This is a genomic window from Faecalibacillus sp. TM498, assembly GCF_020589955.1.
In the GTDB taxonomy this organism is placed as follows: domain Bacteria; phylum Bacillota_I; class Bacilli_A; order Erysipelotrichales; family Coprobacillaceae; genus Faecalibacillus; species Faecalibacillus intestinalis.
The window spans coordinates 1-47955 of record NZ_JAJDKB010000022.1 but is presented as its reverse complement, the minus strand read 5'-3'; the positions used below and the strand labels follow the sequence as shown (position 1 = coordinate 47955).

The window sequence follows — 47955 nt, the reverse complement described above, 5'->3', positions numbered from 1 at the left end:
AAAACGTAATCAATCGCGGATAAATAAGATTGATAGAAAGGAATGTATATTGTAGGTGACTACTCAGATGGGTCAATTACAATATACCAGAAGTTATGAAGAAAATAAAATTATTACTTTGTTTATTTATGTTAACAACTTTATGTGGATGTTCTAATTCAAACAAAAATGAATCAAGTAAGACACTTAATGCAGCTATGTTTTGGATTTCAACATCTTTAGATCCGACAAATAATTATGATGGTTGGGTTTTAAGTCGTATTGGGGTAGGAGAAACATTGTTAAAACTTAATGAAAAATATGAAGTGGAACCATGTCTGGCAAAATCCTATGAACAAATTGATGATACAACCTGGAAATTGACTTTAAAAGATTCTATTACTTTTTCAAATGGTAAAAAAGTAACAGGAGAAAATGTCAAAGCATGTTTAGAAAGAGCTTTTGAAAAAAATACAAGAGCGATTGATTATTTTGATTTAAATCATGTTGAAGCAAAGGGGCAAGATATTTATCTTTATTTAAATAAATCAAGTGGGGCAATCTTAAATAATCTTTGTGAACCACTTTTTACTATTTATGATGCAAGTCAAAGTGAAGAAGATATTGCCAATCATCCTCTTTGTACCGGCCCTTTTATGGTGGATGATTTTGTTTCAGAAAAAACAATCGATACAAGCAAAAATAAAAAATATTACGATGGTAAAGCAAAACTTGACCATGTTCATTTTAGTCAAGTGGCAGATTCTGATGCACGTGTTTTAGCGTTACAATCGGGTGAAGTTGATCTTGCGAATACGATAGATTATTCAAGTTTAAAATTATTTAGGAATAATAAAAATTATCATGTTTTAGAGGTTTTAGGCCCACGTACAAATGTTATTTATATGAATAATGAAACAACATTTTTAAGTGATTTAACGATTAGAAAAGCTTTATCTTATAGTGTAAATCGTAAAAGTATTGTTAAATTGATTGGGGGAAAAGAAGCAACTGGTCTTTATTCAAGTGCATTACCTTATGGAGATGTTTCTAATGGCTATAGTCTTAATTTAAAAGAAGCCAATCGTCTTTTAGATGAAGCGGGCTATGTTGATACGAATAATGATGGTATCAGAGAAAAAGATGGACAAGAAATCATTTTAAATTATTATGAAAGCGCGGATCATGGTTCAGCAGATGCAAATATTATTGCGCAATCTATGCAAAGTGAAGCAAAAAAGATTGGTATTAAAATTAAACTTAATCAAGTTGAAAATGTGAATGATATTAAAGCAGCAGGAACTTTTGATTTATGTTCGGCTAATGATTCAAGTGCACCTACAGGTGATCCAGAAATCTTTATTCAACAACGTTATTTATCAACGGGTTCAAGTAATACAGGACGTTATAAAAACTCAAATCTTGATAATTTGATTCAACAATTTTCCACAACTTATGATGTAAAACAAAGACAACAACTTGCTATTCAAGCAAGTGAAATGATTTTAGATGATGCTGCCAATATTTATGTTTCTTATGTTCCTTTAAATACGGTAACTTCTTCTAAGGTCAAAGGAGCTATTTGCCATCCGGTTGATTATTATATGATTACAAAGGATATTGATCTTAAATGAGTATATTAAATTATCAAAATTTAACATTGACTTATAATGAACAAGAAATTTTACATCATATAGATTTAATGATTCCTAAAAATCAAATTACAGTTATTGTCGGTCAAAGTGGTAGTGGGAAATCAACATTACTTAAAGCAACAATGGGATTGTTAAGTGATGATGCAAAAATTATAGAGGGTAAAATTTTATTTGAAGAAGATAATTTATTAGAAAAGGGTTTAGATTGTTATAGAGGAAAAAAAATAGGCATGATTTTTCAAAATCCTTTAACTTATTTTGATGATTATCAAAATATTGAAGAACATTTCTATGAAAGTTTACATACTCATTTTAAATATTCTAAAAAACAGTCAAGAGAAATAGCTATTCATTATTTAAAACAAATGGGGCTAGAAGAAACTATTTTAAACAAGTATCCTTTTGAATTATCAGGAGGAATGGCTCAAAGGGTGATGATTGCTTTAGTATTATGTTTACAACCTTCACTTGTTTTGGCTGATGAACCGACAAGCAGTTTAGATGTCGTTATTCAAAAACAAATTTTAGATTATCTTTTAAATCTAAAAAAACAAACAACTTTTGTGTTTGTAACACATAATATTCAAGTAGCACGTTATATTGCAGATCAAATAGTTGTTATTAAAGATGGAATGATTGTAGAAAAAGGAAATGTAGAGACTCTTTTTAATGCTCCTAAGCATCCCTATACAAAGTCACTATTATGAAAGGAAAAGAATAATGCGTTTATTTGAAGCTAAAGATCTTACAAAAAAATACGATAAGACTGTTTTAAATCATCTTGATTTTAGCATTGATGAAGGTGAAGTTGTTGGTATTATTGGTGTTAGTGGATGTGGAAAAAGTACCCTTGCAAGACTTGTTTCAGGTATTGAAAAACCTTCTTCAGGTTCTTTATTATATCAAGGAAAAACAGTTGATTTTAAAAAGAGTCGTAAAGATATACAACTTATTCTTCAAAATCCAATTGAAAGCTTTTCGCCACGAATGAAAATCAAACAGTTTCTTTATGAACCTTATCATTATTTTTATCATTTAAATAAAAAAGAAGTGATGACTGCTATTAAAAAGATATTAGAACAAGTAAGTATGGATGAGACTTGTTTGGAAAAATATCCTCATGAATTAAGTGGAGGACAGTTACAAAGAATATCAATTGCTAGAGCATTGATTATACAACCCCAATTACTTATTTGTGATGAAATTACCAGCAGTCTCGATCAAGTGTTTCAAAGAGATATTATCGAATTATTAAAACAATGTGTTTATAAATATCATATGGCTATTCTTTTCATTAGCCATGATCTTTCATTGGTTCATGAGTTTTGTCATCAGGTTCTTGTTTTAAATGATGGAAAAATCATAGAAAAAGGAACAATACAACAATTATATAAAAGTGAAAATGAAGTTGTACAAAACTTATTAAAAGCAGCTTATTTAAATGGTTAGGATATTTTGAAATATCCTTTTTTCTTTACAATGATAAGAAGATATTGTTATAATTATAACAAGAGTTATATATAACGTGAGTTATAGAAAGGAGGCTTTTATGCCAGCAAAAAGAAAAATACAAAAAGAAGATATTCTACAAGCAAGTATTTCGATTATTAGCCATGAAGGACTCAATGCTTTAAATGCCAGAAAGATTGCAAAGAAATTAGGCTGTTCAACACAACCACTTTTTTATATTTATGAGAATATGGATGTTTTAAAAAAAGATGTGATAGATGAAATTGTAAAGATTTTTGATCGAGAAGTTTTAAAAAGTGAAACAGGTCAATTAGAATACAAGGATATTGGAATCAATTATATTCGTTTTGCTAAAGAAGAACCTGAATTATTTAAAATTATGTTTAACCGAAAAATAAATGAAGGAGCATTTGATTTTATTGATTTAACAGGATCAGCAAAGACAATCCTTGAAACAATTTCAAAACAAACAGGAATGTCAAATGAAGATGCTAAACAGTTTCATTTAAGAATGTGGTTATATGTCAATGGGATTGCTAGTTTAGCAGCCAATCAGACCGTTGAATTTAATGATGAAGAAATTGCAGAACTGTTAAAGGATCAATATGTTTCAATGCTTCTTTATGAAGTAAAAAAGGGAAATGTAAAAGAAGAAATTTTGGCACAACTTATTAAAAAGAATAGGGAAGGAAAAGAATGATGGAAAAAGTAATAGAGGTTTCACATCTTACAAAAGAGTATAAAAATTTAAAAGCAATTGATGATTTATCCTTTAATGTTTATCAAGGAGAAATTTTAGGATTATTAGGACCTAATGGTTGTGGAAAAAGTACAACTATTAACTCTATTTTATCATTACTTAAATATCAAGAAGGATTTATTAAGGTTTTTGGTAAAGAAATGAAACCTGATTCTTATGATTTAAAAGCAAAGATAGGAGTTATTTTTCAAGAAGTAGCTGTTTTTGATGAATTGAATGTTTATGATAATATCAATTATTTTTGTGGTTTATATATTCGAGATAAAAAACAAAGAAAACAATATGTTGACGATGCAATTAACTTAGTAGGATTAAATGATTTTAAAAAGTTTTTACCTAAACAACTTTCCGGAGGATTGCTACGTAGATTAAATATTGCTTGTGGGATTGCCCATAAACCTAAACTTATCTTTTTAGATGAACCAACTGTTGCAGTTGATCCACAAAGTCGTAATCATATTTTAGATGGTATAAAAAAATTAAGAGATCAAGGGGCTACAATTGTTTATACAACACATTATATGGAAGAAGTAGAAATACTTTGCGATCGTATTATTATTTTAGATAAAGGAAAGATCATTGCTCAAGGAACAAGTGATGAATTAAAGAAAGAAGCAAATATTGAGGAAAAGATTGAACGTGTAGGTCCAACTCTTAATGACGTTTTCTTAAAATTAACAGGAAAGGAATTGAGGGATTGATGTTTATTCATAATCTAAAGTATACAGTTAAAATACTTTTTAAAAATAAAGTTCTTATTTTTTGGATGTTTGCTTTTCCTATTATTTTAGGTATTTTCTTTCACATGGCTTTTGAAAATATTGAAAAAGACGAAGCTTTACAAGTTTTTGATATTGCAGTTATTGACAATAAGGAATATCAAAACCAAACAATTTATCAAGAAACCTTTAAAGAGCTTTCTGATAAAAAAAATAAGGATCAGTTATTTCGTATTCATTTTGTAAATAAAAAAGAGGCGGAACAGCTTTTAGAAGATAATGAAATAGAAGGATATGTTCTCTTTAATAAACAAGAACCACAAATTGTGATTAAAGAAAATGGTATGGAACAAACAATCTTGCAATTTGTTATGGATGAAATTAAACAAAATAAGAGGATGATAGAAGATCTAACAAAGAAACAAATTGAAGATGAAATACAACAAGGAAACTACAATTTTAATGTTCAACAAATTGTACATGATATTCTTCAAAAGCTCAATAACCAAGAAGTATCTTTAAAAGACACATCAAGTAGTCATTTAAGTTATATGCAAATTGAATATTATACCTTAATTGCCATGGCTTGTATGTATGGTGGGATGTTAGGTTTAACAGCTATTAATAATCAATTGGCGAATATGTCCGCTAAAGGGAAAAGAGTTTCTGTTTCACCAAATAAAAAAGGAATACTTGTCTTATCTTCAGCACTAGGTTCTTATTTAGTAAGCCTTGTTGGTTTAGCAATTCTTTTAATCTTTTTAAAATTTGGTTTAAATGTTGAATTTGGTAGTCAATGGCTTTATATAATCATTCTTTCTTTAGTTGGTGATTTAGCAGGTATTTCGATGGGAATATTTATTGCTTCTGTTTTTAGAGTTTCTGAACAAGCAAAAACAGGAATTAATATTGCGATTTCTATGTTTTTCTCGGTTCTATCTGGGATGATGGGTGTTACTTTAAAATATGTTATTGATAAAAATATACCTATTATTAATCTTATCAATCCTAATAATTTGATTACCGATGGTTTTTATGCTTTATATTATTACAATACATTTAATCGATATATCAGAGATATTTGTTGTTTAGGAGTATTTATTATTGTATGTTTATTTATTTCTTTTAGGACTTTAAGGAGGGAACAATATGATTATATTTAGTACCGTTTTTAAAATCTTAAATAAATTAAAAGGAAACTTAATTCTTTATACAGTGATCTTACTTGCAATTACATTATTTAATACAACTTCTGGTAATATGAATCATTATGAGGCAACAAAACCAGATATTTTGATTGTAAATAAGGATCAAAACAATGAAATAACCAAAGGATTTGTTTCGTATTTAAAAGAACAAGCGATATTAAAAGATATTGACATCAATGATCAAGAAAAAGTAGACGATGCCTTATTTTATCGTGATATAAGTTATGTTGTGTATATTCCTGAAAACTTTGGTGGTGATCTTGTAAATGATAAAAATCCAACGATTGAATATAAATCAAATGGTAATGAAAATGCATCTTTTACCCAAATGTTAATTGAAAAATATATAAAGACAGTAAATCTTTATAAAGAGCATTATCAAGGTAAAGCTTTAAATCAAAAAGTCAAACAAGTGATTAACCAAAAAACAAAAGTAAACCTCAACACATCTTTAGATAGTTCTAAATTGAATCAAGTGAATGTTTATTTTAATTTCTTAAACTATGCCTTACTTGCTGGGGGAGTTTATTGTATGACAATGATTCTTGCAAGTTTAAATCAAGAGGGTGTACGTAAAAGAACAATTATGAGCAGTTTTTCATATCGTAAATATAATTGGATTGTTTTTGCTTCTTTAGGTCTTGCTTCTTTTATTGTATGGTTAGCCTATATGATTATTAGTTTTATCTTATTTAAAGAAATTATGTTAAGTGGGAATGGGATTGCTTATATTTTAAATTCATTTGTTTTTTCAATATGTAGTTTGGCCGTAGGATTCTTAATTGGAACTATTACCCATAATAAGCAAGCTATTGGAGGTATTGTCAATGTTGTTGCTTTAGGAACATCGTTTCTTTGTGGATGCTTTGTGCCAATGTCATTTATGCCAAGTTATGTTTTAAAGATTGCTCATATTTTACCAACGTATTATTTTGTACAAAATAATGAACTTATTAAAACATTAGAATATTTTAAATTAGAAACATTACAACCAATAATTATTAATGGTATTATTGTTTTAGGATTTACCTTAAGCTTTGTTTTGATTACCTTAATGATTAGTAAAAGAAAACAAAAGATTGGGTGAGTGTATGAAAGAATTTCTATTAATTGTTGTCATTGTTATTTTAATGAATACAAAAAAACAAATATCAAAAGATCATTATTTAAGTTTAGGAATGTTAATGGGATGCAATAGGATACTATTTTAAAAAGGACGAGTCATCAAGATGGATAAGAATGAATTATTAATGAATATTTATAAAATTCACACAACACATTTAGGTATATCAAGAATTAAAAGAAATTTAGGAATTGAAGAAGATGTTGTAGAATTTTGTAAGAATAAAGTTTTAGATAAAAAGAGTTTGATATATCGTAAAGGGAAAAACTGGTATATTGAAAATGGTGCTATAAAAATAACAATTAATGCAACAAGCTATACCATTATTACGGCACATACAATAAAATAGATTTTCACAAGTTGTGCACATTATGCACATTTTATTCACATTGAAATTAAAATATAAAGTTAGGTTATCATCATTTTGATATGGGACAATCATATGGTAATGAAAAAGGTATAGGCAAATATATCCGTAAACATGTCAAGTAACCAAAGAAAGTATTGTTCAAACCATTAAAACAACGGGACTAGGTTATTTAGATAGGATGATTATTCATAGAGCTTAACCTTAGGAGAAAGTCAATCAAAGCGATGATCGTTATCTAGAAGGAAATAAAATTGCTTGTAAAGCTTTAGAAGATGTTTATAAGGAAGGAAAGTTAAAAGTAATTTGTGAAATTTTATATGAAGAATTTCGTGCAGAACACATGGATTTTATTGATGGTCCAGCTACTAATACTTCTATTTTAGATGAAGATTAAAAAGTGATGTTATTTGGGTTTGCTATAAAGCATAACGATTAAAAGATATTGACAATTTGTTAGTATCTTTTTTCTTGACAATCTTTTTTATAATTATATAATTGCCAATGATAATTACCATTGGTAATTAATAGGAGAAATTAATGAAAAGCGAAAAAGTAAAAGAAATGTTAGATAGCTGTTACATGGCTAAAAGGATTTTAGATATGTTGCCTAAACTTCCTGAAGGAGTTTTACCATCCTATGTACGTTATTTAGAAACGATTATCGAACTTGAAGAAAAAAATCAAAAAGTGAAGGTTTCAGATGTGAGTGAAGTTTTAAATCTTCCTCGTCCGGGAGTTACACGTACAATTCATGTAATGGAAGAAAAAGGATATTTAAAAAAAGAAACAGCTAAACATGATGGACGTGTCACTTATGTGACCGTTACAAAAGAAGGAAAAATGATTTTTGAAAAATACAATAAAGATTATTTTCAAAAATTAGCCTTGTGTTTGAATCATGTTTCTAATGATGAAGCAGATTGTATGATTCAAACTATTGAAAAGTTTTATGAAGTTATGTGTGAAGGGAGAGAAAAATAATGGATCACTCTAAATCAGATTTTACGCAGGGAAGTATTTTAAAGAAATTAACGTTGTTTATGATTCCCGTTTTAGGTGCGCTTATTTTACAAGCGGCCTATGGAGCGGTTGATTTACTTGTTGTTGGAAGATTTGGAACAACAGCAGGACTTTCAGCAGTTTCTACAGGAAGTCAAGTTTTAAACTTGATAACATTTGTGGTAACACAATTTGCGATGGGAATTACAGTTTTAATTGCAAGATATATTGGTGAAAAGAAAATGAATTCGATTGGTGCTTTAATAGGAGGAGCAACGGTAGTTTTTGCAATTATTTCTGCAATTATATTTGTAGTTATGATTATGTTAGCATCACCAATTTCAACTTTGATGCAAGCACCTAAAGAAGCACTTGGTTTAACTGCTACTTATGTAAGAATTTGTGGGGCAGGTATTTTCTTTATTGTTGCTTATAATCTATTATCAGCGATCTTTAGAGGTTTAGGCGATAGTAAATCACCTCTTTTATTTGTGGCAGTTGCCTGTGTTATTAATATTATTGGTGATTTAGTTCTTGTTGCAGGATTACACTTAGATGCAGCAGGAGCCGCCATGGCCACTGTCTTTGCCCAAGGAATCAGTGTTGTTTTTGCTTTAATGTTATTATTTAAAAGAAAATTATCATTTAAAATTACAAAGCATGATTTTAAAATCAATTCACATTGTGTTCGAGCTTTAAAAATTGGGTTACCATTAGCGCTTCAAGAATGTTTAACACAAATTTCATTTTTAGCTTTATGTGCTTTTATTAACCGTTTAGGATTAGAAGCATCATCCGGTTATGGTGTTGCTTGTAAAATCGTTAACTTTGCCATGTTAGTACCAAGTTCATTAATGCAATCAATGGCTTCTTTTGTTGCCCAAAATGTGGGTGCTGGTGATGAAAAAAGAGCGAAACATGCAATGTTTACAGGAATGGGTATTGGCTTAATAATTGGTGTTGTTGTCTTTATCTTAGTTTTATTTAAAGGAGATTTACTTACAAGTATTTTTACAACAGAAAAAGCCGTTATTTTACAAGGTTATGCTTATTTAAAAGGATTTGCTTTAGAAACAATTGTAACAGCAATATTATTTAGTATGATTGGTTATTTTAACGGTCATTATCAAACGGTATGGGTCATGGTACAAGGACTTATTCAAACACTTCTTGTACGTTTACCGCTTTCTTACTATATGTCAATTCAACCTCATGCAAATTTAACAAATATTGGTTTAGCTGCACCAATTGCTACAATTGTTGGTATTATACTAAATGTATGTTTCTATATTTATTTAAGTAAAAAAATGAAAAAAGAAAATGCTTAGGAAGTGTGAAAAACACTTCTTTTTTTAATGGAATGATAAAATTTGATTTGAATATTTAAATAGTACATAGCGATTGTATAATAATACCGAAAGGGTGATCACCGTGAAAAATATACCAACAGGAATTAAAAGTTTTAGAAAGCTTAGAGATGAAAATTATTACTTTGTAGATAAAACACGGATGATTAAAGATTTTTTAGAAAGAGGTTCTGAAGTAACGCTAGTTACAAGACCATCACAGAAGAAATAAAAAATATTAATGGAATTACTTTTATTTGGGTAACAGATGGTCAAGGATGGAATACTGCAAAACATAATTTAAAAGAAATATTTGATGTTTTAAAACATCTATATTGCATTAAGGATTTAGGAAATGGTATTCTTGAAACAATAATTAAATGATAAAAAATATAAAATACATAACATATAAAAAATCGTTAAAATATATAATTATATTTCTAACGGTTTCTTTTTTTATAACAAATTTTAAAATTATTTTATCTTTGTTAAATTTTCATAGCTAAATAAAACTTATCAACATAATCATTTTCTATAGCTAAAAGTAATTCATCTTTATACTTGCTATCATTAATTAATTTAACTAGTCGAACATTCCTTTCTTTTAAACTCTCTATTACACCTTGAGAAGGAATGATATTTGATTTTGATGAATTATTTGATTTGCTTGTTAAAACTAAGTTCCAAATATCATCACTGTACATGAAAGACCACGGAATGACATGATCAACAGAAATATCATTTTCTTGTAATACTTTTCCAGTATAAAAATCAATTGCTTGATAGTTATTGCTTTTTAAAAGAATATTTTTATATTTTGTTAAACTGCTTCTTTTAATAGTATTATCAGAAATGCCTTTTACTTTAGAAGCAATTCTTGGAGAATGATTAAATTTTTCAAGAAGTTGAGCCCATTTAAAATTAATAAGTTGAGATAAAACAAAACTATATTCTTTAAGCGATAGTACTTGTTGTTTAGTAAAAGAAATAAACATGCAATTTTTATCTAAATAATAAAGATCATATTCTTTTTTATTTGCTAATTTAAATCTCCAAGAAACATCATTTTTTAATGTTTTAGCATTGTCGTTGATAATTTTACGATATTGTTTTTCATGTTTTAAAATAGTCTCAGCTTTATCAAACCAAACAGGAACATGAGTACGTTGAATAGATTCATATAGATTAATTAGAAGATTGACATTTTGAACTAAAATGGGAATTTTCTTTTTGTTTGGACTTTGATCAAGATGAAAGAAATAGGTTTGATTCCAATAATATTTAATCATCTTTTTTGCAATATGTTGAAATGTAAAAGTTACTTGTTTATCTAATTGATTTGTTTCAAAACATAGTTCAATAATAGCTCTTCCCCATGCAAGTTTATATGTATTATCATTATTCATATTTTCTATAATTTCTAACCATTGTTTGATATAGCTGTTCATTTTATTTCTCCAAATATTTAATATTATTTCTTTATAAATTTTAACATAAAGAAAATGAATTTAAAAATTAATTTCTCTATATTTTGTTTGATAGCACTTTTGCATAATGCTATGATTAAGAGAAAAAAAGCAAACGCTTAGGAGGAAAAAGAAATATTTGATAAATTATTTGAACCGATACAGATTCGTGGCATGGAATTAAAAAATCGTGTTATGATGTCTGCGATAGGTACGCATGAAAGTGTGGAAAGTGAAGGCAGAAAAAGTGTTATAGATAAGTTGATTGCTTATCATGTAGCACGTGCTAAGGGTGGCAATGGTTTAAATACGGTTGAGGTTACTGCTGTTGACAAAGCAAGTGCACATTTTGGATTTTTATTTATAGCTGGAGATAAGTATACTAATGGCTTAAAAAAATTAAATGATGTAGTACATGATGCTGGTGATAAAACATGTATTCAACTTTGGCAAGGAGGTTTAGCTGTTGCTTTAGATTAAAAATCAAAAATTCTAGTTCCAAATGATATACCATTAAATGCAGAATATACTGTGCAAGAAATTACTTTTGAAAGATTATTAGATGTCATTAATAAGTTTGGTGAGGTAGCTAAATGTTCAGTTGAAGCTGGATTTGATTTTTTAGAATTTCATTGCGCTCATATTAGAATTTCATTGCGCTCATAATTATTTACCACACTCAATGTTTTCTAGTGGAATCAATCATCGAAGTAATGAATGGGGTGGGAGTTTTGAAAATTAATAGAAATTTCCACTTTAATGTATTAAAGCTATTCGTCAAAATATATCAGAAGACATGCCTCTATTTTTGAAAATAGATTGTCATGATGATATGCTTGAAAGTGGATTAATTCTTAAAGAAGTGATTGACTTTTGTAAAGATGCTAAAGAATATGGTGTCAATGTTTTAAATATATCACGTGGAAATATTATAACAGCTGTAACTCTTTATGAAGTAGCTCCTGTAGATATTAAAAATGGATTCAATGTAGAAGATGGTGAACGTATTCGTAAAGAAATAGGAATGTTTACAATGCCTTGTGGACGTATCAATACTCCTGAATTTGCTGAAAAGATATTAGAAGATGATAAAGCAGATTTAATTGTAATGGCGCGTGCGCAACTTGCCGATGCAAATTTTTGTAATAAAGCTAAAAATGGTCAAGTGAATCAAATTCGTTATTGTAGTAATTCTTTGTATGATCCAAGTATCAAACATATTACGTGAATAAGAAATCCAGGATTATTAGAAGAAGCAACAGATAGTCTCTCTATGACTTCACATCCTAAAAAAGTTGTTATTGCAAGTGGAACAGAATATTTATAAGATGGTGTTATTATAGCAGTTGTTTTAAATCAAATGACATAAGTGATTATGAAAAACTTGACATATCAACTCATATTATTGGTGATTGTAAAAAAGCAAATGTTGCTTTGATGCGTTTAGAGATGCATGTTATGCAGTATTAGATATTAATAAATAATAATAAAACAGGATGAACAATAATTGTGTTGTAATATTCCTGTTTTTAAATTATTTTTAGAATTAGTATAGAACAATTATTAAATATGATAAAATTAGATAAAAGAAAATTGATTATAATAGTTTAAAACCAAAGGAGATCTGTCTATGTATTTTAAAGAACCGTTTGACAAAGAAAAAATTGAAAAACAACATGAAGAATTATTAAATATTTTTAAAGAAGATCTTTCAAATCTATCTGATAAAACAATTAAGAAACATATACAAAATGTTGATTTCTTTATCAATGAATATTTATTAAATCGTAATAATGCAAATTATGAAGAAGTTAATAATGAAGTTGATTTGTTCTTTAGAGATTTCTTTATTAGAAAATGTATGTGGTCTTCACCAAATTCTATAAAAGAAACAGCAGCTCGTTTTAAAAAGTTTTATAAATCAATGATGAATCATGATAAATTTAAAAAAGATGACTATAAATGTTTATGCGATACCATTAAAGATGAAATGAAATCTTGGCAAGAATCATGTGATTACTATGATAGTGGAAAACCAAATTGGGATCCGTTTAAATTTTAAAGGTAGGGTAATAAGAATTGTATAATGATAAGATTGAAATAGAAAGCCCTTATGGACATATTACCATTAGCTATGGTCGACATAATAAGCATCGAGTAAGAGTTCTTGATATAGATGGTGGTATGGAATCAGCAACTTATATAGAAGAAGAATTACAAAATGAATTACTTTTTGAATATATGTATTTATTTGATTTAATGTTTGATGAAAATTATTTAGAAGATGGACAAACTAATGATGTTTTATTAATTGGTGGTGGTGCTTTTCATTATCCCAAATATTTTTTAGCACATCATCAAGGAAATATAGATGTTGTTGAAATTAACAAAGTTCTTTATGATATTTCTAATAAATATTTCTATTTAGAAGAAACTATTAATAAATTTGATAAGAATAAAAATAGATTTCATTGTTATTTTGAAAATGGAAGAGATTATATAAATAGGAACAAAAGGAAATATGATGCTATTTTAAGTGATGTCTTTATTGGTGAAAATTTAGTATTAGAACTTCATTCATTGGAAGCAATCAAAAGAATAAAAGAATCTTTAAACCCACAAGGAATTTATATAACAAATATCATTGGTTCATTAAGTGGTAAATATAGTCAAAATATAAAGAATGTTGTAAAAACACTCAAACAATGTTTTAAATATATTTATGTCTTTAAAGCACAAGAAAAGAATGAGCATCAAAAAAGACAAAACTTAATCGTTGTTGCAGTAGATCAAGAAGTTCATTTTAATATTGTAAGTTATCATAATATTAATCAAAAGAGATATCATCAAGGAATGATCAATCATGTTGATGATATTGATTATACAAATGGACATATTTTAAGAGATAAAAATTTATTATAATTATTGTTTTATCTTAAAAAATATGATAAGTTTAATCCATGGGAATGAGGTTCTCCCTCGATTTATATCGAAACCGCTATTTGGCTAATGACTTCTGTGTAATACACAGGGTGATTAGCTTTTTTTGTAGGAGGAAACATGGAAAATAAAAAAGAATTATTAAAGTATATGATATTTGCAGGTGTTATGGGAATCGTTGTAGGAGGTATTGATACTGTTTTTGGTAAAGGACTTATTTTAATAGGTGAGATATGAAATAAATATTTTTGGTATTTAATTCCTTTTTTACCAATTGCAGGAATAGTGATTACTTGGCTTTACTATCACTTTAATGAACTGAGTTTAAAAGGAATGACACTTGTCTTTGAAACAGGTCAACAAAAAAGAAAAGGGATTCCTTTAGCACTTATTCCTTTAGTTATGATTGGAACATGGTTAACTCATTTATTTGGAGGAAGTGCAGGTAGAGAAGGAGTGGTTGTACAAATTGGAGCGACGCTCTCTCATTATTTTACAAAATATTTTCATTTTCCTAAGAATGGAAAAGTTTTGTTGATTACCGGAATGGCAGCTGGATTTGCTGGATTATTTCAAACACCACTTACTGCTTTGTTTTTTGCTATGGAAGTTATGGTTATAGGTAAAATAGAGTATGAAGCTTTACTTCCAGGGGTTATAGCATCTTTTACTGCTTCTTATACGTCGCATTTTTTAGGATTGGAAAAGTTTAGTGTAAATATTCAACAAAGTATTAATATGAATGATTTAAAAAATATGATGTTAATGATTCTAGTAGGAATTATTTTGGGAATTGTTGGAAGAATATTTTCAACGTCGTTGATTGCTTTAAAAACATTTTTTAAAAATAAAATAGAAAATCCCTATAAAAGAATAGGTTATATTTCTATTTTATTAGTGATAGGGCTAATGATTTTTAAAGGAAGATACAGTGGCTTAGGCACAAATTTAATTGATTTATCATTTTATGGAAATGTGACTTATTATGATTGGTTTTTAAAACTTATTTTTACTGTTGTAACTCTTGCAATTGGATTTCAAGGTGGAGAAGTAACACCCTTATTTTCAATAGGAGCAACTCTAGGATTTATACTTGCCCCAATTTTTCATTTGCCTATTGAATTATGTGTAGCTTTAGGATATACGGGAGTTTTTGCTTCAGCAACAAATACACTTTTAGCACCAATGATGATAGGTTTAGAAGTCTTTGGTGGGCATCAAATGATAGCATTTCTTATTATATGTATTTTTGCTTATTTAGTTAATGGAAATAAATCTATATATACTGCCCAAATCAAAAATTTTTAACAAACATTACATGATGAAAGGCTTTACATTTTGCTATTTCAAAGATAAAATAGTAATGGTGATGGAAAATGGAATTTGATGAATTATTTACAAAATTAAAGGTGAATCCATTAAAACTCATTGAGTCAATTGTTCATGCTGATGGATCATCAGTTATTTTGTTTAAAAATAGAAAAAGTGAAATCTTATATGTTAATGATCAGTTTTATCAAAAACATCCACAATTTAAAAATAATAAGGAAGCAGTTATTGGTAAAACTGATTTTGATTTGTTTCCGGATTCACAAGAACACGCTAAACAAGCTTTTGAAGATGAACAACGTGTCATGGAAACAGGACAAGCAATTAATGTTGTAGAAACTGAAGGAAAAAATCATGATGGCTATACGATTATTGCACATACAAGAAAATATCCGTTATATGATAGTCAAGGAGAAACAATCGGTGTTTTTGTTATTACAGAAGATATGACAAGTGATGTAAAGGCACTTAGAGAAAATCAAGAAAAAGCCAAAATTTTAACAAAGCTTAATGTTGAACTTTCACAAGAAAACGCTACAGATGCTTTAACACAACTTTATAATCGACGTTTTATTCATGCAGAATTAGATACATTGCATAAAGAATATTTAGAAAATAATACACCATTTTCTATTTTGTTATTAGATTTAGATAACTTTAAAAGTGTTAATGATAATTATGGACATCATATTGGAGATGAAGTTATTAAACATGTTGGAACTGTTTTAAATAATATTAAACATCAAAAATATCCAACTATGGAGCCATGTCGTTATGGCGGAGACGAATTTTTAGTTATTCTACCAGCTTATCAAAAAGATGGGGCAGTTTCAATTGCCAGAGATATTAAAGATGCCTTTGATCATGTTATTTTACATGCTGGTGCTTATCATGATATCGTAAGATTAAGTATTGGCGTTGCTGGTATTCGTGATGAAGAAACAATACAAGATTTATTAAATAAATGTGATCAAAGAATGTATATTTCAAAAAGAAATGGAAAACATCGTATTACTTATTGATGATAGTGTAAAAAGCTATCATCATTTTTTATTTTGAGATATAATAAAATCAACAAGGAAGTGATAAAAATGTATGAGGCAATCAAACAACTTGCACAAAAATACCATCAAGAAACAATCAATCAGCGCCGAGATTTTCACCACTTTGCTGAAAGAGGCTGGTTAGAAATACGTACAGCATGTCAAATTGCAACTACTTTAGAAAACTTAGGTTATGAGGTTTTAGTAGGAAAAGAAATTATGGATAAAGATGCGCGTATGGGATTACCGCCAGAAGCGATTTTTAATATTAATTATTTACGTGCTAAAAAAGAAGGGGCAAATCCTAAATATTTAGAACAAGTTAAAAATGGAATGACAGCTGTTGCAGGTATCTTAAAAAACGGTGTAGGGCCTGTTGTAGCTATTCGTTTTGATATTGATGCTTTAGGGCTTGTTGAAGATTCAACAGATGGGCATTATCCAAAACAAGAAGGTTTTTCTTCTTGTCATTTAGGAGCGATGCATGCTTGTGGACATGATGGTCATGCATCTATTGGTTTAACAACTGCTAAAATATTGATGGAGCTTAAAGAACACTTACATGGGACTTTGAAAATTATTTTTCAACCGGCTGAAGAAGGTGTAAGAGGAGCAAAATCCATTTGTGAAAGTGGTTTTTTGGATGATGTCGATTATATTTTTGCAGCGCATATTATGCCTCGTGTTAAAGATTACGATCTTTATTTTGGAATGAATGAATCATTTGCAACAACGAAATTAGATGTCATTTATCATGGAGTTTCAACACATGCGGCAGAATCTCCGCAATTCGGTAAGAATGCATTGCTTTCAGCAGCTAACTGTATTATTAATTTGCATTCGATTCCTCGAAACAGTGATGGACAAACACGTGTCAATGTAGGAACTGTTCATGCAGGAACAGGTAGAAATGTTGTTCCTGATACAGCAAAACTTGAAATAGAAGTACGTGGTGTAACGACAGAATTAAATCGTTATATGGAAATTTATGCAAGAGATATTATTAACGCCTGTGCTTTGATGCATGATACTGTTGTTGAAATTAAACAAATGGGGAAAGCATTTGCTTTAAATTGTGATGAAGATTTTATGAATCAAATACGAAATATTTGTGTTAAAGAAATGCCCGATTTAAAATTACCTCCAGAAAATTTAAATCCATTAGGAGGTAGTGATGATTTTTCTTATATGATGGAATATGTCCAAGTTCATGGGGGTAAAGCTACTTATATGAAATTATTGACAGATATTACAGCTTCACCTCATAACACATCATTTAATTTCAATGAAGAAGTACTTAATAAAGGACCACGAATCATGGCGTCTATTGCTTATACATTATTAAAATAAAGGAGCTAACTATGTTGGAATTTAAATATGATACACAATTATTAATTGAAGGAAAAAATTTAAATGAAAATGAAATTAGTGAATATTTTACAACACATTTTAAGGGAGATTGCTTGTTAGCTGTTGGAGATGATGAATTGATTAAAATTCATTTTCATACAAATGAACTATAGAAGGTTTTAGAATATTGTTCAACACTTGGTGAAATCTATGATATTGTTATTGAAGATATGGATCGACAATCAAGAGGATTAAAAGGATAAAGATGCGAAAGCATCTTTTTTAATAACTTAAAAAATGTTATAATTGCAAAGCTATTTATAAATAAAAAAGAGTTTTTAATGATTGGAGGTAACCATGGTTAATATATTTGATACATTACCAAGAAACTTTTTTAATATATTTAATACAGCTGATCGTGTTGTTATCAGTGAATGTATTTGTGTTCTTTATGAGTATATTAAGGATGATGCATCCTTTGCATCTTTAAAAGAAAACTTGATTTATGAGTTAACAAAATATTTTAGTAGTCACTTAATTGAACTTGAAGAACTTCAAAGTCAATCGCCAAGAGAACGTGCTTTTTATGTTTATCGAAGATTAAAAGAATGTGGCTGGTTGAGTGAAGAAGTAGGGGAAAACTATCATGTGTATGCTAGTTTTGAAGATTATGCTATTAGTATTATTGAAACTTTAATGAATTTAGAAGAAGACAGAGACATAGAATACTCAAGTATGGTTTATAGTATTTATTCGCAGTTTAAAAATTTTGATATTGAAAATGGACATAAGATTCTTGATGCACAATATAGTATGACAAAAAGTTTAATGACAAAATTAAAAAATTTGAATACAAATATTAAGCGTTATATCAAACGTCTTGTTCAAGATAATATGAAAAATGATTTAAATCAAATTTTAGATTCTTTATTAAGTGATTATCAATTAAAGATAGTAGATCGTGCTTTTTATAATCTAACAACTAAAGATCATCCTTTAAAATATCGTAATAGTATCATTTCTCAAATTCAAAGAATACAAGATGATCAAGCAACATCTGAAACGATTATAGGAAATATCATGTTTTCTAAAGATTTAACTTATCAAGAGGCAATGGATTTGTTTTACAAACAAACATCTTATATTATTGATGCCTTTGAAAGTATTTTAGATTTAATTAATGAAATCAATCGTAAAAATGAAAAGTTTGTTGCTTCAGCAACAAATCGTATTATGTTTTTAATGAATGTAAAAGAAGATATTGGTGGAAAAATCAATGACATCATTAAAGAAGGGCAAGAATGTCCAGAAGTGTTTGATCAAGTAGCAACGATTTCAATTAATAAATACTTAGATCAAAATTCTTTATATTTACCACGACAAATAAAAAAAGTTAAAAATACGGATTTGATTTTAGATACACAATTAGATGAACAAACACGTTTAATGGCGATTGAAAAACTAAAACAAAATGAAAAATATACAAAAACAGCCATTGAAAAAAATGTTTTACAATGTTTGGATCAACAAGAAACAATATTGGGTTCAAATTATTATGATCAAAATAAAGATTTATCTTTATTTATTTTGACATGGCTTTATGGTTATAGTCAAAATGCTCGATATAAAATAGAACCACAAGAAAATATTATAAAGAAAGATCATTATCAATTTAGAGAATTTATAATAAGGAGAGTTGAAGATGAATAAAAATGAACTGATGAAAAATATGTCACAGGCATATTTGTTATTATCTGAAAAAAGAAAAGAAGAATTTTCACGTATTTTAAATCGATTATTAGCGGTTAATTTTATTTGTGGTGGAAGAAAAAGAGATCGCGAAGATTATTATTTTATTAGTGAAAATGAACAACTATTTAAAGATTTTTTAATGATGCTTGATTATGATTTTCATTTATATAAAGCAGACCGTGTCATCTATATCCATAATTTAAATAATTACAATCATTTAAATCTTAATCAAATGCAAACAATTGTTTTATTGTTACTTAGAAAACTTTATTTTCAAAAATCACAAGAGTTACAAGATACTGAATTTATTCATATTTCCCTTGGGGAACTTCATAGTGAAATAGAAGCAACTGGTATTTATAACGAACGTCTAAAAAAGACAGATTTAAAAAATATCTATCATTTCTTGTCAAGATATAATATATGTGAACGTATTGGTGATTTAAACGAAGATGATACACGTTTAATTATTTATCCAACAATTAATTATATTTTACCAATTCAAAAAATAGATGAAATCAATCAACGTATTCAACAATATAAAAAAGGAGATCACGATGAAAACATTAACGAAAGTGAAACTGATTAATTGGCATACTTTTTCTAATGAAGAATTTGAAATCTATAAAAATGCCTTAATTACTGGAGAAAATGGAACAGGGAAATCTACAATTTTAGATGCGATTCAATATGTTTTAACTGCTGGTAAATGTAAATTTAATAAAGCAGCAAGTGATATTGGAAATCGTACATTAGAGTCTTATATTCGTTGTAAAACAGGAATTGAAGGGCATGAATTTGTTAGAAATGGTGATGTGACAACTTATATTGCATTAGAGTTTTATGATGAAAAAACAGAAAAATATCAAATTATTGGAACTGTTATTGATTTACCAGCTGGTGGAAGATTAAATAGAGATTTTTTTCAAATTATTGATTGTAAAATCAGCGATGTAGCATTTATTGAAGAAAGAAGAGTTTTGACGAGAAAAGAATTTAAAAAAGCTTTAATTGATCATCAACAAACAGGTATTTTTAAAGATACAATTAAAGAAGGAGAAAGCTTATTTGGAAATGCTTTAGGTGTTAAAAGTAAATATTTTGATTTAGTAACGAGAGCACTTGCTTTTAAAGCGATTGATAATGTTTATCAATTCATTGTTGACTTTTTATTAAAAGAAGACTTTGTTGATATTCAAAATTTAAGAGACAGTATCAAACACTATAAAGTTCTTGAAGAAAAATTAAAAATATCTAAAAAAGAATGTGAATCATTAGAAGGTGTTGTAAGTCAATATGACACTTATTTAGATACGCACTTTCAAATGGATGTTTTAGAATGTTTAAAAGAAAAATTACAAGAAAAGCAATTACAAGCTATTATTGATAATAGTCAAAAGAAATATCAAAAAATAAACGATCAGCTAAATTTTGTACAACAAAAACTTACACAATTAAATCAAGATGAAGAAACTTATCAAGAAAGATATCATCGTTTAGATGAATCATTAAGAGAAAACGAAACCTATAATTTAAAAAATGAATTACAAAAAGAAAGTGAACAACTCAAAAAAGAAAAAGAAAAAAAAGAAAACAGTTATCAAACTCTTATAACAGAAATTAAACAGGAAATACAATTATTAAAGAAAGTAAAAATACCAAATAGTTATATCCAAATTCTTCAAAATCAAGATTATCAAACAGAAACATTGACACATGCATTTAGAAATATTGTAGAAGAAGTTTCTAAAAGAACAAAGGATGTTACTGAAAAAATATCACATTTAAAAATTGAAATGACACAAACAGTTGATCGTTTTAATGAATATTGTAAAGAATATGATTCTCTTAAAGAAAATCAACTTTATTATAGAAAAGAAATTCAAGAATTAATTCAATTATTAAATGAAAAACTTACAAGTCATTATGGAAAAACAATTGAAGTTAAACCATTATGTGAATATATTGAAGTTAAAGATGAAAAATGGCGAAATGCATTAGAAGGATATCTTAATAGTCAAAGATTTGATTTAATTATTGAACCAGAATATTTTGAATATGCATTACTTGTTTATGAAGAATATAAAAATAAAAGAGGTATATATGGTGTAGGAATTGTTGATGTTGCGAAAATGTCAAGATATGAAGATGTGGATGTTAAAGACACCCTTGCAAGCCAATTAGATTGTAAAAATACATATGCTAGATGGTATGTCAACATGTTGCTTTCTAAAGTACAATGTGTCGATGATGTTACACAACTTAGAAATTATGCTACAGCGATTACGCCAACATGTATGCTTTATAAAAATTATACAGCACGTGCAATCAATCCACGTATTTACAATAAACCATACATTGGATTAGGTGCTATTAAAATTCAATTAGCGACAATTGAACAAGAATTGGAAAACCTAAAACAAGAAATCAAATTACAAAAAGCAAATTATGAAGATTTAAAAAATGGTCAAGCATTATTAAATCAATCCAAAGCAGATCATATCTTCTATCGCTTAGATTTAATTGATGAATATCATAATTTACTAAAAGAATATCAAGAAATTAATGATCGCTATGAAAAATTAATTTTAGATGATTCACTTATTTCTTTACAAGAAGAATGTGATGCAGTAAAAAAACAACTTGAAAAAACAAAAAGAGAAAAAGAAGACTCACTTATGAAAAAAGGAAGTCTTGAAAATAATCTAGAAACATTTAAAGAACAACTTGAACAAACTCAAGAAGAATATCAATTATTACATGAAAAAATAGTTCAATTTGAAATGGAGCATGTTGATGTTACTCAAGTAGCTGATCAACAAGTCGTTATTTATTTAAAACGTTTTTCTAAAGATTTTAATGGTATGAAAAATGATATTGAACAACAAGGAAATGGTTATCAACGAAAGGCAAACCAAATTGAAAATCAAATAGTCATGAAAATGAAAGACTATAATGATGCATATAATATTGGTTTTGAAAATGCTTTAACAGATATTGAAAGTTATAAACAAAGATACCATCAATTAAAGGAGATGGATATTGTTTCTAAAGAAGAAAAAACAAGACAAGCAAAACTTAAATGCGAGGAATCTTTTAAAACATCTTTTATTTCTGGATTAAATGAAAAAATTGAAAATGCAAAAAAAGATATTGCTGAATTAAATAAAGGATTAGCACAAAGAGATTTTAATGGTGAAACCTATGAATTCTGTGTTTCACCAACTTCAAGAGATGATTTTAAAGAATACTATAAGATCATCCAATCAGGAAAAGAATATATGGTGAATAATCTTTTATCTGAAACATTAAGTGAAAGTCAAAGAAGAATTATGGATGATTTATTTATTAAATTATCTTCTGTAGAAAATGATCAAGAAACTGAACAAATGCTCATGGAATATACAGACTATCGTAATTACTTAGACTATGATATTAAAATCAAATATGCAAGTGGAGACTTTGCTTATTTTTCAAAAGTCAATAAAGAAAAATCTGGTGGGGAAACACAAACACCATTCTATGTTATTATGGCAGCAAGTTTTGAACAAGTTATCCGTAACCGAAATCAAAATGAAGATTTTGGTTGTGTCGTTATTTTTGATGAAGCATTCAATAATATGGATGAACAAAGAATTCAAGAAATGATTAAATTCTACAATGAACGTGAAATTCAAACATTTATTGCAGTACCACCTTCAAGAGCAAGTACGATTATTCCTTATGTTAATACAAGATTGCTTGTCATTAAACAGGGCCAACAATCTTTTGTAGAAGGTTTTAAAGATGAACAATTATAGAAATGAAATCTTAAATGAGTTTATTGATCGTTATGAAAAAAGTGGTTATTATAAAGGAAAAAGTGAAAAACCAAGAAAGATTTCTATTGTTTTGCATAAAAAGTTTCCTGAATATGGACATAGCTTTCATTATGAAGAAACAAATGAATTAGAAAATATTGCTTTTCAATTACAATCTCAAGGATTTGTTGAATTTTCTAAAAAGAGCATTTTAGGAGATAGAGAACTCATTTTAAATCAAAAAGAAAATTGTCTTGATCGAATTTATAAAGAATTAAAAAGAGTACCAGTTAAAGAGAAAATAATTCATTATGTAAAATTACTTGATCAATATCATGAAGAGGCATTTATTAAAGATTTTGTTGATGAAATGAAAAAAAGGGCGATTCATCAACAAAGTCTTTTGCCTTATTTAAAAGTTTATGATGAAAATGATTTAGAAAATGTTATGAAAATATTAAAAGGAATGATTGATCAAAAAGATGAAATCTCTTTTAGAAGATTTTCTGAAAAAGTATTGGGTGATACAAAAAAGTTAGATAAGTATAAAAATAAAATTGTTCATATTATTAAAGATTTTTATGATGATACATTAGATAATGAAAATGATATTTTTGAAGCGTTTTATATCAGAAAAAATCCAGCGTATGTTTATTTAAAAGGAAATGCTATTTTACAAATCAATGGACAAATCATTAATTTGAATGAAATGCATTATTACTTTGTCTTACCGAGTATTTGTATCAAAGATTTAAAAATAAAAAGAATTGATGCAAAACAGGTGATGACTATCGAAAATTTAACATCTTTTCACGATGTATCTTTAAAAGACACTTTCTATATTTTTACAAATGGTTTTCATAATCATGCAATTGAAGCATTTTTAAAATGTCTTTATGATTTTTTAGGAGAAAGCGTTCATTATTTTCATTTTGGCGATATCGATGCAGGTGGCTTCCATATCTATGAATCTTTAATAAAGAAAACGCAAATTCCTTTTCAAATGTATAAAATGAATATAGAGATGTTAAAGAAATACAAGGATTATACAAAGCCTTTAACTCAAAATGATCGAAAGAGATTGTTATCGTTTAAAGAAAATCAAAATGAATTGATTGATTATATGTTAAAAAATAATGTCAAGTTAGAACAAGAAATAATAGGAGAAAATGAGAATGAAAGAAAAGACATTAACACGTATTAGAAAATTTACAGAAGATCGTCATTGGGAAAAGTTTCATTCACCTGCTAATCTTGCTAAATCTATTTCAATAGAAGCAAGTGAACTTTTAGAATGTTTTCAATGGGATGAAGAAAATTTTGATTTACAACATGTTAAAGAAGAATTAGCAGATGTAATTATTTATAGTCAGGATTTATTAGACAAACTTAATTTAGATGTTGATGAAATTGTTGATATGAAAATGGCAATGAATGAAAAGAAATATCCTATCGATAAATGTAATCAATAAATAACGAAAATGGCAGAAAAGATGCCATTTTTTAATTATGTAGAATAATTTGCAAAAAAGATGAATTCAGTATATAATTTTACAGTCACTAAGGAGGAATTTTATAATGGGAGACGCTATCAAACTTGTCGGGATAGTTATTGTTATCATTGGTTTTGCTTTAAAATTTGATACATTAGCTACTGTAGTTGTTGCAGGTATCGTTACTGGTTTAGTTGGTGGAATGTCTATTATGGATATTTTATCAACACTTGGAGCTGCTTTCCTTACAAACCGTACAGCAACATTATTTATTTTAACATTACCAGTTATTGGTATATGTGAACGTATGGGACTTCGCGATAAAGCTGTTGATTTTATCAGAGGTATCAAGAGTGCAACAACAGGTCGTTTATTATCTATTTGGCAAGTCATTCGTACAATTGCTTCAGCATTTTCATTACGTATTGGAGGACATCCACAATTTATCCGTCCTTTAATCAACCCAATGGCACAAGCATGTGCAATTGCTAAATATGGAGATATTGATGAAAAAACTGAAGATGAAATTAAGGGGATGGCAGCAGGAACAGAAAACTATGGGAATTTCTTTGCTCAAAACTGTTTCATGGGTTCATCAGGAACTTTATTAATTGTTTCGACTTTAAATGAAATCTTTAAATCACACAATATTGCTCAAGAAGTAACTGCTAATCAAATTGCTTTAAATTCAATTCCAATTGCTATTATTTCAGTTATTGTGGGTATTGGTTATGCTTTATGGTATGATCGTAAATTAAAGAAACGTTTTAGTAAAAAGCAAGGAGGAGAAAAATAGTATGTTAGAAATAGATTGGAATACAAGTACAATTTTAGCAGAAGTTTTCTATTGTATTATTGGACTTATTTTTGCTTTTACTGGAGTCAGTGCTTTAAAAAATAAAGAAGTTGAAAAACGAACAACAACAGCAATCTTTTGGTTTATTTTAGCTATTACCTTCATTGTTGGACCTTATATTCCTACATGGATTACAGGGGCATGTATTATTGTTTTAGCTATCTTAACTGCTACTGGTTTAGTACAACCAGCAGCAATGAATATTCCTACTGCTAAAGAAACAAGAGAAAACGCAGATAAATATGGATATAAATCATTTATCCCACCTGTTGTTTTAGCTTTATCAGCAGTTGTTGTTGCAACATTCTTTACAAATTTAGGAGCAAACAATGCCATTGGTATTAGTGCTATTGTTGGTTTAATTGTTGCTTACTTTATTTTCAAACCTAAATTTTCTTTACCATTTAAGGATGGTATTCGTTTAACAGATAACGTAGGAACAACAGGTATCCTACCACAAGTTTTAGCAGCTTTAGGTTCCTTGTTTACAGCTGCAGGAGTAGGTGCTGTTATTGCTGCAGGAGTAGGTGCTATTATTCCTGAAGGAAATCATTTTATTGCCGTTGCTGTTTATTGCATTGGTATGGCTTTATTTACAATGATCATGGGTAATGGTTTTGCTGCTTTTGCAGTTATTACAGTGGGTATTGGTTATCCATTCTTAATCGCTCAAGGAGCAAATCCAGTTGTTGTAGGTGCTTTAGGGTTAACTGCAGGATATTGTGGTACATTAATGACACCAATGGCTGCAAACTTCAATATTATGCCAGCGGCTTTATTGGAAACGAAGAGTAAATATGCTATAATAATTTCACAATTACCAGTTGCGTTAATTATGTTAGCAGTACACATTGTTTTAATGTATGTATTAGCTTTCTAGGAGGAAATGAAATGAAATTATTATTAACTGCATTTGATCCTTTTGGAGGAGAAAAAATTAATCCAGCTTTAGAAGCTGTCAAACGTGTTCAAGACAAAATTGGTGATCTTGAAATTGTTAAATTAGAAGTACCAACTGTTTTCTATAAATCAATTGATACAGTTGCAAATGCTATTGAAAAAGAACATCCTGATGTTGTTTTATGTATTGGACAAGCAGGTGGAAGATTTGACTTAACACCAGAAAGAGTGGCTATCAATATTAATGATGCACGTATTCCTGATAATGAAGGAAATCAACCTTTAAGTGGTTCAATCTTTGAAGATGGAGAAAATGCTTATTTTTCATCTTTACCAATCAAAGCAATGGTTGCTGAAATTAGAAAAGCAGATATTCCTGCAAGTGTTTCTAATTCAGCAGGAACTTATGTATGTAACCATTTAATGTATGGTGTTCTTTATACAATTGCTAAAAAATACCCATCAATGCGAGGTGGATTTATGCATGTACCATTTATTACAAGTCAAGTTGCTAACCGTCCAACAAATGCACCAAGTTTATCACTTGATACAATTGTTAAAGGAATTGAAGCTGCTTGTAAAGCAATTGCTGAAAATCCAGAAGATATTGTCGCTGTTGAAGGACATACACATTAGTTATCGAAAACTAGAGTTAGAAATAATTCTAGTTTTTTTATTTTGTCTAAAATATTTTGTTGAAATTTGCAAGATAATCTATTAAATTATTTATAGGGTTATTCTCATTTGAAAATAACGGAGGGCTTATGTTGGATTTATATCAAAGAAAAATAGATTATATGCGTATTTCCATTACAGATCGTTGTCATTTTCAATGTGCTTATTGTAAAAATGATCATCCACGAAAATTAAAACATCAAGATATTTTATCTTATGAACAATTATTACTCATTGTTGATCAAGCTATCCAATTAGGAATCAATAAATTTAAAATTACAGGTGGGGAACCAACAATTAGAAAAGATTATCTTTTCTTTATTAAAGAATTAAAAAAACGAAATGTCCAGGTCACTTTAACAACCAATGGCTCTTTATTTACTAAAGAAGATTTAGATTGTTTAAAAGAAATAGGAATAGATGGTATTAATTTTTCAATAGATACACTTGATCTAAAAGAATATTTTTTATTGACACAACAAGATTGTTTAGGAATAGTTTTAGATAATTTGTTTTATGCTTATAAGCTACAAATTCCTGTAAAAATAAATTGTGTTGTCGATGATACTTTTACAATGAATCGCTTGGAAAATATGTTGATGCTTATTAAAGATAAAAAAATAGCGTTGCGTTTTATTGAACTCATGCCTTTAAATAAAGAACAGCGTAATCAAAAAATGAGAGATGTTATCCATTATTTAAAAAAATATCCAATTCAAGAATGTCTAGATAAATTAGGCAATGGTCCTGCGCATTATTATACAATAAATGGTTATCAAGGTTATGTTGGTTTTATTGAAGCTCTTCATCATAAGTTTTGTCATCAATGTAATCGTCTTCGTTTAACAAGTACTGGAAAGATCAAGCCGTGTTTATTTTATGAAGAAATGCATGATTTAAAACCGTATCTTAATAATGAAAAACAATTACGTTTGCATCTTGAAAAAGCAATTGAATTAAAACCAAAAGAACATCATTTTGAAGAGGATGTTTCTTATACAAAAATGAATGAAATAGGAGGATAATATGGATTTTACACATTTTGATGAAAAAGGAAATGCCATTATGGTAGATGTATCTTCAAAAGACACAACACAAAGAACAGCAATTGCTTATGGTGAAATTTGTGTTGGTCAAGAAATACTTGAAAAAATTGAAAATCATCAAATGAAAAAGGGTGATGTTCTTTCAGTGGCAAGAATTGCTGGAATTATGGCAGTAAAGAAAACCAGTGATATTATTCCATTATGCCATCCTTTACTTTTAAGTAAGATTACCGTGGATTTTCATATTAATCATGAAAAAGAATTGATAGAAACTTATTGTCAAGTTACATGTTTGGGAAAGACAGGGGTTGAAATGGAAGCACTCCATGGTGTGAGTGCTACACTACTTACTATTTATGATATGTCAAAGGCTGTTAGTAAAGAAATGGAAATTAGAAATATTCATTTAATAAGTAAAAGTGGTGGAAAGAGTGGTGATTTTAAATGGCAGGACAAGTAAAAGCAATCTGTTTAAGTGAAAAAAAAGGAACGGCAAAAATACCTGTTGAAAAAATTGAAGTTATTGAAAATCATGGCTTTAAAAATGATGCTCATGCAGGTTCTTGGCATCGACAAGTTTCCTTGTTATCTTATGAAACAAGAGAAGAATTTAAGAAAATGGGTTCTACTGTTGAAGATGGTGCTTTTGGTGAAAATTTACTTATTTCAGGAATTGATTTTAATGAAATTGAAATAGGAACACGTCTTAAAATAGGTGATGTTATCCTTGAAATTACTCAACTTGGGAAAAGCTGCCATAACCATTGTGCTATTTATCATCAAGTAGGAAAATGTATTATGCCCACAAATGGCTTATTTTCTCGTGTTTTAAAAGGAGGAACGATTCAGTTGAATGGCTCAGTTGAAGTTTTAAAAGAAAGAGATAAACGTTTACGTGTGGCAATTTTAACACTTTCTGATAAAGGCAGTCAGGGTCAAAGAGAGGATTTAAGTGGACCTTACATCCAAGATTATTTTAAAGAAAGAGGCTATTATGTCACTTCTTATGAAATTTTACCGGATGAACAAAAGCTAATTGAACAAGCATTGATTAATTTATCAGATCGTTGTCACAATGATTTGATTATTACTACTGGTGGGACAGGGTTAAGTATGCGGGATGTCACACCAGAAGCCACACTAAAAGTAGCAACACGAAATGTACCAGGTATCAGCGAAGCAATTCGCTATGAGTCAATGAAATATACCAATCGTGCCATGCTTTCAAGAGGGGTATCTGTTTTAAGAAACAAAACGTTGATTATTAATTTGCCAGGAAGTTTAAAAGCTGTTAAAGAAAGTTTAGATATTATTATTGATCCTTTAAAACATGGGTTAGAAATTTTAAAAGGAGAGGCACATGATTGTGCTCGAAAAGATGGTTGATTTATCACCTCTTTATATTTCTTTAAAAACAGCAATTATTACAATTGTCATTACTTTCTTTTTAGGTTTATTTCTTGCAAAATGGACGTTGAATCGAAAACATGATTTAACGAAAATTATTTTAGATGGTATTTTTACCATGCCTCTTATTTTACCACCAACAGTTATGGGATTTTTCTTATTAATGATCTTTGGGGTTAATCAACCTATTGGAAAACTTTTTCTCCATGTTTTTCATTATAAAATTACTTTTAGTTTTTCAGCAACGGTTATTGCTGCTGTCATGATTTCTTTTCCTTTAATGTATCGTAGTGCCAAAGCGGCCATGGAACAAATAGATCATGATTTGATTGATTCAGGAAGAACACTGGGAATGTCAGAAAAACGCATTTTCTTTACAGTCATTTTACCTGAAGCTATGCCAGGAATTATTAGTGGGGGTGTTCTATCTTTTGCAAGAGGTTTAGGGGAATTTGGAGCAACGGCTATGCTTGCAGGAAATATAGTTGGAAAAACAAGAACTTTACCTTTAGCGGTCTATAGTGAAGTCATGTCAGGAAATTACGATAATGCAGGTGTTTATGTTTTTATTATCGTTGTTGTTTGTTTGATAGCTGTTGTTGGTGTCAATGTTTATCAATACTCTATTAAGAAAAAAAGGAGTTTTTAGATGAAATTAGAAGTTGTAATCTTTAAAAAATTGTCAGAATACGATTTAGATGTCTGTTTTGAAAGTCATGAAGACCGCCTTGGTTTAATGGGACCAAGTGGAAGTGGAAAAAGTATGGTTTTAAAATGTATTGCTGGAATTATGACACCGGATGCAGGACGTATTGTTTTAGATGATGAAGTTTTATTTGACAGTGATTTAAAAATTAATATTTCCCCACAAAAAAGAAAAATAGGATACATGTTTCAAAATTACGCATTATTTGATCATATGAATGTTTATCAAAACATTGCTGCTCCTTTAAAAGCACATCATGAAGATAAACAAGTGATTAAAGAAAAAGTTCAACAAATCATGAAAGACTTTCAAATAGATGATTTACAAAAAAGATATCCTCGTCAGCTTTCAGGAGGACAAAAACAACGCGTTGCTTTAGCACGGTTACTTGTTTATGATACAAATCTTGTTTTATTAGACGAACCTTTTAGTGCCTTAGATGAATCATTAAAGGAAATGCTTTTAAATGAAACAAAGAAAAAATTAATTGAATATCAAAAGAAATGTCTGTTTGTAACACATAGTCCAAAGGAAATGGAAATGATGTGTGATAATAAATTAAAAATAAAAAGGGGGAGATTGGAATAATGAAAAAGTTATTAAGTTTAATGTGTAGTTTATTAATGATTGTTACTTTATGTGGTTGTTCATCAACTCAAGATCAACAAGAAGAAGTAACATTGACATTTGCTGCTGCAGCAAGTTTGGAAAATACGTTTGAAAACAAACTTATTCCTGAATTTGAAAAAGAAAATCCAAATATCAAAGTTCAAGGAGTTTATGATTCAAGTGGTAAATTACAAATTCAAATTGAACAAGGATTAAAGGCAGATGTTTTCTTTTCTGCAGCAACAAAACAAATGGATACTCTTGTTGATGAAAAATACATCAATAAAAAGGATGTTGTTGATTTATTAGAAAATAAACTGGTTTTAATTACTGGTAAACAAACAACAACAGAAGTAAAAGATTTTGCTAATATCGCAAAAGCAGAAACAATTGCGATTGGAGATCCTGAAGTTGTACCTGCTGGTCAATATGCAAAAATGGCATTAACTCATTTAGGGCTATATGATGCTTTAAGTTCAAAATATAGTTTAGGGGGAAATGTCACTGAAGTATTAAACTGGGTTGCTTCATCTTCAAGTGAAGTAGGTATTGTTTATTCAACAGATGCTAAAAGCAGTAAAGATGTAAAAGTCCTTGCAACCTGTGAAAATAGTTTATTAGATGAACCTGTTATTTACCCAGTTGCAAAACTTGCTAAAACAAAACATAGTGATGAAACTGAAAAATTCCTAAAATTCATTCAAAAGAAATCTTCTTTAAAACAATTTGAAAATTACGGGTTTACTGTTAATAAATAACATGAAAGAAATTAAAACAGAAGATGCCATAGGTAGTGTTCTCTGCCATGATATCACAGAAATTGTAAAAGACCAAAGAAAAGGGCCTCGTTTTAAGAAGGGTCATATTATTAAAGAAGAAGATATTGAAGTATTATTGAATTTAGGAAAAGAACATCTTTATGTTTTTGAAAAAGATGAAACAATGATGCATGAAAATGATGCAGCAGAAATATTATGTAATCTTTGTTTCAATGAATATATGAAAAAAAGCGCTATTAGTGAAGGAAAGATTGAACTTACAAGTACAATTGATGGATTGTTTAAAGTAAATCGAGAAGAACTTTTTAAGGTCAATTCTTTTGGACAAATGATGATTGCGACAAGACAAGGTAATGTACCTGTAAAAAAAGGGGATAAACTTGCAGGCATGCGTATTATTCCACTCGTTATTGAAAAAGAAAAGATGCAACAAATCCAAGAAATAGTTCAAAAACCTATTTTAAAAATCATGCCTTATCAAATAAAAACAGCAGGAATTATTACTACAGGTTCAGAGGTTTATAAAGGGAGAATTAAAGATACATTTACGCCAGTCATCGTAGAAAAATTAAAAGAATACGGGGTAGAAGTTACTTACCATAGTTTATCATTAGATGATCATGAAATGACAACTAGTAAAATCAATGAAGCTTTAAAACAAGGAGTGGATCTTGTTTTATGCACAGGAGGAATGTCTGTTGATCCTGATGATAAAACACCACTGGCGATAAAAAACACAGGTGCAAAAATATTAAGCTATGGTGCACCTGTTCTTCCTGGAGCAATGTTTTTATTAAGTTATAAAGGTGATGTTCCAATTGTTGGATTACCAGGATGTGTTATGTATTCACGTCGAACAATTTTTGATATTGTTTTACCAAGACTTCTTGCTAAAGATTTAATTACCAGTGACGAACTTGCTTTGCTTGGTGAAGGAGGACTTTGTTTAAATTGTCCTGTTTGTACTTTTCCAAATTGTGGACTTTCGAAAGGATAAAAATGACTTATAAAAATCCACAGAAATTTGATTTAAAGATTCGTCTTTATAACCAAGAAAAAAGTTTTGGTAAAGGCGTTTATGAACTGATGAAAAAAACGCAAAGTTTTGGTTCCTTATCAGGAGCTTACAAAGCTATGAAAATGTCAAATTCAAAGGCATGGAAAATTTTAAAAAGAGCGGAAGAGGATTTAGACATGCCTCTTGTTGAACGTATTAGTGGTGGTAAAGATGGTGGTGGTAGTAAACTTACTCAAGAAGGCGAAGAATTGTTAGAAAAGTATGAAAAATTTATTCAAGAAATGAATGAATATGCAGGTGTTCGGTTTAAGGAGATTTTTGAAGATGAATAAACAGGAATATTTAATTATTACTTTTCATTCATTAGATGATGCAATGGATTTAGATGCTAAACAAACATCTTCTATGAAAGGACGTTTAATTCCTAAACCATCTGTTATTGATGCAGGATGTGGCATGTGTTTTTCTTGTCAAAATAAAGATATGGAAAAGTGGAAGATTTTTCTTGAAGAAAATCAAATTCATTATGAAAAAATAGTAAAGGTTGTGTTTTAAATGAAAGAAAAGCTTTATTGTAAAAGTGGTGGCTGTAGTGCTAAATTAGGCGCTAAAAAATTAACTCATATTTTAGAAAAAATCGATAAATATCCCAATTCTAATTTACTTGTTGGCTTTGATAGTCATGATGATGCCTCTGTTTATCAAATAAATGAACATCAAGCTATTGTTTCAACACTTGATTTCTTTCCACCAATGGTAGAAGATCCTTATTTATTTGGACAAATTGCAGCAACGAATGCTTTAAGTGATGTTTATGCTATGGGTGGAACTCCTTTGACAGCTTTAAATATTGTTTGTTTTAACGATCAAGATGATTTAAATATTTTAGGAAAAATCATTGAAGGTGGAAATGATAAACTAAAAGAAGCTAAAGTTGTTTTATCAGGTGGTCATTCCATCAAAGATGAATCAACAAAATATGGCTTAAGTGTTACGGGAATAGTAGATCCAAGTAAAATGATTCAAAATAATGGAGCACAAGTGGGAGATACATTAATTCTTACTAAAAAATTAGGAGTAGGATTGACATTAAATGCTTATCGTTTAAATGATGCACGTCAAGAAATACTTGATGAGGTTTTTAAGAGTATGACAACACTTAATAAATATGCATTCGATGTTTTAAATAAATATACACTTCATGCTTTAACGGATGTCACTGGTTTTGGTTTACTTGTTCATTTAGATGAAATGCTAGATGAAAAGGCAAGTGCATTTTTAGACAAGCAAAGTATTCCCTATTTTAAGGATTGCCCTTATTATGTTAATGAATTTTATTTAAGTGGAGGCGGACAGCATAATCGCAATGCAATGAAAAATAAAGTTTGTTTTGATGAGGAAAACTTTGTTTTAGAAGAAATTCTTTATGATCCACAAACAAGTGGAGGACTTCTTGCCAGTGTTGCAAGTGATGATTTAGAAAATATTTTAAATGATTTTAACCAAGCAGGACTTGCTTGTTATGTGATTGGTAAAATTGTTGAAAAAGATCAATTTGATATTTATGTACGTTAGGAGATTATTATGGAAATTTTAGATGCTCGAGGACTTGAATGTCCATTACCAGTTGTAAAAACAAAGGAATTATTAAAAGATATTGATAAAGTAAAAGTACTTGTTGATAATGAGATTGCGATTGAAAATTTAACAAAATTTGCAGGAGTAAGACATTATCAAATTGTTACAGGTGATGACGGAGATGATTTTTATGCAATTATTGCTAAAGAAGGTATTGATGAAGAATTAGATTTTAATGAAAAAAGTGGAGATGTTGTTGTTATTTCAAGTAAAACAATGGGAAGTAATGAAGAACTTGGTGCTGTTTTAATGAAATCATTTATCTTTGCACTTACAAAACAAGATCAATTACCTAAAGAAATGATTTTTTATAATGAAGGTATTTTCCTTACTACAAATGAGGGAGATATTTTAAATGATTTAAAATATCTTGAAAGTCAAGGTGTTGATATTGTAAGTTGTGGAACATGTCTCGATTTCTTTAACCGTAAAGAGTTATTACAAGTAGGGGCTGTCACAAATATGTATGATATTGTTGAAAGAATGGAGAAGGCTGAAAAAGTTATTAAGCCATAAAAGATAAATGAAAGATTTAGTTATTGTAAGAGGTGGTGGCGATATTGCTACAGGGACCATTTATAAACTTTTTAAATGTGGATTTAAGGTCTTGATTTTAGAAATTGAAAAACCAAGTGCCATTCGAAGAAATGTTGCTTTTTGTGAAGCTATTTATGATACGCAAAAACAAGTAGAAGATGTCACTTGTTATTTAGCACATGACTATGATGAAGCAAAACAATTTTTAATGGAAAATAAAGTGACGTTATTGATTGATCCAGAGGCTAAAGCCATTGATTATTTCAAGCCAGAGGTTGTTGTTGATGCCATTCTTGCTAAAAAGAATTTAGGAACAACAAAAAAGATGGCACCAATTACCATTGCTTTAGGTCCGGGATTTATGGCAGGTAAAGATGTTGATGTTGTTATTGAAACGATGCGAGGGCATAAACTAGGAAGAACGATTTATCAAGGAGCTGCTTTAAAAAATACAGGTGTACCAGGTGTCATTAAAGGTTATGGGAAAGAACGTGTTATTCATTCTCCTGGCGCAGGAACTGTAAAACATGTAAGGCATTTAACAGATATTGTTAAAAAAGGTGAAGTGATTGCTTACGTTGATCAAACACCGATTTATGCGACAATGGATGGATTACTTCGTGGCTTGATTAAAGAAGGCTTTGTAGTCACTCAAGGTTTTAAAATGGCAGATATTGACCCACGTGAAGATGAATATGAAAATTGTTTTACGATTTCCGATAAAGCACGCTGCATTGCTGGTGGTGTCATTGAAGCTATCTTTTATTTAAGAGGACATAGAAATGATTTATCTTGATCAAGCAGCAACCAGTTTTCCTAAAATTAAAGAAGTTCAAGATGCAGTAATTGATTGTATGAATCATTGCACCAATGCGAATCGTTCTACCAGTGTGACAAGTTTAAATGCGAGTCGTTTGATTTATCAAACACGCAAACTTATTAAAGAATATTTTCATGTACCTCAAGATGGATGTGTGGTTTTAAATAGTGGAAATACCGAAAGTCTCAATACATGTATTAAAGGTATTCTCAAAAAAGGAGATCATGTGATTACGACCTACGCTGAACATAACAGTGTTTTAAGACCACTTTATCAATTAGAAAAAGCAAATATTATTACGTTATCTATTACCTCACCTACAGTAGAGAATATTAAAAAACATCTTCAAAAAAAGACAAAAATGATTATTGTAACACATAGTTCTAATGTAACGGGTGAAATTTATCCAATTGCTGAAATTGGAAAACTAGCGCACGAACATGGTATTTTGATGATGAGTGATATTGCTCAAAGTGCGGGACATCTTTTCATTGATATGGAAAAGATGAATTTAGATATTTTATGTTTTAGTGGTCATAAAGGATTGCTTGGAAATAGTGGAGTTGGTGGTTTTTGTTTAGCTCAATCTATAGAAATAGAACCTTTAATAAGTGGTGGAACAGGAATGGACTCTTTTAATCATTTTCAAAGTGATTACTATCCTGAACATGTTGAAGCGGGGACACGTAATATGACAGGAATCGCTTCTTTAAAGGCAGGGGTTTGTTATTTAATGAAACATCAAGATGAAAAATCAAAATACACAAATGAATTAGTTAAACTTTTATATGATGGTTTAAAAAATATTCCACAAGTTGTTTTGTATGGCGATTTTAAAGAAAGAACACCAATTCTTGCATTTAATATACAAGGAATGGATAGTTTTCAAGTGGCAGATCTTTTAAATAATAAATATGGCATTGCAATTCGTTGCGGTACTCATTGTGCTCCTTTGATGCATCAACATCTCAATACAGTGAAAAGTGGAATCGTAAGAGTATCACTTTCATTTATGAATACAAAAGAAGAAATACAATTTTTCATCAAAGCAATTAAAGAAATTAGTGAGGATAATTATGATAATTAGTGTTATTGGTTCAGGTGGAAAGACAACAAAAATAAAACAGTTAAAAGATCAATATTTAAAAGAAGGTAAGAGTGTTTTAATGACAACTTCTACTCATATGAAAATTGAAGAAAAGACACTAGTCGATCCGAGTTATGAAGAAATAATAAATGAAATTAAAAAGCATGGCTACGTACATGCAGGTGGCAAAGCCAAAAATCAAAAAATTAAAGCTTTAGATGATGAAGTGTTAGAAAGATTAAAAAAAGAAATAGATGTAATTTTAATTGAAGCTGATGGTTCCCATGGATTTCCTTTAAAATATCCAAGAAATCATGAACCTGCTGTAGACAAAGACAGTAATGAAATTATTTTAATTACTTCTTTAAAGGGACTTGGAAAACCTGTTCAAGATGTTGTTCATGGTTATCAAGAAATGAAAGTTGATGGAAATCAAAAAGTAGATAGTCTTTTTATTCAACAACTTATCAACATCTATTTAAAAAAAATTAATAAATATAATGTTCCTATTAAAATTCAAGTAAACGGAGTAAGTTCGCTTTATGAAAAAGCACTAGCTTCGTTATTAGAAAATCAAAAGGAAGTAACACTTATTAATGAAGAATGGTTCTTGCCACAACCGAAACTTGTTATTTTGGGTGCAGGACATGTGAGCCAATATGTAAGTAAAGTTGCTTCTATGTTGGATTTCTATACGATTGTTATTGATGAAAGAAAAGAATTTGCATGTAAAGAATTATTTCCAGAAGCAAATGAAATTCATTGTGTTTCTTTTGATAAAGCTGATTCCTATTTTCCTAAGGAAGCAAATACATGTTATGTCATTGTGACAAGAGGACATAAAGATGATCGTTTGTGTTTAAAAAAGACACTTTTTCGACAAAGTCTTTATGTAGGAATGATTGGAAGCAAGAAGAAAGTTAAACAAACTTATGATGCTTTATTAGAAGAAGGGTATCAACAAGTTGAACTTGATAAAGTACATGCCCCTATTGGACTTTCAATAAAAGCGATAACTCCTGCAGAGATTGCCGTCAGTATCATGTCTGAAATTATAGCTATTAAAAATGAACATCAATATTCAAGCATGACAAGTGACTTATTAGAAGTACAAGGTGATGGTGTTTTATGTATTATTATCGATAAAAAAGGATCAACACCACGTACAGTTGGTAGTATGATGTTTGTAAATGAAAAAGGAATTATTGGTTCTATTGGTGGGGGAAGAGAAGAATATCAAGCTATTTTAGATGCTAAGAATTGTCATGAGGTAATGATGAAACATTATGAATTAAATAATAGCGAAAGTGCCAATTTAGGAATGATTTGTGGAGGAAGTAATGATGTTTTATTTCTTCCTATAAAGCAGCATTAGCTGCTTTTTTTATGTCTATAACTCTATTTTTTTGTATTATCTTGATGAAAAAATAGAGTTATGCTACAATTTTCTTGTTTTTAGAAGGTTAATTTAATGTGAGGGAGAGAGAATATGGAGAAAAAAGAGTATACAAGTCCTTATGATTTTGAAGGGAAAATTCCTTTAAAACAGGCAATTATTTTAGGTTTACAACACGTTCTAGCAATGTTCGTTGGTAACTTAACACCAGTACTTATTATTACGGGGGCTTGTGCTGCAATGCATGATGCAGATGTATTTGCTGCAATTCAAGTTTCACTTTTACAAAATGCAATGCTTATTGCAGGTGTTGTTACTTTAGTACAATTATTTTCAATAGGTCCTATTGGTGGGAAAGTCCCAATTATCATGGGAACAAGTTCAGGATTTATTGGTGTTTTCCAAAGTGTTGCTCATGTAATGGGTGGTGGTGTTTTAGGATATGGTGCCATCATGGGAGCAAGTATTATTGGTGGTTTATTTGAAACGGTTTTAGGTTTTCTTTTAAAACCATTACGTCGTTTCTTTCCGTCTGTTGTTACAGGAACAGTTGTTTTATCCATTGGTTTGTCTTTAATTGGTGTTGGTGTTGCTTCTTTCGGGGGAGGAAGTAGTGCTAAAGATTATGGATCTGTAGAAAATCTTTTAATTGGTTTATTTGTTTTAGTTGTTATTTTAGCTTTTAAACATGGTACAAAAGGAATGCTAAGTAATTCGGCTGTTTTAATTGGAATTATTTGTGGTTATGTTTTATGTATGATTTTACCATTGTTTATTTCAACAACAGGTGTTGCCAGTGATGGAACAGAGTTTGTTAAATCATGGGTTTTAAATTGGGATAAGGTGGCTCAAGCAAAATGGTTTGCCTTACCAAAACTCATGCCAGTAAAACCAGTTTTTGATTTAAGAGCAATTTTACCAGTTTTAATTATGTTTATTGTTACAGCTGTTGAAACTGTTGGGGATATTTCTGGTGTTATGGAAGGCGGAATGTCAAGAGAAGCTACAGATCAAGAATTATCAGGTGGTGTGATCTGTGATGGTATTGGTTCATCCATTGCTGCTTTATTTGGTGTTTTACCTAATACATCTTTTTCACAAAATGTTGGGTTAGTAACAATGACTAAAATTGTCAATCGTTTTGCTTTGGCGTGTGGTGCGATTTTCCTAATTATTTGTGGTTTATTTCCTAAATTAGCGGCACTTGTTTCAATTATGCCTCAATCCGTATTAGGTGGAGCAGCAGTCATCATGTTTTCATCGATTGTTATGTCTGGAATTCAATTGATTACCAAAGAACCTCTTACTGCTCGTTCAATGACAATTGTTTCAGTTGCTTTAGGATTAGGTTATGGTATTGGTGCAAATAGTGCAATTTTAATGCAACTTCCACAAGCAATTCAAATGATTTGTGGAGAATCAGGAATTGTACCTGCTGCTTTTGTAGCAATTATTTTAAATATTTTATTACCAAAAGAAAAACAATAAAGGAGGGCTTTCTTTGTTATCGATTAGAAATTATGTGCGACCTCAAACAATTGAGGAAGCTTATGAATATGCAAAAAAACCGCTGAGTGTTGTTTTAGGTGGTATGTTATGGCTTAAAATGCAAAATAGAAATGTTAATTTTGCTATTGATCTATCTGATTTACATTTAGATCAAATTGAAGAAATAGATGATGAAATACATATTGGTGCTATGGTTACTTTAAGAGAGCTTGAAACAAATGAACAATTAAACCATTTTACACAAGGAGCTATTAAAGAAAGTGTACGTCATATTGTCGGTGTTCAATTTAGAAACTTAGCGACAATTGGTGGGTCTATTTATGGAAGGTTTGGTTTTTCTGATGTTTTAACACTTTTTATGGCGCTTGATTGTGAGGTAGAACTTTATCCAACTGGGCGGGTTTCTATCAAAGAATTTGCGAATATGAAATTTACAAAAGATATTCTTACAAAAGTTATTATTAAAAAAGTACCAACAAATGTGGTTTATTTATCACAAAGAAATATTTCAACAGATTTTCCTGTTTTAACCTGTGCTGTTAGTAATATAAATCAACATTATACATGTATCATTGGAGCAAGACCGTTACATGCTGTAGCTATTAATGGAGATAGTTATTTTGAAGCAGGTATTACTGAAGAAAATATTCAAAATTTTACAAAATGTGTTTTATCAGAATTAAAATTAGGAAGCAATTCAAGAGCATCTAGAGAATATCGTCAAAAGATTGCAAAAGTTTTAATAAAAAGAGCTTTTCTTCAATTGAAGGAGGATGTATATGGAAATTAAATTAACTTTAAATGGAGAAAGAATTGTACAAGATATTGAGCCTGATTTATTACTTATTGATTTTGTGAGAAAAAATGGTTGCTATAGTGTTAAACGTGGTTGTGATACAAGTAACTGTGGATTATGTACGGTTTTATTAAATGATAAACCAGTGCTTTCATGCAGTATTCTTGCAATGCGTGCAAATGGTGCAAAAGTAGTTACTTTAGAAGGAATGCAAGAAGAAGCAAAACCACTAGCAACATTTATTGCTAGTCAAGGAGCTGAACAATGTGGTTTTTGTAATCCTGGATTTATGATGAATACACTTGCTTTATTAAAAGAAAATCCTCATCCAAGTGATGATGAAATTAAAGAATTTTTAGCTGGAAATTTATGTCGTTGTTCAGGTTATGAAGGACAACTTAGAGGAATAAAAAATTACCTAAACTATCTTGAAGAAAAGGGGAATGAATAATGGCTTATAAACATATTGAAAAACCGGTCATGAAAAAAGATGCGATGAATCTTTTGCTTGGTAAACCTGTTTATGTAGATGACATAACAAGTCAAGACTGTTTAGTTGTTAAAGTGTTAAGATCACCACATGCTCATGCTTTGATTGAAGAAATTGATGTTTCTAAAGCTCAAAAAATCCCAGGTATTGAAGCTGTTTATACGTATAAAGATGTCCCTCAAAAACGTTTTACCATGGCAGGTCAAACGTCTCCAGAACCAAGTCCTTATGATCGTTTAATTTTAGATCAAAGAGTTCGTTTTGTAGGAGATGCTGTTGCTATTGTTGCTGGTATTAATGAAAAGGTTGTTGATCGTGCTTTAAAAATTATTAAAGTAAAATATCAAGTTTTAACACCAGTTCTTGATTTTACGAAAGCAAAAGATAATAACATCTTAGTTCATCCTGAAGAAAATTGGAAAGCTTTATGTCCAGTAGGTGCTGATAATCATAGAAATCTTGTGGCAACAGATTCTTCAAGTCAAGGTGATTTAGAAAAAGTGTTTGCTTCTTGTGATCAAGTCATTGAAAGAATCTATCATACAAGAGCAAACCAACAAGCAATGATGGAAACTTTTAGAACTTATTGTGAAATTGACCCTTATGGAAGACTTCATGTTATTTCTTCAACCCAAATTGTTTTCCATTGTCGAAGAATTCTTGCTAACGCATTAGATATTCCTCAATCGAAAATTCGTGTTGAAAAACCAAGAATTGGAGGAGGATTTGGGGCTAAACAAACTGTTGTAGCTGAAGTTTATCCTGCTTTTGTAACATGGATGACCAAGAAACCTTCTAAAATGATTTATAGTCGAAAAGAATCACAAATTGCCTCTACACCGCGTCATGAAATGCAAGTGACTGTTAAATTAGGAGCAATGAATGATGGAACAATTCGTGCAATGGATGTTTATACGCTTTCAAATAGTGGTGCTTTTGGTGAGCATGGACCAACAACAGTAGGTTTATCGGGACATAAATCGATTCCACTTTATACAAATAATCTTGAAGCCTTTAAATTCTCTTATGATGTTGTTTATACTAACTGTCAAGCTGCTGGTGCCTATCGTGGCTATGGCGCTACGCAAGGACTTTTTGCGGTAGAATCGATTGTTAGTGAAATGGCAGGAATTTTAGGTATTGACCCAGTAGTTATTCGAGAAAAGAATATGGTTAGACAAGGTCAAACAATGGGGGCTTATTATAATGAGGTTGCAAAAGCATGCGCCTTAGACAAATGTATGGAGCATGCTAAAAAACTTTTTGATTGGGAAAACAAATCAAAAGTACGTGTTTTAGAAAACGGTAAAATTAGAAGTTCTGGAGTAGCCATGGCTATGCAAGGATCTGGTATTTCAGGGGTTGATGTTGGTTCCGCCACATTAAAACTTGAAGATGATGGTTATTATACACTTCATATTGGGGCAGCTGACATGGGAACAGGTTGTGACACCATTCTTGCACAAATGGCGGCCGAATGTTTAGATTGTGACGTTGATCAAATTGTTGTTTTTGGGGCAGATACAGATATTTCACCTTATGATTCAGGTTCTTATGCCTCTTCAACAACTTATGTAACAGGAAAGGCAGTAGAGCAAGCTTGTGAAAAATTAAAAAATAATTTATGTAACCTTGCTTTACAAACATTTCATTGTGAAAAAGAAGATGTTGAATTCACCTCACAAGGTGTTAAAAATTTAAAGACAAACGAACTTTTAACTTTAAAGGAGCTTGCTTTAAAAGCCATGTGTGGAAATAATATCGAAACACAGGTTACAGTTACCCATTCATCTCCAATTTCGCCACCACCTTATATGGTAGGAATGGTTGAAATTGAACTTGATAAAGAAACAGGACAAGTTGATATTCTTGATTATGTTGCTGTTGTTGATTGCGGCACTGTTATTAATACAAATTTAGCACGGGTTCAAACAGAAGGGGGCTTAGTTCAAGGAATTGGTATGGCTCTCTATGAAGATGTTCAATATACAAAACGTGGTGCTATTCCTGAAAATTCTTTTATGCAATATAAAATTCCTACACGTTTGGATATGGGAAAAATTAGAGTTGAATTTGAAAGTAGCTATGAACCAACTGGTCCATTTGGTGCAAAATCGATTGGTGAAATTGTTATTAATACACCATCTCCTGCAATCGCCAATGCCATCTATCGAGCAACTGGTAAGTATTTAAAAGATCTTCCAATGACTCCTGAAAAAATCTTAATGGCAATCGATGAATAATGAAAACATATATTATTTATTTAGCAGCAGGAAATAGTCGTCGTTTTAAAGAAGATAAGTTACATGCGCTTTTTAAAGGAAAAGAGCTTTATCTTTATGGAATTGATACTTTGAAACAATTATTAAAATATCGTAATGATCTAGAAATTATCGTTGTTTCTAATACAATTGATATACAAGAAAAATATATTCATAGTTATAAAAGCCCTTTAAGTGAAAGAGGAATTTCCTATTCTATTAAAGCTGCTTTAAATCATATCAATCAAGATGATGACTATCAAATGATGTTTATGGTTGCCGATCAACCCTATCTATCTTATCAAACACTCAATAAGATGATTGATACATTTAATCAATCATCTTATTCTATATGTTCTTTAATGTTTAAAGATAGAGTAGGAAATCCTGTGATTTTTTCTAAAGACTATTTCAATGAGTTATATTCTTTAAAAGAAGATCAAGGAGGGCGTAAGATCGTTAATAAATATCCACAAGAATGTTTCTATTTTAGAATTGAAAATGAAAAAGAACTTTATGATATTGATTATCAAAATGACTTACAAAAACTGATAAAGGAAGAAGAATATGATTGAATAGGCTAAATTAGAAGATAAAGAAGAAATCTATAATTTGATTTGTATTTTAGAAAATAAAGAAATTAATAAAGAACACTTTGATTGCATTTTTTAAAATTCTTTAAAAAATGCAGATATTATTTATTTAGTTTATCGAGATGAAAAAATTGAAGGATTTCTAAGTTTTAAAATACATCATTATTTACATCATGACCATGATACAGGTGAAATTGTAGAACTTGTTATTTTACCAGAAAAAAGAAGTTTTAAAATTGGTAAACAACTTATTGAAAAAATTGAAGAGATTGCAAAAGATAAGCAATTCGAACAAATTGAGCTTTCTACTTCCACTTATCGTAAAGATGCGCATCGTTTTTATGAAAGACAAGGTTATGAAAAATTACATTATAATTATACGAAAGAACTAGATGACTAACCGTCACCTTTTTTTTCACATCTTTTACACATAGTCATGCTACAATAAAGTTGAAGAGGTGGTAGTAATGTATAAAGCATTAATGATAGAAGATCATAAAGAAGTAAGAGACTTTGTTAAAGAGTATTTTGATCATAAAGAAATAGAGGTTATAGAAGCTCAAAATGGTTATGAAGGATTAGCAATATTAGATGATACAATCGATATCATTTTACTTGACATTATGATGCCAGGAATTGATGGCTATGAAGTTTGTAAACAAATTAGAAGTCAATATAATACGCTCATCGTTTTTATAAGTGCTTTATCAGAAGATGAAAACCAATTAAAGGCTTATGAATATGGGGCAGATGATTATATTACTAAACCATTTAAACCTTCTTTGTTGTATGCAAAATGTTTAGCACTTTTAAAAAGAAATAAAAAGATTGAAACGAATCAACTTCAGTCAGGAAAAGTGATTTTGGATTTAGATAAACATATTTTAGTGATTGAAGAAAATGATATTGTTTTAACAGATAAAGAATTTAAACTTCTTCGATACTTAATGAAAAATCAAGGAATTGTTTTATCAAGAGAAAAAATTTTAGATACTTTGTGGGGCTATGATTATTATGGGGATGGTCGAGCAGTAGATACATATATTAAACGTTTAAGGAAACGATTGGGAAAATATTCTTATTATATTCAAACCATTGTTAAAACAGGATATATGTGGAAAGGAGAAGAATCATGAAGAAGATAAGAAGTATTCAGTTTAAGGTGTTTATTTGTTTATTTATTTCTTTTATGGTAGTATTTGGTTATGTTGTCAAAAATAAGTATGATCGAAGTTTTAATGAACTCCTTTATTACAGTCAAAGTGGTACTTCAGATGACTATATAAATTATTGTACAGCTATTTCTAATAAAAATGGAGAGTATAGAGAGTTTGATTTAGATAAAATAAAACAAGGGTTAAGTGAATTACCTAAAGATGATTCAACTAAAATATATCTTTTAGATACTTATGGAAATCCAATCGAACAATACGGATATGAAAAAGATGATCATTTACTTATTGTACATGATCCTTTTGTAGAAATTAACGAGAGTGATGTAGATACAGATTATTCTGATGATTTCTATGATGCACGTTATTATATTGATTTGTCATCTTTATCAAGTGAACAATATCAGTTATTAATAGAAACAATTAAAGATGTTGAAAAAAATAAATATGATGATATTCATTTATACTTTGAAGGACAAATTGAAGAATTAAAGAACTTTAAAGATACATCACAATCAACATATAATACAAAAAATCGGTATTATAAGGTTAAACCGACTTTTATACATTATAATACAGATATCTTTGGTCAAAAAAAAGGAAATACCGTTGAAGCATTTTATGAAGCCTATGTAGAAAATGGCGAAGTACATTTAAAGAAAAGTGAAGAGGAAGCTTATGGGGATACAAGAGTTTCTACATCAAAAATAAATGAATTATCTAAAAAGGCTGTAAATGAACATTTTTCAAATGTCTATGCAGGGCTTGCTACTTTTTTAGATGATGTTTCAATTGATTCAAATTCACGTACAGCTATAAAAAAGACAAATGAAATTGCTGATGCGCTTAAAAAAGGAACATTATCGTATGCTTCTTTTACAAAGATACTAGATAATTATTCATATACTGTATTACTTCTTCCTTTAGATGAGCATCATGGTTACGTTGAAGGACAAGAACCAGCCCCCAATGCCTTAATTGCTGTTTTTTATGGTTTTAAAACACGGGGATTCCATCAATTAAGAGATGAATTAATTAAAAGTAATTTTCCATTACTTTTAGGTGGTGTCTTATTTATTGTTTTATTTTCGTATTTGATTTCTTATATGACAACAAAACGTATTAAAGAAATTGATCGTGTTGCAATGGAAATCACAAATAATAATTTTAAAGGTGTATTAGATACAAAAGGAAATGATGAGTTATCAAGTCTTTCAAGTCATATAAATACAATGTCTTCTAACTTGAAAAGAAATATAGACGCTTTGAATCTAGAAATAGATCAAGTGAAAAAAATGGAACAATTAAGGAAAGAATTTATTGCTCAATTTACTCATGAGATTAAAACACCTCTTGCTATTATTAATGGAAATATTGATTTATTAGAAAATGTAGATGATGAAGATAAAAAAGCTAAGTATATAGAGGTGATCAATAAAGAAATTAGTGTTATTAATGATTTAGTATTACAAATGTTAGATTTATCAAAACTTGAAGCAAAGGCGGTTACTTTAGATAAAAAAGAAATTGATTTAAGAGAGCTAACTGAAGATATTGTTGATGATTATGAACAATTATTAATGGATAAAAAATTAAAGATAGAAATACAAGGAGAAGATGTTTTAATTGTAAGTGATAGAAAACGAATAGAAATGGTTATTCAAAATTATTTATCAAATGCAATCAAACATGCATTTATTAATAGTACGATTAAAATTAAAATCAAAGAAAATGAGTTTTCTATTGAAAATAAGGGAAAACAAATTGATGAAAAACGTATGGATACTATTTGGGAATCTTTTGTAAGTGATGATCAAAAAGGTACAGGCTTGGGTCTTGCAATCGTTAGAAATATTTTAGAACTTCATGAAATGAGTTATGGAGTTCATAATTTAGAAGACGGTGTAGAGTTTTATTTTAGATGGAAAAAATAAATGAAAACCCTTTCTTTAAAAAAGAATTATAGAATCGTTAAAAAAGTATTCTTTTTTTCATAAATTAGTTCCATTTAATGAAAAAAAAGCATATAATAGGCATTGCTTAAAGGAGAGATAGTAATGAATATAATTTTAATGGGTCCACCAGGTGCTGGTAAAGGAACTCAAGCTGCTAAATTGGTGGAAAAATATGGTTTAAAACAAATTTCTACAGGAGATTTATTTAGAAAAGCAATTAAAGAAGAAACAAAATTTGGTGTTATTGCTAAATATTTTATTTCTTTTGGTTATTTAGTACCAGATGATTTTACAATTCAAATGATTCAAGAATATTTAGAAGAAAATATTAACACTGAAGAATTTAAAAATGGTTTCATCTTAGATGGTTTCCCAAGAACAATCATTCAAGCTAGAAAATTAGCTGATATTTGTTCAATGTTCAATTTTAAAATTGATGCTGTAATCAACTTAGATATTCCTGAAGATGTCTTAGTTAAACGTTTATCAGGAAGAAGAACTTGTGCTGATTGTGGAAAATCATATCATATCGTTTATAACCCACCAAAAAAAGAAGGTGTTTGTGACGTATGTGGTGGAGAATTAACACAACGTTCTGATGAAAGTGAAGAAGCAGTTCAAGTACGTATTGATACTTACAATAAACAAACAAAACCTTTAATTGATTACTACACGATGTTAGGTGAACTTACTAATGTTGATGGAAATCAATCAATGGATGAAGTTGCTGAAGAAATTTATAAAGTATTAGATGAATTAAAATAGAAGTGAAAAGCTTCTATTTTTTTCATTTTATGAAAGAAACGTACTTGTCTATACCTCTATGCTATAATGAATGTGTCAAAAATGGAGGATATAAAAATGAGTAAAAAACCTGTAAAAATTGTAACAATTGGTGGAGGA

The 47955-nt window shown here is 29.3% G+C and carries 51 protein-coding genes, 1 pseudogene and 1 riboswitch; of the genes and pseudogenes, 51 read left to right on the top strand and 1 reads right to left on the bottom strand.

The annotated features are described in order from the left end of the window. Positions 1 to 95: 95 nt before the first annotated feature. The 12 genes from LJD32_RS08395 (at position 96) to LJD32_RS15635 (ending at position 10013) form a co-directional block, all read left to right on the top strand. On the top strand, positions 96 to 1613 hold the full coding sequence (locus LJD32_RS08395; RefSeq protein WP_227392131.1) for an ABC transporter substrate-binding protein: 1518 nt from the start codon (positions 96 to 98) through the stop codon (positions 1611 to 1613). Beyond that, complete coding sequence (locus tag LJD32_RS08390) at positions 1610 to 2341, top strand: ABC transporter ATP-binding protein (protein ID WP_147580059.1); 732 nt, start codon at positions 1610 to 1612, stop codon at positions 2339 to 2341. The genes LJD32_RS08395 and LJD32_RS08390 overlap by 4 nt, the downstream gene beginning before the upstream one ends. 13 nt (positions 2342 to 2354) lie before the next feature. Then, the gene (locus LJD32_RS08385) at positions 2355 to 3083 is read left to right on the top strand and encodes an ABC transporter ATP-binding protein (protein ID WP_227392130.1); all 729 of its coding nucleotides are present in this window, start codon (positions 2355 to 2357) and stop codon (positions 3081 to 3083) included. Positions 3084 to 3183: 100 nt separating this feature from the next. After that, the gene (locus tag LJD32_RS08380) at positions 3184 to 3804 is read left to right on the top strand and encodes a TetR/AcrR family transcriptional regulator (protein ID WP_227392129.1); all 621 of its coding nucleotides are present in this window, start codon (positions 3184 to 3186) and stop codon (positions 3802 to 3804) included. Beyond that, positions 3804 to 4565 carry an ABC transporter ATP-binding protein gene (locus tag LJD32_RS08375; RefSeq protein ID WP_081918938.1) on the top strand — a complete coding sequence of 254 codons (762 nt, stop codon included), beginning with the start codon at positions 3804 to 3806 and terminating at the stop codon, positions 4563 to 4565. The genes LJD32_RS08380 and LJD32_RS08375 overlap by 1 nt, the downstream gene beginning before the upstream one ends. Beyond that, the gene (locus tag LJD32_RS08370) at positions 4565 to 5746 is read left to right on the top strand and encodes an ABC transporter permease (protein WP_227392128.1); all 1182 of its coding nucleotides are present in this window, start codon (positions 4565 to 4567) and stop codon (positions 5744 to 5746) included. The genes LJD32_RS08375 and LJD32_RS08370 overlap by 1 nt, the downstream gene beginning before the upstream one ends. Beyond that, entirely contained in the window at positions 5733 to 6878 is a 1146-nt protein-coding gene (locus LJD32_RS08365) for an ABC transporter permease (RefSeq protein ID WP_227392127.1), read from the top strand. The genes LJD32_RS08370 and LJD32_RS08365 overlap by 14 nt, the downstream gene beginning before the upstream one ends. Before the next feature lie 142 nt (positions 6879 to 7020). Beyond that, positions 7021 to 7263, top strand: a complete 243-nt coding sequence (locus LJD32_RS08360) for a DUF3781 domain-containing protein (RefSeq protein WP_032089979.1) — start codon at positions 7021 to 7023, stop codon at positions 7261 to 7263. A 558-nt stretch (positions 7264 to 7821) separates the two neighbouring features. Further along, complete coding sequence (locus LJD32_RS08355; RefSeq protein ID WP_227392126.1) at positions 7822 to 8265, top strand: MarR family winged helix-turn-helix transcriptional regulator; 444 nt, start codon at positions 7822 to 7824, stop codon at positions 8263 to 8265. Further along, positions 8265 to 9611, top strand: a complete 1347-nt coding sequence (locus tag LJD32_RS08350; protein WP_227392125.1) for an MATE family efflux transporter — start codon at positions 8265 to 8267, stop codon at positions 9609 to 9611. The genes LJD32_RS08355 and LJD32_RS08350 overlap by 1 nt, the downstream gene beginning before the upstream one ends. Positions 9612 to 9714: 103 nt before the next feature. Then, a complete protein-coding gene (locus LJD32_RS08345; protein WP_081918913.1) occupies positions 9715 to 9861 on the top strand; it encodes an AAA family ATPase in 147 nt (48 codons plus the stop codon). Then, positions 9846 to 10013 (top strand): DpnII family type II restriction endonuclease, encoded by a 168-nt coding sequence (locus LJD32_RS15635; RefSeq protein ID WP_081918939.1) that lies wholly within the window; start codon positions 9846 to 9848, stop codon positions 10011 to 10013. The genes LJD32_RS08345 and LJD32_RS15635 overlap by 16 nt, the downstream gene beginning before the upstream one ends. A 104-nt stretch (positions 10014 to 10117) precedes the next feature. On the opposite strand, the gene LJD32_RS08335 is transcribed toward LJD32_RS15635, so the two are convergent. Continuing rightward, positions 10118 to 11077 (bottom strand): HNH endonuclease domain-containing protein, encoded by a 960-nt coding sequence (locus LJD32_RS08335; protein ID WP_227392124.1) that lies wholly within the window; start codon positions 11075 to 11077, stop codon positions 10118 to 10120. A 192-nt stretch (positions 11078 to 11269) separates the two neighbouring features. Between LJD32_RS08335 and LJD32_RS15500 the strand changes: the two genes are divergently transcribed. The 39 genes and pseudogenes from LJD32_RS15500 (at position 11270) to LJD32_RS08145 (ending at position 47817) form a co-directional block, all read left to right on the top strand. After that, complete coding sequence (locus tag LJD32_RS15500) at positions 11270 to 11575, top strand: hypothetical protein (RefSeq protein WP_217498392.1); 306 nt, start codon at positions 11270 to 11272, stop codon at positions 11573 to 11575. Between the two features lie 328 nt (positions 11576 to 11903). Then, positions 11904 to 12323 (top strand): hypothetical protein, encoded by a 420-nt coding sequence (locus LJD32_RS15340; protein ID WP_264472090.1) that lies wholly within the window; start codon positions 11904 to 11906, stop codon positions 12321 to 12323. A 402-nt stretch (positions 12324 to 12725) separates the two neighbouring features. Beyond that, entirely contained in the window at positions 12726 to 13157 is a 432-nt protein-coding gene (locus LJD32_RS08325; RefSeq protein ID WP_175300859.1) for a recombinase, read from the top strand. 17 nt (positions 13158 to 13174) lie between these two features. Further along, positions 13175 to 14017, top strand: coding sequence for a spermidine synthase (locus LJD32_RS08320; RefSeq protein WP_227392123.1), 843 nt, complete (start codon positions 13175 to 13177; stop codon positions 14015 to 14017). A gap of 31 nt (positions 14018 to 14048) precedes the next feature. After that, positions 14049 to 14121, top strand: a riboswitch (Fluoride riboswitch). 199 nt (positions 14122 to 14320) lie between these two features. Continuing rightward, positions 14321 to 15343, top strand: a complete 1023-nt coding sequence (locus tag LJD32_RS08315) for a chloride channel protein (protein ID WP_227392122.1) — start codon at positions 14321 to 14323, stop codon at positions 15341 to 15343. A 68-nt stretch (positions 15344 to 15411) separates the two neighbouring features. Further along, the gene (locus LJD32_RS08310) at positions 15412 to 16386 is read left to right on the top strand and encodes a GGDEF domain-containing protein (protein WP_119363287.1); all 975 of its coding nucleotides are present in this window, start codon (positions 15412 to 15414) and stop codon (positions 16384 to 16386) included. A 69-nt stretch (positions 16387 to 16455) separates the two neighbouring features. Beyond that, the gene (locus LJD32_RS08305; RefSeq protein WP_022002535.1) at positions 16456 to 17757 is read left to right on the top strand and encodes an amidohydrolase; all 1302 of its coding nucleotides are present in this window, start codon (positions 16456 to 16458) and stop codon (positions 17755 to 17757) included. An 11-nt stretch (positions 17758 to 17768) separates the two neighbouring features. After that, positions 17769 to 18020, top strand: a pseudogene (locus LJD32_RS08300) (kinase to dihydroxyacetone kinase). A 94-nt stretch (positions 18021 to 18114) separates the two neighbouring features. Then, entirely contained in the window at positions 18115 to 19467 is a 1353-nt protein-coding gene (locus LJD32_RS08295; protein ID WP_227392121.1) for a Wadjet anti-phage system protein JetA family protein, read from the top strand. Then, complete coding sequence (locus tag LJD32_RS08290) at positions 19460 to 20098, top strand: DUF4194 domain-containing protein (RefSeq protein WP_022002533.1); 639 nt, start codon at positions 19460 to 19462, stop codon at positions 20096 to 20098. The genes LJD32_RS08295 and LJD32_RS08290 overlap by 8 nt, the downstream gene beginning before the upstream one ends. Further along, positions 20067 to 23309, top strand: a complete 3243-nt coding sequence (locus LJD32_RS08285; protein WP_227392120.1) for an ATP-binding protein — start codon at positions 20067 to 20069, stop codon at positions 23307 to 23309. Before LJD32_RS08290 ends, LJD32_RS08285 begins: the two co-directional genes overlap by 32 nt. Beyond that, positions 23296 to 24513 carry a Wadjet anti-phage system protein JetD domain-containing protein gene (locus tag LJD32_RS08280; protein WP_227392119.1) on the top strand — a complete coding sequence of 406 codons (1218 nt, stop codon included), beginning with the start codon at positions 23296 to 23298 and terminating at the stop codon, positions 24511 to 24513. The genes LJD32_RS08285 and LJD32_RS08280 overlap by 14 nt, the downstream gene beginning before the upstream one ends. Further along, on the top strand, positions 24485 to 24781 hold the full coding sequence (locus LJD32_RS08275) for a nucleotide pyrophosphohydrolase (RefSeq protein WP_032089991.1): 297 nt from the start codon (positions 24485 to 24487) through the stop codon (positions 24779 to 24781). The genes LJD32_RS08280 and LJD32_RS08275 overlap by 29 nt, the downstream gene beginning before the upstream one ends. 106 nt (positions 24782 to 24887) lie before the next feature. Beyond that, positions 24888 to 25598: a DUF969 domain-containing protein gene (locus tag LJD32_RS08270; RefSeq protein ID WP_032089992.1), complete on the top strand. Its 711-nt coding sequence runs from the start codon at positions 24888 to 24890 to the stop codon at positions 25596 to 25598. A gap of 1 nt (position 25599) precedes the next feature. After that, positions 25600 to 26538, top strand: coding sequence for a DUF979 domain-containing protein (locus LJD32_RS08265; RefSeq protein WP_032089993.1), 939 nt, complete (start codon positions 25600 to 25602; stop codon positions 26536 to 26538). Between the two features lie 11 nt (positions 26539 to 26549). Next, positions 26550 to 27194 carry a pyroglutamyl-peptidase I gene (pcp, locus tag LJD32_RS08260; protein ID WP_032089994.1) on the top strand — a complete coding sequence of 215 codons (645 nt, stop codon included), beginning with the start codon at positions 26550 to 26552 and terminating at the stop codon, positions 27192 to 27194. A gap of 128 nt (positions 27195 to 27322) precedes the next feature. After that, a complete protein-coding gene (locus LJD32_RS08255; protein ID WP_227392118.1) occupies positions 27323 to 28258 on the top strand; it encodes a GTP 3',8-cyclase MoaA in 936 nt (311 codons plus the stop codon). Between the two features lies 1 nt (position 28259). Beyond that, the gene (moaC, locus tag LJD32_RS08250; RefSeq protein WP_032089996.1) at positions 28260 to 28739 is read left to right on the top strand and encodes a cyclic pyranopterin monophosphate synthase MoaC; all 480 of its coding nucleotides are present in this window, start codon (positions 28260 to 28262) and stop codon (positions 28737 to 28739) included. Further along, positions 28724 to 29665, top strand: a complete 942-nt coding sequence (locus LJD32_RS08245) for a molybdenum cofactor synthesis domain-containing protein (protein ID WP_227392117.1) — start codon at positions 28724 to 28726, stop codon at positions 29663 to 29665. The genes moaC and LJD32_RS08245 overlap by 16 nt, the downstream gene beginning before the upstream one ends. Next, positions 29640 to 30335, top strand: a complete 696-nt coding sequence (gene modB, locus LJD32_RS08240; protein ID WP_227392116.1) for a molybdate ABC transporter permease subunit — start codon at positions 29640 to 29642, stop codon at positions 30333 to 30335. Before LJD32_RS08245 ends, modB begins: the two co-directional genes overlap by 26 nt. Beyond that, the gene (locus LJD32_RS08235; RefSeq protein WP_032089998.1) at positions 30336 to 30980 is read left to right on the top strand and encodes an ATP-binding cassette domain-containing protein; all 645 of its coding nucleotides are present in this window, start codon (positions 30336 to 30338) and stop codon (positions 30978 to 30980) included. Continuing rightward, the gene (gene modA / locus LJD32_RS08230; RefSeq protein ID WP_227392115.1) at positions 30980 to 31759 is read left to right on the top strand and encodes a molybdate ABC transporter substrate-binding protein; all 780 of its coding nucleotides are present in this window, start codon (positions 30980 to 30982) and stop codon (positions 31757 to 31759) included. Before LJD32_RS08235 ends, modA begins: the two co-directional genes overlap by 1 nt. Position 31760: 1 nt before the next feature. Then, entirely contained in the window at positions 31761 to 32777 is a 1017-nt protein-coding gene (locus tag LJD32_RS08225; RefSeq protein WP_227392114.1) for a molybdopterin-binding protein, read from the top strand. Between the two features lie 2 nt (positions 32778 to 32779). Further along, on the top strand, positions 32780 to 33130 hold the full coding sequence (locus LJD32_RS08220; RefSeq protein ID WP_048923033.1) for a winged helix-turn-helix domain-containing protein: 351 nt from the start codon (positions 32780 to 32782) through the stop codon (positions 33128 to 33130). Continuing rightward, the gene (locus LJD32_RS08215; protein ID WP_032090002.1) at positions 33123 to 33353 is read left to right on the top strand and encodes a DUF3343 domain-containing protein; all 231 of its coding nucleotides are present in this window, start codon (positions 33123 to 33125) and stop codon (positions 33351 to 33353) included. Before LJD32_RS08220 ends, LJD32_RS08215 begins: the two co-directional genes overlap by 8 nt. Continuing rightward, positions 33354 to 34373, top strand: a complete 1020-nt coding sequence (selD, locus tag LJD32_RS08210) for a selenide, water dikinase SelD (RefSeq protein ID WP_227392113.1) — start codon at positions 33354 to 33356, stop codon at positions 34371 to 34373. 9 nt (positions 34374 to 34382) lie between these two features. Then, complete coding sequence (gene yedF, locus LJD32_RS08205) at positions 34383 to 34952, top strand: sulfurtransferase-like selenium metabolism protein YedF (RefSeq protein WP_032090004.1); 570 nt, start codon at positions 34383 to 34385, stop codon at positions 34950 to 34952. 7 nt (positions 34953 to 34959) lie between these two features. After that, the gene (yqeB, locus tag LJD32_RS08200; RefSeq protein WP_175300869.1) at positions 34960 to 35769 is read left to right on the top strand and encodes a selenium-dependent molybdenum cofactor biosynthesis protein YqeB; all 810 of its coding nucleotides are present in this window, start codon (positions 34960 to 34962) and stop codon (positions 35767 to 35769) included. Beyond that, on the top strand, positions 35756 to 36880 hold the full coding sequence (locus LJD32_RS08195) for an aminotransferase class V-fold PLP-dependent enzyme (protein ID WP_227392112.1): 1125 nt from the start codon (positions 35756 to 35758) through the stop codon (positions 36878 to 36880). The genes yqeB and LJD32_RS08195 overlap by 14 nt, the downstream gene beginning before the upstream one ends. After that, positions 36870 to 38255, top strand: coding sequence for a selenium cofactor biosynthesis protein YqeC (yqeC, locus tag LJD32_RS08190; RefSeq protein ID WP_227392111.1), 1386 nt, complete (start codon positions 36870 to 36872; stop codon positions 38253 to 38255). The genes LJD32_RS08195 and yqeC overlap by 11 nt, the downstream gene beginning before the upstream one ends. Positions 38256 to 38369: 114 nt before the next feature. After that, on the top strand, positions 38370 to 39764 hold the full coding sequence (locus tag LJD32_RS08185; RefSeq protein WP_227392110.1) for a uracil-xanthine permease family protein: 1395 nt from the start codon (positions 38370 to 38372) through the stop codon (positions 39762 to 39764). 13 nt (positions 39765 to 39777) lie between these two features. Further along, on the top strand, positions 39778 to 40575 hold the full coding sequence (locus LJD32_RS08180) for an FAD binding domain-containing protein (protein ID WP_227392109.1): 798 nt from the start codon (positions 39778 to 39780) through the stop codon (positions 40573 to 40575). After that, entirely contained in the window at positions 40565 to 41032 is a 468-nt protein-coding gene (locus tag LJD32_RS08175) for a (2Fe-2S)-binding protein (protein WP_032090010.1), read from the top strand. Before LJD32_RS08180 ends, LJD32_RS08175 begins: the two co-directional genes overlap by 11 nt. Beyond that, the gene (locus LJD32_RS08170) at positions 41032 to 43314 is read left to right on the top strand and encodes a xanthine dehydrogenase family protein molybdopterin-binding subunit (RefSeq protein ID WP_227392108.1); all 2283 of its coding nucleotides are present in this window, start codon (positions 41032 to 41034) and stop codon (positions 43312 to 43314) included. The genes LJD32_RS08175 and LJD32_RS08170 overlap by 1 nt, the downstream gene beginning before the upstream one ends. Next, positions 43314 to 43907: a nucleotidyltransferase family protein gene (locus LJD32_RS08165; protein WP_052010861.1), complete on the top strand. Its 594-nt coding sequence runs from the start codon at positions 43314 to 43316 to the stop codon at positions 43905 to 43907. Before LJD32_RS08170 ends, LJD32_RS08165 begins: the two co-directional genes overlap by 1 nt. 118 nt (positions 43908 to 44025) lie before the next feature. Next, a complete protein-coding gene (locus tag LJD32_RS08160; protein ID WP_227392132.1) occupies positions 44026 to 44325 on the top strand; it encodes a GNAT family N-acetyltransferase in 300 nt (99 codons plus the stop codon). 67 nt (positions 44326 to 44392) lie between these two features. Continuing rightward, the gene (locus LJD32_RS08155; RefSeq protein ID WP_032090012.1) at positions 44393 to 45061 is read left to right on the top strand and encodes a response regulator transcription factor; all 669 of its coding nucleotides are present in this window, start codon (positions 44393 to 44395) and stop codon (positions 45059 to 45061) included. Continuing rightward, on the top strand, positions 45058 to 47031 hold the full coding sequence (locus tag LJD32_RS08150) for an ATP-binding protein (protein WP_227392107.1): 1974 nt from the start codon (positions 45058 to 45060) through the stop codon (positions 47029 to 47031). Before LJD32_RS08155 ends, LJD32_RS08150 begins: the two co-directional genes overlap by 4 nt. Before the next feature lie 123 nt (positions 47032 to 47154). Next, positions 47155 to 47817, top strand: coding sequence for an adenylate kinase (locus LJD32_RS08145; RefSeq protein ID WP_032090013.1), 663 nt, complete (start codon positions 47155 to 47157; stop codon positions 47815 to 47817). Positions 47818 to 47955 lie beyond the last annotated feature (138 nt).

Excerpts from the sequence above, each read along its gene's own strand:
- LJD32_RS08395 (WP_227392131.1), top strand. The coding sequence starts at position 96 with ATGAAGAAAATAAAATTATTACTTTGTTTATTTATGTTAACAACTTTA.
- LJD32_RS08390 (WP_147580059.1), top strand. The coding sequence starts at position 1,610 with ATGAGTATATTAAATTATCAAAATTTAACATTGACTTATAATGAACAA.
- LJD32_RS08385 (WP_227392130.1), top strand. The coding sequence starts at position 2,355 with ATGCGTTTATTTGAAGCTAAAGATCTTACAAAAAAATACGATAAGACT.
- LJD32_RS08380 (WP_227392129.1), top strand. The coding sequence starts at position 3,184 with ATGCCAGCAAAAAGAAAAATACAAAAAGAAGATATTCTACAAGCAAGT.
- LJD32_RS08375 (WP_081918938.1), top strand. The coding sequence starts at position 3,804 with ATGGAAAAAGTAATAGAGGTTTCACATCTTACAAAAGAGTATAAAAAT.
- LJD32_RS08370 (WP_227392128.1), top strand. The coding sequence starts at position 4,565 with ATGTTTATTCATAATCTAAAGTATACAGTTAAAATACTTTTTAAAAAT.
- LJD32_RS08365 (WP_227392127.1), top strand. The coding sequence starts at position 5,733 with ATGATTATATTTAGTACCGTTTTTAAAATCTTAAATAAATTAAAAGGA.
- LJD32_RS08360 (WP_032089979.1), top strand. The coding sequence starts at position 7,021 with ATGGATAAGAATGAATTATTAATGAATATTTATAAAATTCACACAACA.
- LJD32_RS08355 (WP_227392126.1), top strand. The coding sequence starts at position 7,822 with ATGAAAAGCGAAAAAGTAAAAGAAATGTTAGATAGCTGTTACATGGCT.
- LJD32_RS08350 (WP_227392125.1), top strand. The coding sequence starts at position 8,265 with ATGGATCACTCTAAATCAGATTTTACGCAGGGAAGTATTTTAAAGAAA.
- LJD32_RS08335 (WP_227392124.1), bottom strand. The coding sequence starts at position 11,077 with ATGAACAGCTATATCAAACAATGGTTAGAAATTATAGAAAATATGAAT.
- LJD32_RS15500 (WP_217498392.1), top strand. The coding sequence starts at position 11,270 with ATGGAATTAAAAAATCGTGTTATGATGTCTGCGATAGGTACGCATGAA.
- LJD32_RS08325 (WP_175300859.1), top strand. The coding sequence starts at position 12,726 with ATGTATTTTAAAGAACCGTTTGACAAAGAAAAAATTGAAAAACAACAT.
- LJD32_RS08310 (WP_119363287.1), top strand. The coding sequence starts at position 15,412 with ATGGAATTTGATGAATTATTTACAAAATTAAAGGTGAATCCATTAAAA.
- LJD32_RS08305 (WP_022002535.1), top strand. The coding sequence starts at position 16,456 with ATGTATGAGGCAATCAAACAACTTGCACAAAAATACCATCAAGAAACA.
- LJD32_RS08295 (WP_227392121.1), top strand. The coding sequence starts at position 18,115 with ATGGTTAATATATTTGATACATTACCAAGAAACTTTTTTAATATATTT.
- LJD32_RS08290 (WP_022002533.1), top strand. The coding sequence starts at position 19,460 with ATGAATAAAAATGAACTGATGAAAAATATGTCACAGGCATATTTGTTA.
- LJD32_RS08285 (WP_227392120.1), top strand. The coding sequence starts at position 20,067 with ATGAAAACATTAACGAAAGTGAAACTGATTAATTGGCATACTTTTTCT.
- LJD32_RS08280 (WP_227392119.1), top strand. The coding sequence starts at position 23,296 with ATGAACAATTATAGAAATGAAATCTTAAATGAGTTTATTGATCGTTAT.
- LJD32_RS08275 (WP_032089991.1), top strand. The coding sequence starts at position 24,485 with ATGAAAGAAAAGACATTAACACGTATTAGAAAATTTACAGAAGATCGT.
- LJD32_RS08270 (WP_032089992.1), top strand. The coding sequence starts at position 24,888 with ATGGGAGACGCTATCAAACTTGTCGGGATAGTTATTGTTATCATTGGT.
- LJD32_RS08265 (WP_032089993.1), top strand. The coding sequence starts at position 25,600 with ATGTTAGAAATAGATTGGAATACAAGTACAATTTTAGCAGAAGTTTTC.
- pcp (WP_032089994.1), top strand. The coding sequence starts at position 26,550 with ATGAAATTATTATTAACTGCATTTGATCCTTTTGGAGGAGAAAAAATT.
- LJD32_RS08255 (WP_227392118.1), top strand. The coding sequence starts at position 27,323 with ATGTTGGATTTATATCAAAGAAAAATAGATTATATGCGTATTTCCATT.
- moaC (WP_032089996.1), top strand. The coding sequence starts at position 28,260 with ATGGATTTTACACATTTTGATGAAAAAGGAAATGCCATTATGGTAGAT.
- LJD32_RS08245 (WP_227392117.1), top strand. The coding sequence starts at position 28,724 with ATGGCAGGACAAGTAAAAGCAATCTGTTTAAGTGAAAAAAAAGGAACG.
- modB (WP_227392116.1), top strand. The coding sequence starts at position 29,640 with ATGATTGTGCTCGAAAAGATGGTTGATTTATCACCTCTTTATATTTCT.
- LJD32_RS08235 (WP_032089998.1), top strand. The coding sequence starts at position 30,336 with ATGAAATTAGAAGTTGTAATCTTTAAAAAATTGTCAGAATACGATTTA.
- modA (WP_227392115.1), top strand. The coding sequence starts at position 30,980 with ATGAAAAAGTTATTAAGTTTAATGTGTAGTTTATTAATGATTGTTACT.
- LJD32_RS08225 (WP_227392114.1), top strand. The coding sequence starts at position 31,761 with ATGAAAGAAATTAAAACAGAAGATGCCATAGGTAGTGTTCTCTGCCAT.
- LJD32_RS08220 (WP_048923033.1), top strand. The coding sequence starts at position 32,780 with ATGACTTATAAAAATCCACAGAAATTTGATTTAAAGATTCGTCTTTAT.
- LJD32_RS08215 (WP_032090002.1), top strand. The coding sequence starts at position 33,123 with ATGAATAAACAGGAATATTTAATTATTACTTTTCATTCATTAGATGAT.
- selD (WP_227392113.1), top strand. The coding sequence starts at position 33,354 with ATGAAAGAAAAGCTTTATTGTAAAAGTGGTGGCTGTAGTGCTAAATTA.
- yedF (WP_032090004.1), top strand. The coding sequence starts at position 34,383 with ATGGAAATTTTAGATGCTCGAGGACTTGAATGTCCATTACCAGTTGTA.
- yqeB (WP_175300869.1), top strand. The coding sequence starts at position 34,960 with ATGAAAGATTTAGTTATTGTAAGAGGTGGTGGCGATATTGCTACAGGG.
- LJD32_RS08195 (WP_227392112.1), top strand. The coding sequence starts at position 35,756 with ATGATTTATCTTGATCAAGCAGCAACCAGTTTTCCTAAAATTAAAGAA.
- yqeC (WP_227392111.1), top strand. The coding sequence starts at position 36,870 with ATGATAATTAGTGTTATTGGTTCAGGTGGAAAGACAACAAAAATAAAA.
- LJD32_RS08185 (WP_227392110.1), top strand. The coding sequence starts at position 38,370 with ATGGAGAAAAAAGAGTATACAAGTCCTTATGATTTTGAAGGGAAAATT.
- LJD32_RS08175 (WP_032090010.1), top strand. The coding sequence starts at position 40,565 with ATGGAAATTAAATTAACTTTAAATGGAGAAAGAATTGTACAAGATATT.
- LJD32_RS08170 (WP_227392108.1), top strand. The coding sequence starts at position 41,032 with ATGGCTTATAAACATATTGAAAAACCGGTCATGAAAAAAGATGCGATG.
- LJD32_RS08165 (WP_052010861.1), top strand. The coding sequence starts at position 43,314 with ATGAAAACATATATTATTTATTTAGCAGCAGGAAATAGTCGTCGTTTT.
- LJD32_RS08155 (WP_032090012.1), top strand. The coding sequence starts at position 44,393 with ATGTATAAAGCATTAATGATAGAAGATCATAAAGAAGTAAGAGACTTT.
- LJD32_RS08150 (WP_227392107.1), top strand. The coding sequence starts at position 45,058 with ATGAAGAAGATAAGAAGTATTCAGTTTAAGGTGTTTATTTGTTTATTT.
- LJD32_RS08145 (WP_032090013.1), top strand. The coding sequence starts at position 47,155 with ATGAATATAATTTTAATGGGTCCACCAGGTGCTGGTAAAGGAACTCAA.